The sequence below is a fragment of the Streptomyces sp. MBT65 genome, from assembly GCF_016612545.1.
Classification (GTDB): domain Bacteria; phylum Actinomycetota; class Actinomycetes; order Streptomycetales; family Streptomycetaceae; genus Streptomyces.
The window spans coordinates 1-56,150 of record NZ_JAENRY010000015.1 but is presented as its reverse complement, the minus strand read 5'-3'; the positions used below and the strand labels follow the sequence as shown (position 1 = coordinate 56,150).

Sequence of the window (56,150 nt, the reverse complement as noted above, 5' to 3'; positions counted from 1 at the left end):
GACACGGACACCTTCGAGGACACTCCCGCCAAGGACCGGGACCCCGAGTGGTTCAAACGCGCCGTCTTCTACGAGGTCCTGGTCCGCTCCTTCCAGGACAGCAACGGCGACGGCATCGGTGACCTCAAGGGCATCACCGCCAAACTCGACTACCTCCAGTGGCTCGGCGTCGACTGCCTCTGGCTCCCGCCCTTCTTCAAGTCCCCCCTGCGGGACGGCGGTTACGACGTCTCCGACTACACCGCCGTCCTCCCCGAATTCGGCGACCTCGCCGACTTCGTCGAGTTCGTCGACTCCGCCCACCAGCGCGGCATGCGCGTCATCATCGACTTCGTCATGAACCACACCAGCGACCAGCACCCGTGGTTCCAGGAATCCCGCAGAGACCCCGACGGCCCCTACGGCGACTACTACATGTGGGCCGACGACGACAAGCAGTACCCCGACGCCCGCATCATCTTCGTCGACACCGAAGCCTCCAACTGGACCTTCGACCCCGTCCGCCAGCAGTACTTCTGGCACCGCTTCTTCTCCCACCAGCCGGACCTCAACTACGAGAACCCGGCCGTCCAGGAAGAGATCATCTCGGCGCTGAAGTTCTGGCTCGACCTGGGCATCGACGGCTTCCGGCTGGACGCCGTGCCGTACCTGTTCGCGGCCGAGGGCACCAACTGCGAAAACCTTCCGGCAACCCATGAGTTCCTCCGCCGGGTGCGCAAGGAGATCGACGCGCAGTACCCCGACACCGTGGTGCTGGCGGAGGCGAACCAGTGGCCCGAGGACGTCGTCGACTACTTCGGCGACTTCCAGAGCGGCGGCGACGAATGCCACATGGCGTTCCACTTCCCGGTGATGCCGCGCATCTTCATGGCGGTACGACGGGAGTCCCGCTATCCCGTCTCGGAGATCCTCGCGAAGACGCCCGCGATCCCGTCCGGCTGTCAGTGGGGCATCTTCCTGCGCAACCACGACGAGCTGACCCTGGAGATGGTCACCGACGAGGAACGCGACTACATGTGGGCCGAGTACGCCAAGGACCCCCGCATGCGCGCCAACATCGGCATCCGAAGGCGCCTGGCCCCGCTCCTGGACAACGACCGCAACCAGATCGAGCTGTTCACCGCCCTGCTGCTGTCACTGCCCGGCTCGCCGATCCTCTACTACGGCGACGAGATCGGCATGGGCGACAACATCTGGCTCGGCGACCGCGACGCCGTGCGCACACCGATGCAGTGGACCCCCGACCGGAACGCGGGCTTCTCGTCCTGCGACCCCGGGCGGCTGACGTTGCCGACCATCATGGACCCCGTCTACGGCTACCAGGTCACCAACGTCGAGGCATCGATGTCGTCGCCCTCCTCGCTGCTCCACTGGACCCGCCGCATGATCGAGATCCGTAAGCAGAACCTGGCGTTCGGCCTCGGCTCGTACACGGAGCTTCAGTCGTCGAACCCGGCGGTGATCGCGTTCCTGCGCGAGTACGAGGACGATCTCGTCCTGTGTGTGCACAACTTCTCGCGGTTCGCGCAGCCCACGATGCTCGATCTGCGGGAGTTCGACGGCCGGCATCCCGTGGAGCTGATCGGCGGGGTGCGTTTTCCTGCCATCGGTGAGCTGCCGTATCTGCTGACGCTGGCGGGGCACGGCTTCTACTGGTTCCGACTCTCGCGAGCCGCTCCCCGCGTCGGCCGACGAGTTTGAGGATGTGCCCGCGTTTGAGGATGTGCCCGCGAAAGGACGCGTCACCATGCCGAAGACCGCACCCTTCCGACCGAGCAGCCCTGGCGTCGACCGGCCTCCGGCCACACTCGCCGGGCTGCTGCGCGCATGGCTGCCCGGGCAGCGCTGGTTCGCCGGCAAGGACCGGCCGGTGGCGGACCTCGATGTGCTGTCCACCACCGAGCTCTTCCCGGGCTGTCTTCATGTGCTGGTCCACGCCTCCCCCACCGGGGTTCCGGCTCCGGGTGACACTCCCCCACCCGGTGACTGCTACCAACTCCTGCTCGGCGCAAGGGAGTACGTCTCACCGCGCCTCGCCAGGGCCTACATCGGCCGTGTGCAGGAAGGTCAGTTGGCCGGTCTCGCGGTCTACGACGCGCTTCAGGATCCTCGGTCGGCGGAGTTGCTGCTGGAGCGGCTGCGGCATCCCGGTACGGCGGGTCCCCTGCACTTCGAGGCGGACCCGTCGATGTCGGTGCCCGCCGGTCTCGCGCCCCGGCTGCTGGACGCCGAGCAGTCCAACTCCTCGCTGGTGTACGGCGATCGGTTCATCCTGAAGGTGTTCCGGCGCATCCAGCCCGGCGTCAATCCGGATCTGGAACTGCCGGGGGCGCTGGCCGCGCAGGGCTGTACGCGGGTACCGGCGCCGGTGGCGTGGTTCCGGACGGCCGAGCCGCGGGCCGCGACGCTCGGTGTGCTCCAGCCGTTCCTGCCGGACGCCTCCGACGGCTGGGCGCTCGCGCTGCGCGCGCTCGCCGCGGGCGACGAATTCACCACCGAGGCCTATGAGTTGGGGCAGGCCACCGCCGAGATCCATCTCGCGCTGGCGACGGCGTTTCCGTCGGGCGGCGGGCGCGCAGCCGAGAACGCGTGTACGGAGGCAAAGGCGAAGACGGCGACTGCCACAGCCATGGCCACTGCCACTGCGATGACCGAGCGGCTGGAGGCCGCCGCGCACTCCGTGCCCGCGCTACGGCCGTTCGTACCGGGGCTGCGGACGGCGTTCGGCGCGCTCGTCGGCCGGGATGCGGGGCCGCCCGCCCAGCGCATCCACGGCGACCTTCATCTCGGTCAGGTGTTGCGGGCCGACCGCGACTGGTTCGTCATCGACTTCGAGGGCGAACCGTCCAGGCCGTTGGCCGAGCGGCGCAGCGCGCAGTCCCCGGTGCGGGACATCGCCGGCATGCTGCGCTCCTTCGACTACGCGGCCCGGCAGCGCCGCCCCTGGCGCCCGGAGTGGGCCCGCCGCTGCCGGGAGGCCTACTGCGCGGGCTACGCGGCCCGGGCCGGCTGGGACCCCCGCACCAAGCACGCCCTGCTGCGCGCGTACGAGACGGACCGCGCCGTGTATGAAGTGCTGTACGAGGCCAGACACCGTCCGGACTGGCTTCCCGTACCCATGGCGGCGATCGAACGTCTCGCCGTCCGAGGAGGCTGAACTCCGTGGCCCTGCGCGACACTTCACCTCAGGAGACGGGCGGTCCGTCAAAGGCCACCGGCCCGGGGACAGGCGGTCCGTCAACGACCACCGGCCCGGAGACGAACGGCCCGTCGGCGGCAGCCACCCCGGAGACGGGAAATTCGACTGCGTCCGCCACCCCGGAGTCCTGCGGCCCGACCGCGGCCGGCGCACCGAACACCGGCGACCGGACCGCGATGCGCGTACTGAAGACCGGCGATCCGAGCCTGCCTTACGCACCGGAGACCCGGGACGGGGTCGCGACCGCAATACCGGAGACAAGCAGCTCGGCTGCGGCCGCCGGTCCAGAAGCACTCGAACCCACCGCGTCCACGACACCGGAACCCGGCGGCCCAACCGCGACCAGCACACCCGAAGCCAGCGACCCGCCCCCGCCCGGCGCACCGGAAGCGGACCGCCCGACCGCGACCCACGCACCGAACACCGCCCACCCGGACCTGCCCGCCGCACCGGAACCCACCGACCGGACCACCACCGGCGCACCCAAGACGAACCGCTCGTCCAGCGCCACCCCCCGAGGCCCCGAGTCCCTCACCAAAACCCCCTCCACAACCGTTCCGACCCCCTTGACCGGCGCAACCGCCCACCTGGACCCAACCGACCGCCACCGCCTGCTCACCGGCGCCCACCACGACCCGCACGCCTTGCTCGGGGCGCATCCCGTGCCGGGTGGGATCGCCTTCCGGACTCTGCGGCCGTACGCCCGTGCCGTGAGCGTCGTGATCGGTGAAACGCGCAACCCGCTCGTCTCGGACGGGGACGGGCTCTTCTCCGGGGTGCTCCCGCTCGACGCGCCGCCCGCGTACACGTTGCTCGTGTCGTACGCGGAGGGTGAGGAGCACGAGGTCCACGACCCGTACGGGTTCCTGCCCGCTCTCGGAGAGTTGGACCTGCACCTCATCAAGGAGGGGCGGCACGAGGAGTTGTGGAAGGCGCTCGGGGCGGAGCCGATGACACACCGTGGGGTGACCGGGACCCGCTTCAGCGTGTGGGCGCCGAATGCCCAAGGGGTGCGTGTCGCCGGGGACTTCAGTTCCTGGGACGGGACCGCCTTCCCCATGCGGTCGCTCGGGTCCACCGGCGTCTGGGAGCTGTTCCTGCCGGGTGTGGGTGAAGGTGCCCGCTATAAGTTCGAGATCACCTCCCGGCACGGGGAGCGTTTCCTCAAGGCCGACCCGATGGCTCGCCGTACGGAGGTGCCGCCCGCCACCGCGTCGATCGTGACGGCCTCGCACTACACCTGGGGCGACGAGGACTGGCTCGCGCGACGGACCGGAACCCCGGTCCACGAAGCGCCGTTCTCCGTGTACGAGGTGCATCTCGCCTCCTGGCGACCCGGCTTGACGTACCGTCAGCTCGCCGTCGAGCTTCCGGACTATGTGAACGAACTCGGCTTCACCCACGTCGAGTTCATGCCGGTCGCCGAGCATCCGTTCGGCGGTTCCTGGGGCTACCAGGTCACCGGCTTCTACGCCCCGACCTCCCGCCTCGGCACCCCCGACGACTTCAAGTTCCTCGTCGACGCCCTGCACCAGGCCGGCATCGGCGTGATCATGGACTGGGTTCCGGCGCATTTCCCCAAGGACGACTGGGCGTTGGCCCGGTTCGACGGGGAGCCGCTCTACGAGCCCGGGGACGCGCGGCGGGCCGAGCATCCGGACTGGGGGACGTACGAGTTCGACCTCGGGCGGACCGAGGTACGCAACTTTCTTGTGGCGAACGCCGTCTACTGGTGCCAGGAGTTCCACATCGACGGCCTGCGCGTGGACGCGGTCGCCTCGATGCTCTACCTCGACTACTCACGCGACTCGGGCCAGTGGACCCCCAACGTCCATGGCGGGCGCGAGGACCTGGACGCCGTCGCCTTCCTCCAGGAGATGAACGCGACCGTGTACCGCAGGGTGCCCGGTGTCGTGACCATCGCCGAGGAGTCCACCGCCTGGGACGGGGTGACGCGGCCGACCGACACCGGCGGGCTCGGGTTCGGGCTGAAGTGGAACATGGGCTGGATGCACGACTCGCTGGGCTACATGGCACACGAGTCCGTGCACCGGAAGTTCCACCACCACGAGATGACGTTCTCCATGGTGTACGCGTACAGCGAGAACTACGTCCTGCCGATCTCGCACGACGAAGTCGTCCACGGGAAGCGGTCGTTGGTGTCGAAGATGCCGGGCGACTGGTGGCAGCAGCGCGCCGACCACCGGGCGTATCTCGCCTTCATGTGGGCGCACCCCGGGAAGCAACTCCTCTTCATGGGGCAGGAGTTCGCCCAGGGCGCCGAATGGTCGGAGTCCCACGGTCCCGACTGGTGGCTCCTCGACCCGGCCTACGGCGCCGCACCCGACCACCGGGGCGTCCAGCACCTCGTCCGCGACCTCAACACGGTCTACCGCGCGACCCCCGCCCTGTGGCAGCGAGACACCGACCCCGGTGGCTTCCGCTGGGTGATGGGCGACGCGGCCGAGGACAACGTCTTCGCCTTCCTCCGCTACGACGCCGCCGGCTCCCCTCTTCTCGCCGTCAGCAACTTCTCCCCTGTCGTCCGCCACGACTACCGCCTCGGTGTCCCGGACGACATCCCCGCCTGGCGGGAGACCCTCAACACGGACCGGGCCGTCTACGGCGGCGGCGACGTCACCAACCCCGACCCGGTCAAACCGGGGGAAGGCCATATCCGGCTCACTCTCCCGCCCCTCGGGACGGTGTGGTTGACGCCCGGGTGACATCCTCCGGCGCCCGAACCGCCGAAATCACAAACTCCGTACGGGCTATTCCTGGTTCCCCTCACCAAACGCTCACTCCTGGGCTACATTCGAGCACCGTCGATAACAGTAATGATCGGCCAAGTCACGCCCCGTACAACCCAGGAGCAGCGCATGCGCGACTTCGCCGTCGCTCCACCCCCCACCTCCACCCTGAACGGCGGCCTCGCCGACAGCATCTTCGAGACCGCGGTCCTCAATCCCACCCTTCCCCTGATCGCGCGCCGGTCCGACCCGTCCTCCGAGGTGTGGGAGGAGGTCAGCGCCGTAGAGGTGCGGGACGAAGTCGTCGATCTGGCCAAGGGGTTGATCGCCTCCGGGATCTCACCGGGCAGCCGGGTCGCGATCATGGCCCGCACCCGGTACGAGTGGACGGTGCTCAGCCACGCCCTGTGGGCGGTCGGCGCCGAGGTCGTGCCGGTGCATCCGACGTCCTCGCGGGAGCAGGTCGAGTGGATCCTGCGGGACGCCAACTGTGTGGCCGTGGTCGTGGAGGACGAGCAGGGCATCATGACCGTCGGCACGGTGTGTGCCGCGCTGCCGCTGCTGCGGCACGTCTGGCAGTTGGACGCCGGAGCCCTGGCCCAGATCGTCGAGCGGGGCACGTACATACCCCAGACCACGGTGGACTCGCTGCGCCGGATCGTGATGCCGGACTCGACCGCGGTCATCGCCTACACCTCGGGCACCTCGGGCCGCCCCATGGGCTGCGCGCTGAGCCACCGCAGCCTCGCCAGCCCCTGCGACACGCTGCTCGCGGGCTGGTCGCACACGGCGGCGCCGCCCGGGGAACAGCCGGCCGTCCTGGCCTTCCTGCCCTTCTCCCACGTTTACGGCCTGATGATCCAGGGGCTGTGCATGCGCGGCGGCTGGCTGATGGCCCACGAGCCGGAGATGACGGAGGCGGCGCTGGTGTCGGCGCTGCGCACCTTCCGGCCCACCTATCTGTACGCCGTGCCGTCCATCTTCGAGAAGATCTACAAGAACTTTCTCCGTACGGCCCAACAGCTCGGCCGGGGCGCCCTGTTCGAGCGCGCCGCCTCGACCGCGCGGGAGTTCGCCACGGCCGAGGAGCGGCAGAGACTCGGCCGGGGTTCGGGCCCCAGCTTCGACCTGCGGCTCCAACACGCCCTGTTCGAGCGGACGGTGTACCGCAAGCTGCGCGCCGGGCTGGGCGGCCGGGTGGTCCGCGCCACGTCGGGCGGCTCGCCCCTGAACCGTGAACTGTCCTTGTTCTACTCGGGTATCGGCATCCTCGTGCACGACGGCTACGGCCTCACGGAGACCGCCGGCGGGATCACGATGCAGCCGCTGGGCCGGGAGAAGATCGGCACGGTGGGGCAGGCGCTGCCGGGCACGGAGATCCGGGTCGCCGAGGACGGGGAGATCCTGGTGCACGGCCCGTCGGTGTTCCAGGGCTACATCAACGACGAGCGGGCGACCCGGACGGCGCTCAACGCGGGCTGGCTGGCCACCGGGGACATCGGGCGGCTGGACACCGAGGGGTACTTGACGATCACAGGCCGCAAGAAGGACATCATCATCACCAGCAGCGGCAAGAGCGTCGCGCCCGCCGCGCTGGAGAACCGGCTGCGGATGCATCCGCTGATCCATCAGGCGGTGGTCGTCGGCGACGACCGTCCCTGTGTGGGGGCGCTGCTCACGCTGGACCCGGAGTTCGTGGCGCACTGGCGGGCCGGTCTTGCGCTCCAGAGCGACGCGCGGGGCCGGGAGGCGCGGGAGGAGAACGCGCTGCGGGAGGAGATCACGCGGGCCGTGGCGGCCGCCAACAGCCCTGTGGGGCGCGCCGAGTCGATCCGGGTGTTCCGGGTGCTCCCGCAGCCGTTCGACGTCGCGGGCGGGCTGCTGACGCCGTCGATGAAGCTGCGCAGGGACGCGATCGTGCGGCACTACGCGTTCGAGATCGACGCGATGTACCAGGCACGCGCGCGTGCCCCGCAGCAGTCGGCGGAGGAACAGCTCTCCGGGTGGGACGACGCGGACAACGTGTTCCGGTGAGGTCACCGGCCGGATGTCACTCCGGCCGGTGGGCGACGACCGCGAACATCGTGACGGACATGTGCAGGGCGCCACGCTCGGCAGCCTCGGAGAGGTCGGCGTAGGCGCGGTCGCGCTGGGCCTCGGTCAACGCGCCGCGGCGCACCGCGGACTCGCCGAGCATGCGGATCAGCGGCCACGCCACCGAGCGGTGGTCCTGGAGCAGCGCCTGCGAACCGCGGTCGTCGACGACGAACCCGGCCCCGCTGAGCTGGCCGACGAGCCGGCGTCCCGAGTAGGGATTGGCCGCCCCGGTGAGCGCGCCGGAGGTGAACGCGGCCGTGATCTCGGGGTCCCCCGGGTGCAGGATCGTGGTCGCCCAGTCGGTGTCGAGCAGGGCCACGCGGCCGCCGGGGCGCAGTACGCGGGCCATCTCGGCGACCGCCTTGTCCGGTTCGGCGAGGTGCTGGAGCACCCGTTCGCACCAGACGACGTCCACGGAGGCGTCGGACACGGGCAGGGACAGCGCGTCGCCGTCCGTGAAGCGGGCCGGGCTGCCGGCCTCCGCGGCCCGTTCCTCGGCGATCGCGCGCAGCCCGGGATTGGGGTCGACGCCGAGCGCCGAGCCGCTCGGACCGACCGCCTCGGCCAGTTCGCGGGTCGTGGAGCCGGTACCGGCCCCGATGTCGAGGGCGTCCTCCCCGCTGCGCGGGGCGAGTGCCTCGTGCGCCCATGCGCGCAGTCGTCGTACGCCGGGATTGGCTTCTTGGATGTCGAGCGCGGCCACCAGGCGCGTCACGTTGCCGGCGTCGATGTTCTGGGTGCGGAAGCCCGACCCCGGATCGGGCTGAGTGTGCGACATGGCGTGCACTCTACGGTCCGGACCGATCGTCGTCGGATCGTTCAAAGGTCGTTCGGGTACGCCATTTGTTCATGTGTCCGCGGCGTACGGAGGCCGTCGGCGGGGCATGCTGGTGCTCCGCGTGTGCGTCTGCCTGCCGCGCTCAACTGGCGGGACGGCTTCGGGCACGGTGGGATCGATGGTGGTGCGAGGCAGCGATCCAGGGCAGGCGTACGGCGTCGAGGCAGACCGCCTGGAGCCGCAGAAGGGATGAACACCGTGACACGACCGAGGATCCTGGTGGTTGGCGCAGGCTTCGCAGGAGTGGAGTGCGTTCGCCGTCTGGAGAGGAAACTGACCCGTGAGGAGGCCGACGTCACGCTGGTGACGCCGTTCTCCTACCAGCTCTATCTGCCCCTGCTGCCCCAGGTCGCCTCCGGCGTCCTGACCCCGCAGTCGATCGCCGTCTCGCTGCGCCGCAGCAGCAAGTACCGCACGCGGATCATCCCGGGCGGTGCGATCGGTGTGGACATCAAGGCCAAGGTCTGTGTGATCCGCACGATCAACGACGAGATCGTCAACGAGCCCTACGACTACATCGTGCTCTCCCCCGGCAGCATCACCCGTACCTTCGACATCCCGGGGCTGACCGATCACGCCTTCGGGATGAAGACCCTGGCCGAGGCCGCCTACATCCGCGACCACGTGATCACCCAGCTCGACCTCGCGGACGCGAGCGACGACCCGGCGGAGAAGGCGTCGCGTCTCCAGTTCGTGGTGGTGGGCGGCGGGTACGCCGGTACCGAGACGGCCGCCTGTCTGCAGAAGCTGACGCACGCCGCCGTCAAGCGCTACCCGCGCATCGACCCGGGTCTGATCAAGTGGCACCTCATCGACATCGCGCCGAAGCTGATGCCCGAGCTGGGCGACAAGCTCGGCAAGAGCGCGCAGCAGATCCTGACCCGGCGCGGTATCGACATCTCCCTGGGTGTCTCGATCGCCAAGGCGGGACCGGAGGAGGTCACCTTCACCGACGGGCGCGTGGTGCCCACCCGGACCCTCATCTGGACGGCCGGTGTGGTCGCCAGCCCGCTGATCGCCACGCTCGGTGCGGAAACGATTCGCGGGCGGCTCGCGGTCACCTCCGACATGAACCTGCCCGGTCACGACGGGGTCTTCGCGCTCGGTGACGCCGGCGCGGTGCCGGACGAGGCCAAGGGCGGGGACGGCGCGATCTGCCCGCCGACCGCGCAGCACGCCATGCGGCAGGGCAAGGTCGTCGCCGACAACGTGATCGCGACCCTGCGCAACCAGCCGTTGAAGAGTTACGTGCACAAGGACCTCGGGCTCGTCGTCGACCTCGGCGGCAAGGACGCGGTGTCCAAGCCGCTCGGCATCGAACTGCGCGGTCTGCCCGCCCAGGTCGTGGCCCGCGGCTATCACTGGTCGGCGCTGCGCACGAACGTCGCCAAGGTCCGGGTCGCGACGAACTGGACGTTGAACGCGCTGGCCGGCGACGACTTCGTGCGCACCGGCTTCCAGGCCCGCAAACCGGCCACGCTGAAGGACTTCGAGTACACCGACTCGTACCTCTCCGCGGAACAGGTACGGGACCGCGTCGAAGGGGCCGGCACCCAGGAGCCGTAGCATCGGTGGTACGGATCTTGAGATGAACCCTGGGAGAGTACGGCGGCGTGAGGGCAGCGGGACGGGCGGCGTGGGCACGGGTGTGGGATCGCGTCGCGGCGTCCGATCCCGGACTGCTGCGGCTGACGGCCGGGTTGCGGACGGTGGCCTCGATCGCGCTCACGCTGGCCGTGCTCTCCCTGCTCGATGTCTCGGTGCCGCATCTGGTGGCCGGGGCGATGTCGGCGATGGTCTCGACATTCGCGATCCGCGAGAAGCAGCGCGCGCGGCAGGCCGTGACGCTCGCGCTGGGGCTGCCGGTGGCGCTGGCCTCGGTGTCGCTGAGCGCGCTGCTGAACTCCCGGGTGGTCGCCGGTGACGTCTTCTTCGTCCTGCTGATCTTCGGCGCGGTCTACAGCCGCCGCTTCGGCGACCGCGGCACCGCGCTCGGCCTGATCGGCTTCCAGATCTACTTCCTGTCCCTGTTCATCGGCGCGACCGTCTCCGCGCTGCCCCGGCTGTACGGCGTGATCGGCGTGGCCTTCGTGTGCAGTGCGCTGGTGCGGTTCGCGCTGGTGCCGGAGACGCCCACGGGGACGCTGGACCGGCTGCGGCGGGCGTTTCGGGCGCGGTTCGCGCAACTGGTCACCGCGCAGCTCGCGTTGCTCGACGCCGGTCCCGACGACATGGAGAAGGCCCTCACCGACGTACGGGAGGGCACCGCGCGGCTGCACGAGACGGCACTGCTGATCCAGGGACGGCTGGAGGACGGGACCTCCGACGAGACGGTGGCGCGGCTGGTGCAGCGCCGGATCGCGGACGCCGAGGTCGCGGCCGAGCGCCTGGGGCTGCTCCTGCTGACCGCGCGCAGCGCCGAGCGGGGTCACACGCTGACCCTGCATCTGCCGGGCGCGCCCGTCCCGTCGGCCGACCGGCTGCCGGTGCGGGACGAGTCGACCGACACGCTGCGGCGCGATCTGGAGGCGCTGCGCCTGCTCGTGCTGCGGCCGTCGGGCACCGACTCGGGCACCGCGCTGGCCCATGTGCGCAACCGGCTGCTGGGCTATCGCGAGGAGGAGAACCTGCCGCCCGCCTCGGACGCCGTGCAGGACGTGTTCCGGGGCATCGGTGAGGCCGGGCGTGCGGTGCTGGGGCTGCGGATCGCCGTGGACGGGCCGCAGGACGAGTCGGAGGACACGCCCGCGACGACCCGCTCGCGTGAGGAGCTGGACGCGGAGGACGTCTCCATCGCGGGCAGCGAGGAGGCCGAGGACGCGGAGCGCACCGGGCTGCGGCGGCCGACGACCCGGGCGGCCGTGCAGGTGGCGGTGGGGTCGTCGCTGGCGATCATCGGCGGTGAGTTCCTGTCCAGCCAGCGCTGGTACTGGGCGGTGCTGACCTGCTGGATCGTGTTCCTGAACACCTCGTCCACGGGCGAGATCCTCGTCAAGGGCTACCGGCGGCTGCTGGGCACGGTCCTCGGTGTGGTCGCCGGTATCGGTCTCGCGGGCCTGGTCGGGCATCACACGTGGACCGCGTTCGCGCTGGTACTGCTGTTCATCTTCGCGATGTTCTACACGGCACCGCTGTCGTACACCCTGATGTCCTTCTTCGTCACCGCGATGCTGGGTCTGCTCTACACCTTGCTGCACACCTACAGCGCGTCGGTGCTGGTGCTGCGGATCGAGGAGACGGCGCTCGGCGCGGCCTGCGGGGTGGTCGCGGCGGCGCTGGTGCTGCCGGTGCACACGGACCGCCGTACGAACGAACTGCTCGGCACCGTGCTGGACCGGCTCACGGATGTCACCGGGGCCGCCGTCGACCAGCTCAGCGGTGGGGCCGCGGCCGAACTGCTCGACAAGGCACGGGACTTGGACCAGGCGCTGGCCGATCTGAGCGCCTCCACGCAGCCGCTGACCCATCCGATCACGCCGTTGCGGGCACGCCGGGACACGGCCCGGTACGTGGTCGCGCTGTTGGAGACATGCGCCTATCACGCGCGGTATCTGGCGGCGACCGCCGAGCTGCTGCCGACGCATCCGTCGATAGCGGCCGATCCGCGACTGCGGGAGGCGGGGCGGCGGATCGTGCACAACATCGGGGTGATCGGCGCGCACGTCGCCGAAGGGGACGAGGACCGTGCCGGCGAGATCGAGACCGGTCCGAGCATCGCGTCCCTGCTGCGGCCCGGGACGCCGGGCACCCCGCGCTACGGACGGGTCACCGACCGCGTGCTACGGCATCTGCAGCGCCTGGACGAGGCCGTGGTCGGCCTGGCCCGGCCGCTCGACGTGCCGGTCGCGGTCCCGGCGAAGTGAAATCCGCGCACCGGGGTAGGTGATGGACATGACTGATGTCGTGGACTCCGGCGAACTGTTGCGGCGCATCCAGCGGGCCCGGGCCTTCGCCGCCCAGGAGGCACACACGTGGTCGGAGCAGGGCGACCCCGTACGGGAGGTGGCCTACGAGGTCGTGCTGCGGGTGCTGGACGAGATCGTGGCCCCCGGCCGGCATGCCCAGAAGTGAAACCGGTCACGCGACCGGTTGAGCTGGGTACGAAATGCCCGTGGATGGTTTACGGTTCATTCATACGTGGTCACGGAGTCGACTCGACCGTCCTCCAGGCCACCGCTCAACGGCCCTGGCTGGTCTCCCCCGTCCAGCCAGGGCTTTTTCATGCCCTGATTCCGTCCCCCGAGGTGCCCGGGACGTCGACAGCGGCTGAAATGGGCGTAGGGAGAATTCCGGATCCGCTGCCGGCGAGGAGCCCTGTGCCATGACCCAAGCGATAAAACTGCTGACCGCCCTGCCCCAGGCCCAGCGCGAACGGCTGATGGAACTCGCGCACGAGGTCTCGTTCGCCGAGGACTCCAGGATCTTCGACGCGGGCGGCACGGCCGACCGCTTCTGGGTCGTCCGCTCCGGCGCCGTCTCGCTCGACCAGCAGGTCACCCCGCAGCAGCGGGTCACCGTGGCCAGTCTCGGCGCCGGCGATCTGCTCGGCTGGTCGTGGCTGTTCCCGCCGTACACCTGGGATTTCGGCGCGGAGGCGTTCAGCGCGGTGCGGGCCTACGAGTTCGACGCGGCGGCCGTGCTCGCGCTGTGCGTGGAGGATCCGCTGCTCGGGCTCTCCCTGGTGCGGATCGTCGCGGAGATCCTCGCGCACCGGCTGGAGCTGACCCGGAGCAAGCTGATGGAGCACTACGCGATCCATCGGCCCGTCTGAGCCCGCTCAGATGCGGTAGCGGCGCAGCGCCGGGACCGTGAAGGCGAGGGTCAGCATGATGACCACGACCAGGATGCCGCCGCCGGCGACCGCCGTGCGGGGGCCGAAGGCCGAGCCCGCCGTGCCGTGCAGGACGTCGGCGAGGCGGGGGCCGCCCGCGACGACGACGGTGAAGACGCCCTGCATACGGCCGCGCATCTCGTCGGTGGCGGCGGACAGCAGGATCGCCCCGCGGAACACCATGGAGACCATGTCGGCGACCCCGGCGGCGGCGAGGAACACCACGCCGATCCACAGATTGCCGCTCAGCCCGAACCCGGTGATGGCCGCGCCCCAGGCGACGACCGCGCCGATCACCATCCAGCCGTGTCGCCGCGCCCGCGAGAACGTGCCGGAGAACAGCCCGCCGACCACCGCCCCGATGGGGATCGCCGCGAACAGCATGCCGAGGGCGAGGCCCTCGCCGTAGGGCGCGTAGGTCTGGGCGGCGAGCTGCGGGAACAGGGCGCGGGGCATGCCGAAGACCATCGCGATGATGTCGGCGAGGAAGGACAACAGCAGCACTTTGTGCAGCGCGATGTAGCGGAACCCGGCGGCGACCTCGCGCCAGCCCGCGCGGCGCGGGGTCGCCGACTCCAGGGGCGGCAGCGAGGGCAGCCGGACGACCGCCCAGAGCGTGACGCACAGGGCCAGCGCGTCGATGAGATACAGCTCGGGCAGGCCGATGACCGGGATGAGGGCGCCCGCGAGGAGCGGTCCGACGACCTGGCCGGTCTGCATCACGGTCGAGCCCAGCGCGTTGGCGGCGGCCAGTTGCTCGCCGGGGACCAGGCGGGCGATGGAGGCGTTGCGGGCGGGCGCGTTGAGGCCCCAGAAGGCCTGCTGCATCGCGAGCAGCAGCATCAACGCGGCCACGGATTCGAGGCCGGTGACGGCCTGGAGCCAGAACAGCACCGAGGTGACGGCGATGCCGCTGTTGGTGATCAGGAGCAGTTTGCGGCGGTCCATGCTGTCGGCGAGCGAGCCGCCCCACAGCGCGAACACGATGAGCGGCAGCAGTCCGGCCATGCTGGCGGCGCCGACCCAGGCGGAGGAGCCGGTGATGTCGTAGATCTGCTTGGGTACGGCGACGGCGGTGAGCTGGCTGCCGACGGCCGTGACGATGGTCGAGGACCACAGGCGGCGGTAGGCGGGGATGCGCAGCGGGCGGGTGTCCATCGCCCAGCGGCGCCAGCCGCGCCGGGGGCCGGCGGCGGGCACTGCGTCCTTCTCCGTCCCCGCCTCGGGTTCGGTGCCGCTGTCGGTGCTCTCGCTGGTGTCCACTGGCTTCCTGGTTGCTCGCTACATCTAATCGACCGGGTTCACTATCGCAGCACCGGCTGTGGCCGCCGCATCCGGTATCTCACGCACCGGCGACGAGAGTTGCGCCGAGGCCGATCATCGTGGCGGCGACCAGACCGTCCAGGATCCGCCAGGCCGAGGGTCTGGCGAGGAAGCGGCTGAGCAGACGGGCACCGAAGCCGAGCGCGGTGAACCAGCACAGGCTGGCACACACGGCGCCGAGTCCGAAGGTCCAGCGCAGCGGGCCGCGGTCGGCGGCGATCGAGCCGAGCAGGAACACGGTGTCCAGGTAGACGTGCGGATTCAGCCAGGTCATCGCCAGACAGGTGAGGACGGCCCGGCGGCGCGAGCCGGTCGACTCGCCCTCGGTGCTCAGCGCGGCGGGGCGGAAGATCCGGCGGGCGGCGAGCACGCCGTACACGAGCAGGAACGCCCCGCCGATCAGGCCGACCGCCCTCAGCGCGCCCGGCCACGCGACGACGATCGCGCCGACTCCGCCGACGCCCAGCGCGATGAGCAGCGCGTCGGACAGGGCGCAGATGCCGACCACGGCGAGGACCGCCTCGCGGCGGATGCCCTGGCGCAGGACGAAGGCGTTCTGGGCGCCGATGGCGACGATGAGCGAGAGGCCGGTGCCGAAGCCGGCGGCCGCCGCGGAGAGGGCGTTGGTCACGCCTCGACGCTAGGGACTCCGGCATCGGGAGTACAGCTAAAGATTCTTACGTAACATTAGCGCTCGTGATGGTTTCGGAGTTGCCTCTCGACCAGGTGCGGACGCTGCTCGCGGTGGTGGACGAGGGCACGTTCGACGCGGCGGCTACCGCCCTGCATGTGACGCCCTCGGCGATCAGCCAGCGGGTGAAGGCCCTGGAGCAGCGCACGGGCCGGGTCCTGCTGTTGCGCACCAAGCCGGTGCGGACGACGGAGTCCGGCGAGGTGGTCGTGCGCTTCGCCCGCCAACTGGCCCGCCTGGAACGGGACGCACGCGCCGAGTTGGGCATGAGCGAGGCGGGCGAACCGACCCGGGTCTCGGTCGCGGTGAACGCGGACTCGCTCGCCACCTGGTTCCTGGGCGCGCTCACCCAGGTCCCGCGCGAACTCCGGGTCTGCTTCGAACTCCGCCGCGAGGACGAGGACCACACGGCGGCCCTGCTGCGCGAGGGCCTGGTCATGGCGGCGGTCACCTCGTCACCGGACGCGGTACCGGGCTGCTCGGTCCGGGCCCTGGGCCGGATGCGCTATCTGCCGGTGGCGAGCCCGGAGTTCAGGAAGACCTGCCTCGCCGGCCCACTGCGGGACGCGCTGCCGGAAGCACCGGTGGTGACGTTCGACCGTCTCGACGACTTTCAGGACTCCTTCGTACGGCGGCTGCGGCGGGGGCAGGGCGGGGCGAGTCCGGTACGTCATCTCGTGCCGACCTCGGAGGGCTTCGTGGCCGCCGTCGCCGCCGGACTGGGCTGGGGCATGGTCCCGGAGATGCAGGCCGCCGAACTGCTGGACGCGGGGCGGCTGGTGAACTTCGCGCCGGAGCGGTCGGTCGACGTACCGCTGTACTGGCAGCAGTGGAAGCTGGATTCGCCCGCGCTGGCGGCGGTGGCTGAGTCGGTCGCGAGGGTGGCGGCGGGGGTGTTGCGGGACTAGGGCCGGGAGTCCGGCTGTGCTGCCTGTGTGGCGAGCCGACCCCCTTGACTCCTGCCGACCCGCACTCGCCGCTAAGGGAGCCCCGCCCTCAACTGCGCCGCCGCGCTGTCCAGCAGCATCTCCAGTGCCGTCGGATACGCGCTGTCGACCATGCGGGACGCCAGGAGGGGAGCCGCCTCGGAGATACGGGGGTGGGTGGTGCGGGGCAGGCGGGCGTACGTCGAGCGCCACATGGCCTCGTCCGCGCGGAGCGACGCGCTCGGCAGGGCGAGGGACGCGGCGTCGAGGGCGGCGAAGGCCAGGGTCTGGTCGATGAACGCGTGGTAGATCCGCACGGTGTCCGGCAGGGGGAAACCCGCCGTGCGCAGGACGTCCAACACGGCCTCGTCGGCGGCCAGTTCGTTGGCCCGGCCGGTGACCCGGCTCGCCGTGAGCTGGGCCGCCTGTGGGTGGGCCACGTACGCCGCGTGGATGCGCAGGCCGATCGCGCGCAGGTCGGTGCGCCACTCCCCCGTCGGCTCCCAGCCCCGCAGCGCCTGTCCGACCAGGGCGTCGCCGATGGCCAGGGTCAGCTCGTCCATGCCGCGGAAGTAGCGGTAGAGCGTGCTGGGGTCGGCGTCCAGGGCGAGGCCCAGGCGGCGGGCGGTCAGGCCCGCGCTGCCGTGTTCGCGCAGCATGCGCAGGGCCGTGTCGACGATCAGTTGCTCGGACAGGACGGCGCCGCTCTTGGTGGGACGGCGCCTGCGTCGTTTCTCCTCGGACACCACCGGTTTCGGCATCGCGGTCTCCTCGTGTCTCCTCGCGTGTCCTTATGCCAACGCCATTGACCTTAGCCGCACGACCGGCGTTGTATCGCCAGTGGGATATCGGCAGTGAAGGAGTTCTTGCCATGCGTGTACTGCTCGTGGGAGCCGGTGGTGTGGGGACCGCGGTCACCCGGATCGCGGCCCGGCGTCCGTTCTTCGACGCGATGGTGGTCGCCGACTACGACCTGGCGCGGGCGGAGGCGGCGGTCGCCGCGCTCGGGGACGCCGGCGTCCGGTTCCGCGCCGAGCGGCTGGACGCGAACGACGAGGAGGCCGTCGTGGCGGCGCTGCGCGCGCACGAGTGCGATGTGCTGCTGAACGCGACCGACCCGCGTTTCGTCCTGCCCCTGTTCCGTGCGGCGCGGGCCGCCGGGGCGAACTATCTCGACATGGCGATGTCGCTGTCCCGGCCGCACCCGGAGCGGCCGTACGAGGAGTGCGGGGTCAAGCTCGGCGACGCGCAGTTCGAGGACGCGGCCGACTGGGAGAAGGCGGGCGCGCTGGCGCTCGTCGGGATGGGCGTGGAGCCCGGACTCTCCGACGTGTTCGCGCGGTACGCCGCCGATGAACTCTTCGACGAGATCGAGGAGATCGGCATCCGCGACGGCGCGAACCTCACCGTCGACGGCTACGACTTCGCGCCCTCCTTCAGCATCTGGACCACGATCGAGGAGTGCCTGAACCCGCCGGTGGTCTACGAGGCCGACCGCGGCTGGTTCACCACGGAACCGTTCAGCGAGCCCGAGGTGTTCGACTTCCCCGAGGGCATCGGCCCGGTCGAGTGCGTGAACGTGGAGCACGAGGAGGTGCTGCTCGTCCCGCGCTGGGTCGACGCGAAGCGGGTCACCTTCAAGTACGGGCTCGGCAACGAGTTCATCGACACCCTGAAGACCCTGCACCTGCTGGGACTTGACCGTACCGAGCCGGTCACCGTGCCGAGCTCCACGGGCCCCGTCGCCGTGTCGCCGCGCGACGTCGTCGCTGCCTGTCTGCCCGACCCCGCGGCGCTGGGCGACCGGATGCGCGGCAAGACCTGTGCGGGCACGTGGGTACGCGGCACGAAGGACGGGGCGCCGCGCGAGGTGTACCTGTACCACGTGGTCGACAACGAGTGGTCGATGGCGGAGTACGGCTCCCAGGCGGTGGTCTGGCAGACCGCGATCAACCCGGTGGTCGCCCTGGAGCTGCTGGCCACGGGGGCGTGGACCGGCTCGGGTGTGCTGGGCCCGGAGGCGTTCCCGGCCGGCCCGTTCCTGGACCTGCTGACGGAGTACGGGTCGCCGTGGGGCCTGCGGGAGCAGTGACCTGCTCCAACTCCCTTGGGGAAGCGCCTAAATGAGTGGGCGTCAATCCCCCTCCGGAGGAGCGGAGTTGGGCAGCCGCAGCGTGAACACGGAACCGGCGCCCGGTTCGCTCGCCACCTCGACCGTGCCCTCGTGCGCGGCGACCAGGTCGCGGACGATGGAGAGGCCCAGGCCGCTGCCTCCGGTGCGGCGGCTGCGGGACTGGTCGGCGCGCCAGAAGCGTTCGAAGACGTGCGAGAGGTTCTCGGGCGCGATGCCGGTTCCGGTGTCGGCTACGGTCAGGACGATGTCGTCACCGTCGCGCCACGCGGTCAGGGTGACGGTGCCGTCGGCCGGTGTGTGGCGCAGCGCGTTGGACACGAGGTTGCCGAGCACCTGGCGCATGCGTACCGGATCCGCCTCAAGCCAGAGGGAGTTGTCCGTCTTGCCGGTGAGGGCGACCCCGGCGGTGTCGGCGGAGACACGGTACGCGGCGACGATCTGGTCGACGAGGTCCTCGACGCGCACGGGTTCGCGGTGCAGGCGCAGGGTGCCGGCGTCGGCGGCGGCGAGGTCCTGGAGGTCGTCGATGACCCGCTGGAGGACCATCGCCTCCTCGTGCAGGGAGCCGAGCAGCGCCGGGTCGGGTTCGACGAAGCCGTCCCGGGTGACCTCCAGCCAGCCGCGGATGTTGGTGAGCGGGCTGCGGAGTTCATGCGCGATGTCGCTGACCATGGCCTTGCGTTGGGCCTCCATGCGTTCCCGGCGCTCGGTCAGGTCGTTGAACGCCTCGGCCAGGATGCCCGTCTCGTCCCTGGTCCGCACCGGCACCCGGACGTGCAACTCCGGTGGCTGCTGGGCCGCTTCGGTCAGCGCGCGCAGGGGGCGTACGAGTCTCGTGGCGACAACCGCGGTCACCAGGACCGTGAGCGCCAGTACGGCCGCCGCCGCGCCGACGACCTTGGCCTTGTTCGCCGGGGAGACGTCGAAGCGGGGCGCGGTGGTGTCGCCACCGCCGAGGAACAGTTCGGCCACCGGCGCCACGTAGGGGTCGAGTTGGGCGCGGCGGGCGTTGTCGGTGCAGGCCTCCGCCTTGCGTGTGGCGGCCGCGTCGCCCAGCTTGTTGTACGCGCCCGTGACGTAGCGGGAGCCGAGGCTCTTGTCGAAGACGTCGACGCCGAAGTAGGGGACCTTGAAGGTCACACCGCCCTGCAGCATGCAGGGCTGGGCGCTCACGATCAGCTTCTTCAGCGCCTTGTTCTCGGTGGCGGTCGGGGTGTTGAGCTTCCCGTCGGCGCACTGCGTGGGCACATAGCCGTTGGCGTCGTTGCCGTCCGCGTCGGTGAGGACGGGACGGCCGCTCGGTGTCATCGTGATGGTCGTGTCGATACCGGCCTGGGCGAAGCACGCGCGCCGCTCCTTGGCCAGCCCCATCAGCCGGGCGCGCTCCTTCGCGGTCACCCGGTACGGTCCGACGACCCGGGGGTCGAGGCCGCTGAGCTGTGCGCCCGGTTCCGTGTAGGTGTCGGTGTGCAGTGGGTCGACGCCGGCGGCCGCTCGGGGCGGCAGGGAGGTGCCGTGCGGCGCGGAGTCGGCGATGAGGGTGCGGTCGGAGGTGGTGAGGGCGATACGCCGGCCCATCTTCTTGGACAGGGCGCGGACGGTGGGCGCGACGCCCTTCCAGTCGGGGTGGGTCGCGGCGTATCCGCTGAGCTGCGCGAGGATACGCATGTCGTCGGCGAGATCCTGGCCCTGCTCCTCCCGGATGGCCCTCGTGGTGGTCTCCACCGCGAGCCAGGCCGTCGCGCCGACCGAGCAGAGCGCGATCAGCACGGTGGCGACGAGCAGCCGGACCAACAACCGCTTGCGCAGCGGTATCCGGGGCCTCACGCGCGATCACCGCGCAGTTTGTAGCCGACGCCGAACACGGTCAGCAGCCGGACCGGCCGCCTCGGGTCGGCCTCGATCTTCCGGCGCAGGTTCATGATGTGGACGTCGACCGCCCGTTCCGTGGACGCCCGGTCCAGGCCCCGGGTGTACTGGAGCAACTGCCGCCGGGAGAAGACCCGTTCGGGCTCCGCGGTCATCGCCAGCAGGATCTCGAACTCGGCCGGCGTGCAGTCCACCGGCGCCCCGTCGCAGCGCACCTCGTGCCGTACCGCGTCGACGGACAGGCCCGCGGCCCGTACGACGACGGTCTCCTGCCGGTCCTCGGTGCCGCGGCCGCTGCGCCGCAGCACCGTGCGGATGCGGGCCATCAGCTCGCGCGGGCTGTAGGGCTTGGTCATGTAGTCGTCGGCGCCGAGTTCCAGGCCGAGCAGGACGTCGTCCTCGGTGGAGCGGGCCGTGAGCATCAGGACGGGGATGTCGTCCTCGCCGCGCAGCACCCGGCACACCCCGAAGCCGTCGATCACCGGGAGCATGAGGTCGAGCACCACGAGGTCGGGTCGCAGGCTCCGGGCGGCCGCGATGGCGGCGGCCCCGTCGTGGACCACGGTCGCGGTGTGGCCTTCCGTCAGCAGGGAGCGTCGTATCAGCTCGGCCTGCATCTCGTCGTCCTCGGCGACCAGCACATGTGCGCACACCTGGCGGATCCTAGGCGGTCAGTGGCCGAGGGCGGCGGCGTCGCCCATGACAATCACGGGGTGCCGGGCCGGGTCGAGGGTGCGCAGGAGTTCCTTCATGTGGCCCTCCGCGATGCTGACGCAGCCGTGGGTGGGGCCGCCGTGGTCGACGTGGATCCAGATGCCGCCCCCGCGCGAGGAACCGAGGGGGCGGGTCCAGTCGAGGGGTGAAGTGCCGGGCTGCCGGTTGTAGTTGATGGCGATCACATAGTCGAAGGACCCGGCGAGGGGTTCGCCCTCGAAGCCGGTGCCGGGCGAGACGAAGCCCGACCCGTGGTCGTACGACAGCTTGGTGCCGGGGTCCTTGAGCAGCCCGCCCGCGTCCGTGAGCGAGTAGACACCGATCGGTGAGCGCAGATCACCGGCCATGTGGTGGTCCGACCAGCCCTTGAGCGCGTTGTGCGCGGACCAGCTCGCGGTCCGCTGCCAGCCGTCGTCGGTGCGCTCGTACAGGGCGAGGGTGGCGAGGGGGGAGTTCGCGGCCCGGCCGGTCACCAGGACGACCTGCTCGCTGGCGGCCGGTATTCGAGCCAGCATCTTGGGGCCCACGCCCGGGAGTTGGCGAGGCGCCGCCTCGGCGGACACCGCCGACGAGGGCGAGGGAGACGAGGACGCGGGAGCGGGGACGGGATCGGACGTGTGGTCCGTGGCCGCCACCGCACCGCCGCCGCAGCCCGTGAGGAACAGGGATGCGGCGACGAGTGCGACCGGGGACATACGAGTGATCATGAGTCGACGATGACCGACACATGTGAGGAACTCGTCAGCTCCTACGGCAGAGTCGGCTTGCCTTTCGTGTAGAGCCAGACGTGGAACAGGACGTCCACCTTCTTCACGGCCTCCTGCCCCGCTTTCCGCTCCGCAAGGCTGATGAACTGTGCGGTCGTCCCGTGCCCGTGGCGGTGCCCGCTCGCCCAGGCGCGCAGGATCGTGAAGAAGGTCTTGTCGCCCACGGCCAGGCGCAGTTCGTGCAGGGCCATCGCCCCGCGCGCGTACACGGGCGTGCCGAAGATGTTGGCGCCGCTGCCCGGGTCGCCGGGCGGGAACGCCCACAGGTCGTCGGTCGCCTTGCGGGCGTACAGCGCGTCGAAGGTCTGCTGGGCGGTCTTGCCGCCGTGCTGCTCGCTGTAGAGCCACTCCGCGTAGGTCGCGAAGCCCTCGTTGAGCCAGATGTCCTTCCAGGAGGTCAGCGACACGGAGTCCCCGAACCACTGGTGGGCGTTCTCGTGCACGAGGGTGCTGAGGTCGGGCGCCGAGTCGTAGAGCGGCCGCCCCTGCGTCTCCAGCGCGTACCCGACGTCCGGGGCGTGGTCGACGATCGACCCGGCCGAGCGGAACGGGTACGGGCCGAACAGCTTGCTCTCCCACTCCAGGACGGAAGGCAGCTTCTTCAGCACGGGCGCGGCGGCGGTGGCCTCACGGGGGTCGACGGCGTTGTACACCTTGATGCCGTCCTTGGTGGTGTACTGCTCGACCTTGAACTTGCCGACCGTCGCGGTGGCGAGGTAGGCGGCCATCGGCTCCGGCGCGTGCCAGCGGAACGTGGTCTTCCCGTGAACCGTCTTCTGCCCGAGGAGAACGCCGTTCGCGACCGCGGTGCGACCCTGCGGGACCGTGATCGTGAAGTCGTACGACGACTTGTCCTTGGGGTGGCTGTTCGCCGGGAACCAGGTCATCGCGCCCTGCGGTTCGCCGGCCACGAAGGCGCCGTCGTCGGTGGCGATCCAGCCGTCCGCCGAGCCGTCCGGGTCGGTGACCTGCTTCGGGACGCCGTTGTAGGTGACGGTGACCTGGAACCGCTGGCCCTTGCGCACGGCGTGGCGCGGGGTGACGACGAGTTCCTGGCCGTCGCGGCGGAAGTCCGCCTTGGCGCGGTCGACGGTGAGGCCGGTGACCTTGAGGCCCTTGAAGTCGAGGTCGAAGCGGGTGAGCTTCTCGGTGGCCCGGGCGGTGAGAACCGCCTTGCCGTCGAGGTGGCGGCTCGTCGGGTCGTAGCGGAGCGTCAGGTCGTAGTGGGCCACGTGGTAGCCGCCGTTCCCGGAGAGCGGGAAGTACGGGTCGCCCGCGCCGGCCGAGCCGATCGTCGTGGCGCCGGCGGGGGTGGCGGCCGCGAGCAGGGCCGCGAGGGCGACGGGGACGGTGGCGACGACGGCGCTGCGTCTTGTGGACTGCTGCCGGAGGTGCGTCACATGCGCTCCTACTGGGTGAGGGGGGTGATCATCCGACTCAGAGACTAGGCCGCGCGCTCCCTCGGAATCCCTCTTGTTAAAGCAAACTTGTCGGGCGGAGACGCCGGCACCCGTTCGGTCCCCTGTTCGCTCCGGGCCGTCGCCGTAGTTGACTTGTAGGCGTTCACGACCAACGATCCCGTCCCGAGGCGAAGGGTGGAAACGCGGCTCGAGGTGCGATAGACGACCGTTCCCGCAAGCCGGCTGATCGGCGTCGGGCAGTTGGCCGAGGGGCGATGCCATGACCGGTAGGGCACCACTGCGTGTGCCGGTGGGGCGCGACGCCCATCGGTGGAACACCATTCACGGCGAACGAACCCTCGTGGTGGCCGCGCGTACGGTCACCTCGACCGTCCGTGTCCTCGAGGCGCTCCCGGCGCTGCTGCGCGGCGACCACCGCGTCACCGTCGCCTTCGCGCACGACCCGACCTCGGCCTTCGACTCCGGTGTCCTGAGCATCTGGCCGCCTCCCGCTCGATCAGCAGGCACGACCAGGACAGATATGCGCTGATGTCCTCCACGCGTGCCGAACACGCCCGGGACAGCGGCCTGTTCGAGCAGGAGATCGTCCTCGTCCTTGAGCCTGACGGGCCGCCCGCAGCGTAGGCGGTGCCGGCACCCGTCCAGTCGTCGACCGTGCGGCCCTCGCCGCCCTTGCCGGCGTGGTCGAGGAAGTCGACGATGCCGCGCAGCTTGGCGTTGTTCAGGCCGGTGGCCGCGAGCGCGTAGGCGCCGTCGATGGTCAGGCCGAAGTCGGCGCGGGAGGTACCGGGTCCGGCCGTGTAGTACTGGCCCTGACGGAGGTTGGCGGCATGGGTGAGGTAGGCGACGCCCTTCTTGAGGTCGGGGCCGTCGCCGGGGTCTGTCAAGGGTGGTGCGCTGGTGGGCGGTTGGGTCGGCTCGGTCTGCTTCGCCGTCAGGACGGTCAGGTCGGTGAGCACTCCGGCGAGCACGGCGGGAGGCGTCGGATACGGCGCCGGATCGGTGGCGCCCTCCTCGAACCCGAAGCCACCGCCGTGGAGCGGAGGTGCTGGCGCGCCTTCTGCACGGTGTGTCGGTCGGGGCGGCGGTGACGGCGGCGGAGGCACGGCCGTTGCGGGACGCGCCCGGGTGACGCGGGGCGGGCACGGGCAGGTCGGCGGCGGTGCACCCTCGGGTCGTGGCCGCCGTTGCGGACCGGCGGTGGCTGCCGGTCCGGGAGCCGGGACACGGCGGTCCGGCCGCCGCTCATCGTGTACCCGGTCTCGGCCGCAAGCCTCTCGCCCGCAGCAGGGCGGCGCCGAGGAAGTGGTCTCGGGACGTGCCGGCCAGGGGATCCGGTCGGCTACTCGTAGCGGTACTTGAGCGAGTCCGCTTCCGTCTGCTCGATGTCGGCGATCGTCAGTTCCGGCATCCGCAGTTGGGCCAGTGTCACCTCGGCCGAGGTCGGCTGGGCGTCCGCAGGCAGCCACTGCTCCGGCTTCCAGGCCCCGCTGCGCAGCAGCGACTTGGGGCAGTGCGGGTAGACCTCCTCGATGCCCACGACCAGTGCGCTGGCCGGCGGCTTGCCCACGGCGGTCAGCTGGGAGAGCAGGTCGGGGCGGGTGGAGACCACGGCCCTGCCGTTCACCCTGAGTGTCGTGGTCCGTCCCGGGATGACGAACAGCAGCCCGGCCCGTCCGGTGGCCACGACGTTCTGGAGGGTGTCCAGACGCTTGTTGCCGGTCGCGTCCGGTATCGCCACCGTCCGTGCGTCCAGGACGGCCACGAAACCGGCGGGGCCGCCGCGCGGGGAGACGTCGCAGTTGCCCTCGGCGTCCGCGCTGGCGACCAGGACGAGCGAGGAGCATCCGATCAACTGCCGGGTCTGCTCGGTGAGTTCGGTCATCTGCTTGCGCAAGGCCGTGTCACGCGGGAGTTCGTAGACCCGGCGCAACGCCTCCTGGTCACGTACGGCATCGAGATGAAGCGAGTCGAACGCACTGCCGGCAAGTGATGTCGTCATGCGTCCGAGCCTATGCCGCCGACCTGCGCGGGGCCTCCGAGATTTTCATCGCCGCAGGTCAGCGGCGAGCGCTCGCACGGGCGCGGGGTCAGCGGTGCTCCTGGCCCGGCAGGGGTGCGTCCGTCAGGAACAGGTCGTGGGTCTCGACGGCGTCCTGATCGATCTCGGGGGTGACCGCGCGACTACACCTCGATGTGCCAGCCCATGATGATCGTCCGGTCGCGGGGCAGGCCGAAGTGCTCGGCGGCGTCGGCCGTGATGTGGGAGGTGGCGATGAACAGGCGTTTGCGCCAGGGGGCCATCGTGGGTGCCTGGCCGCGTCGGAGTTCGATCGTCGACAGGAAGTAGGACGCGTCGTCGAGCAGCAACGGCCCCTCGGTGTCGGCCGGGTCGAGCAGAGCGAGCGTGCCGGGCACGTCCGGTGTCTCCATGTAGCCGAAGCGAGCGGTGACATGGACGATCCCGTCGTCGGCGTAGCCGAGGCCGTCGACGACGATCCGCCGGTCGGCCGGGACGCGGGGCACCGTCTCGGTCTCGATGGAGAGGATCACGACCTGCTCGTGCCGTACGTGGTTGCGCTCCACGTTGGCCCGCATGGCCAGCGGTGCCGTCCGCTTGCCCCGGTTGAGGAACACGGCGGTGCCGGGCACCTGGAGCACCGGCCGTTCCCCGCTGCGGAGTTGGTCGACGAACTCGCGGAGGGAGCCCTCGTGCTCGGCCCGTTCCGCGGTGACGACCTCGCGGCCGCGCTGCCAGGTCGTCATGACGGTGAACGCGGTGATGCCGATCAGCAGCGGCAGCCACGCGCCGTGGACCAGCTTGGTCAGGTTGGCCGCCACGAACAGCAGGTCGACGGTGAGCAGCAGGATCGCGCCGGTGGCGATCAGCCACAGGGGCGTGCCCCATTTCGCGCGGGCGACGTAGAAGAACAGCAGGGTGGTGATGGTGATGGTGCCGGTGACCGCCATGCCGAACGCGAAGGCCAGTGCCGCGGAGCTGCGGAACGCGAAGACCAGGGTGAGGACCGAGACCATGAGCAGCCAGTTGATCCAGGGGACGTAGATCTGGCCGATGGTGGACTCGGAGGTGTGCGCGATCCGCAGCCTCGGCAGATAGCCGAGCCGGGCGGCCTGGGAGGCGACCGAGTAGGCGCCCGTGATGACCGCCTGGGAGGCGATCACGGTGGCCGCCGTGGCGAGCAGGACCATCGGCCACCGTCCCCAGTGGGGTACGAGCAGGAAGAACGGGCTGCTGATGTTGGACGAGTCGGCGAGGATCAGCGCGCCCTGGCCGAAGTAGCTGAGGACGCAGGCGGGGAAGACGAGGAACAGCCAGCCTCGGGTGATGGCCCGGCGGCCGAAGTGCCCCATGTCCGCGTAGAGGGCCTCCGCGCCGGTGACCGCGAGCACCACCGCGGCGAGCGCGAAGAAGGCGGTGCCGATGTGGCCGAAGAGGAAGCCCAGCGCGTAACTCGGCCACAGCGCCCGGAGGATGGCCGGGTGGTCGGCGATGCCCACGACTCCGCACGCGCCGATCGCGACGAACCAGAGGATCATGATCGGCCCGAAGATCCGGCCCACCGCCGCGGTCCCCCGACGCTGCACCACGAACAGCACCACGATGATCACCGCGGTGATCGGCACGACCGCGTCGTCCAGCGACGGCTCGACGACCTTGAGCCCCTCGACCGCGGACAGCACCGAGATCGCCGGCGTGATCATGCTGTCGCCGAAGAACAGCGACGCGCCGAAGATGCCCAGCGCGGTCAGCGCGACGGCGGCCCGCCGCCCCCGTTGCGAACTCCAGCGCCCCACCAGGGTGATGAGCGCCATGATGCCGCCCTCGCCCTCGTTGTCGGCGCGCATCGCCAGCAGTACATAAGTGACCGTGACGATGACCATCACGGACCAGAAGACGAGGGACACCACCCCGTACACGTTCTGCGTGCTGACCGGGACCGGGTGCGGATCGCTCGGGCTGAACACGGTCTGGAGGGTGTAGATGGGGCTGGTCCCGATGTCCCCGAAGACCACGCCGAGCGCGCCGATCACGACCGCGAGCCGCACCGCGTCCCGCGCGCCCGCCGGACGGGCCTGTGGCGGCCCCGCCGCGGGCGCCTCGTCCGCTGCGGCCCCGTGCCCATGATCGGTCATGGTGATCCTCCCTTCGCGGACCGCGTTACCGCAGGCCCGGTGCGTCGGGGCGGACACTACCCATGCGCCGGTGCAGTCGCCCGCAGGTGCACGCCACTTCGCCTCGGGACGTGTCGCTCGACACCCTTGTCCAGGTCGGGTCGCGCCGCCCCCGTGCCCGTGCCCGCCCCGACGTAGGCTCACCGCATCACCGCCACCCGAGGGAGCCCCGCCCGTGACCGTCCGAGTGCGCCGTGTCTACGATCCGCCCGAGCCCGAGGACGGTGTGCGCGTCCTGGTCGACCGGCTGTGGCCGCGCGGCCTGTCCAAGGAGGCGGCCCGGGTGGACGAGTGGCCCAAGGCCCTGACCCCGTCGACCGAACTGCGCCGCTGGTACCACGCGGGAGAGGGGTCCTACGACGAGTTCAGCAGCCGCTACGAGGCCGAGCTCGCCGATCCCGAGGCGGCTCAACTCCTGCATACCTTGCGGAACTTGGTCCGGATGGGTCCGGTGACCCTGGTCACGGCGGTCAGGTCGCCGCAGGAGAGTCACGCCTCGGTGCTGGCCCGCCTCCTGTCGTAGTGAAGTGAGGAGGCGGGCCGTCCGTCACCGTCAGGCCGTCTGCTTGGCCGCCGCGCGTCCGGCCGCGCGGCCCGAGAAGAGGCAGCCGCCGAGGAAGGTGCCCTCGAGGGCGTTGTAGCCGTGCACTCCGCCGCCGCCGAAGCCGGCGACCTCGCCCGCGGCGTAGAGCCCGCCGATCGGCTTTCCGTCGGCGGCCAGCGCGCGGGAGTCGAGGTCGGTCTGGATGCCGCCGAGGGTCTTGCGGGTGAGGACGTGCAGCTTGACGCCGATCAGGGGGCCGGCCGCCGGGTCGAGGATGCGGTGCGGGGTCGCGACCCGGCCGAGGCGGTCGCCGATGTAGCGGCGGGCGTTGCGGATGCCCTGGATCTGGGAGTCCTTGCTGTAGGGGTTGGCCATCTGGAGGTCGCGGGCCTCGATCTGGCGCCGCACCACGGCCGCGTCGAGGAGCGGCTTGTCGGTCAACTGGTTCATCTTGTCGACCAGTTGCTCCAGATTGCCGGCGGTCACGAAGTCCGCGCCCTTGCGCAGGAAGGCGTCCACCGGACCCGGCGCGCCCTTGCCGAGCAGCCGGTCGCGCAGCACCGCCTTCTTGTCCTTGGCGGTGATGTCGGGGTTCTGCTCGGAGCCCGAGAGCGCGAACTCCTTCTCGATGATCTTCTGGGTGAGGATGAACCAGGAGTGGTCGTGCTCCGCCAGGTCCTCGGTGGTGCGCAGGTACTTGAGGGTGTTGAGGGTGTCGTAGCCCGGCAGGCAGGGGTCGGGCAGCCGGCGGCCGAGGGCGTCGAACCACAGGGAGGACGGGCCGGGCAGGATACGGATGCCGTGGCCGGGCCAGACCGGGTTCCAGTTCTGCAGGCCCTCGGTGTAGTGCCACATGCGGTCGCGGTTGACCAGGCGTACGCCCGCCTCCGCGCTGATGTCGAGCATCCGGCCGTCGACGTAGGCGGGGACGCCGGTGACCATCTCGGCGGGCGGGGTGCCCAGGCGCTCGGGCCAGTAGCGGCGGACGATGTCGTGGTTGGCGCCGATGCCGCCGGTGGTGACGACGACGGCCTGCGCGGTGAGTTCGAACTCGCCGATCGCCTCGCGGCTGGAGGAGACGCCCCGGGCGGCGTTGTCCTCGGCGAGGACCGTGCCGCGGACGCCGCGCGCCTCGCCCTCGGCGACCACCAACGCGTCGACCTGGTGGCGGTGGTAGAAGGTGAGGAGTCCGTCGCGGGCGGCCTGCCTGGCGTAGTCCACGAAGGGTTCGACGACTCCGGTGCCGGTGCCCCAGGTGACATGGAAGCGGGGGACGGAGTTGCCGTGTCCGTGGGCGCGCAGGTCGCCGCGCTCCGCCCAGCCGACGGTGGGCAGCAGCTTGATGCCGTGGCTCTCCAGCCAGGGCCGCTTCTCGCCGGCCGCGAACTCGACGTAGGCGCGCGCCCAGCGCACCGCCCACGCGTCCTCGTCGTCGACGCGGTCGAAGCCGGCGCTGCCCTGCCAGTCGCTCCAGGCCAGGTCGAAGGAGTCCTTGATGCCGAGGCGGCGCTGCTCCGGCGAGTCGACCAGGAACAGCCCGCCGAAGGACCAGAACGCCTGGCCGCCGAGGTTGGCCGCGTTCTCCTGGTCGACGAGCGCGACCCGGCGTCCCTGACTGGTCAGTTCATGGGCCGCGACCAGCCCGGCCAGACCGGCTCCGACGACGATGACGTCCGCATCCATGGCGACGTTGCCCTTCTCGAGTTGGTTGTCATTCAAGGGTGTTGCTGCCGTCGGTCAGCAGCGCGGTGAGGAGTTGCTTGAGCCAGACACGGGCGTGCTCCACGTCCTTGTCCAGCAGCAGTTGGGTGGTGACTCCGTCGTACGCGGCGACCACGGCGTACGCCGCCGCGTCCAAGTCGCCGAGCACGGCGGGGAGTTCGGCGAGGCCCCGGGCGCGGGCGAGCCGGTGCGCGATCGCCCCGCGCAGCCGGGCCCGGTGTCCCAGCAGGGTCTGCGCCACGGCGGGGTCCCGGGCCGCGTGCACCAGGAAGTCGGTCTTCACCAGGAGCCAGTCCAGGTCGAGGAGCAGCACGTCGGTGACGCGGTCCACGGCGGCCGGGACGTCGAGGTCGGGCCCGTCGAGGGCGAGCGCGCCGGCCACCTGCTCGGCGATCAGGTCGGCCCGGTCCTGGTAGAGCGCGAAGAACAACTCGTCCAGGCTGCCGAAGTTCGAGTAGAAGGCGCCCCTGCTGTAGCCGGCGGCCTCGCAGACCTCCTCGATGGAGACCCGGCCGAAGCCCTTCGCGGCGAACACGGCGAACGCGGCGTCCAGCAGGTTGGCGCGCGTGCGGACCCGGCGCCTGGTCACACGCTTGGTCGTCGCCTCCGCCACCATGTCCGGACCTCCGCGTCCCGTTGTTCGATACGTGAATGTATCCGATACACGGGTGTATCCAAAGGGGGTCCGCATCGAATGGGAACAGATATTCGAATAAGGAGTACGCTGGCCCCATGACCGCGCACCACCTCCAGGCCTCCCTCTTCGACCAGACCGACCAGCTCCGCCTCGGCCCCCTCGACGGGATACGCCGTACGGCACTGGGGCTCGGCGCCTGGATCGACGTGCTGCCCGGGTGGCTCGGCGGCGCCGACGCCCTGTTCGAGGAGCTGGCCGCCGAGGTGCCGTGGCGCGCCGAGCGCCGTCAGATGTACGACCAGGTGGTGGCCGTACCCCGACTGCTCGCCTACTACGGCGCGGACGACGCGCTGCCGCACCCGGTGCTGGCCGAGGCCCGGGACGCGCTCTCGGCTTACTACGCACGGGAGTTGGGCGAGCCCTTCAGTACGTCCGGGCTCTGCTACTACCGGGACGGCCGGGACAGTGTCGCCTGGCACGGGGACCGGATCGGGCGGGGTGCCCGCGAGGACACGATGGTGGCGATCCTCTCCGTGGGCGCGCCCCGCGATCTGCTGCTGCGTCCACTGCGCGGCGGCGAGTCGCTGCGGCGCCCGCTGGGGCACGGCGACCTGATCGTGATGGGCGGCTCCTGCCAGCGGACCTGGGAGCACTGCGTCCCCAAGACCACCCGCGCCACGGGACCGCGCATCAGTGTGCAGTTCCGCCCGCACGGCGTGCACTGAGGCGGAGAGGCGGCCGCTTCGGAAGGCACGCGGGGGCCGCCCCCGGCGGACGGCGCCGGAGGCGGCTTCCCCCGCGCGAGCCAGGACCGTGCGCGTCTGGTTGGCTGGACCCCGAACTGCACCACCGGGCAAGGGACGATCATGCGGGCTGAAGTACGCCAAGTCGCCGACAACACCTATCTGGTGCACGGCAACAACACCAACTGGGTGATCCTCACCGACGGCGACAGCGCCACCCTGGTGGACACCGGATACCCGGGGGACCGCCAGCTCCTGCTCGACTCCCTTGAGCAGGTGGGGAGTTCACCCAAGGCGGTCACGGCGGTGCTGATCACCCACGCCCACAACGACCATCTCGGTTCGGCGGAGTATCTGCGCGACGCCTATGGCATGCCGGTGTACCTGCACGAGGCCGAAGTGCCGCACGCGCGGCGGGAGTTCCTCCAGCAGGTGACCGTCGGGGACGTCCTGAAGAACATCTGGCGTCCGGGAGTCCTGCCGTGGATGGTGCACACGATTCGCGTGGGAGGCACCGAACAGCATCCCGTCGCCGTCCCCCGGGCATTCGCGGGTGCGGGCCCGCTCGACCTGCCGGGCCGGCCCGTCCCCGTGCACACCCCCGGCCACACCAGCGGGCACTGCGTCTTCCATCTCCCGGACAGCGGGATCGTGATCTCCGGGGACGCCCTGGTGAGCGGCCACCCCACCTCACGGATCAAGGGACCGCAGCTGCTCCCCGACATGTTCCAGCACGAGCGCGACCGTGCCGTGGCCTCCCTGAACATACTCGAAGGACTGGACGCCGACACCCTGCTGCCGGGCCACGGCCCCCTGCACACCGGTCCGGTCCGTGAGGCGGCACAGCGCGCCCGCGAACACGCGATCTAAGGTCATCGCATGGCACTGCAGATCAACGCGACCAACCCGGAGCATCCGGTCCTCCTGCTGGAGCTGCCCTGGGACGTTCCCCTGGAGGAGTGGCCCGAGGAGTACCTGGTGCCGCTGCCGCGCGGCATCTCCCGCCACGTCGTGCGCTACGCCCGCGCCGGCAGCGAGGTCATAGCCGTCAAGGAACTCGCCGAACGGCCCGCCCTGCGCGAGTACGAACTGCTGCGCGACCTGGACCGCCTCGGCATCCCGGCCGTCGACCCGCTCGCCGTGGTCACCGGCCGGGCCGACGCGGACGGCGAGCCGCTGGAGCCGGTGCTCATCACCCGGCACCTGGGCGGCTCGATGCCGTACCGCTCGATGTTCGAGACGACCCTGCGCCCGGCCACCATGCACCGGCTGATGGACGCGCTGGCCGTGCTGCTGGTGCGGCTGCACCTGGCCGGGTTCGCGTGGGGCGACTGCTCGCTGTCCAACACGCTGTTCCGGCGGGACGCGGGCGCGTACGCCGCGTATCTGGTGGACGCGGAAACCGGCGATCTGCACCCGAGGCTGAGCGACGGACAGCGGGACTACGACCTCGATCTCGCCCGGGTGAACATCAGCGGGGAGCTGCTCGACCTGGAGGCGTCCGGGGCGCTGCACCCCTCCGTCGACCCGATCGAGTTCGGCCAGGAGATCTGCGCCCGCTACCAGGGGCTGTGGGAGGAGCTGACCCGTGTCTCGGTGTACCCGGCGGGCAAGCACCACTTCATCGAACGCCGGATCCGGCGCCTGAACGAACTCGGCTTCGACGTCGCCGAGATGCAGATCGAGCACTCCTCCAACGGCGACACGGTCACCTTCGTGCCCAAGGTCGTCGACGCGGGCCACCACCAGCGCCAACTGCTGCGCCTGACCGGCCTGGACGCGGAGGAGAACCAGGCCCGGCGGCTCCTCAACGACCTGGAGAGCTGGATGGCCACCCAGGACGACTACGCACCGGGCGATCCCCTCGCCGCCCGGCCCGAGGTGCTCGCGCACCGGTGGGTGCGGGACGTGTTCCGGCCGACCGTGCGGGCCGTACCGCTGGAGCTGCGCGGGTCGATGGACTCGGCGGAGATCTACCACGAGCTGCTCGAACACCGCTGGTACCTGGCCGAGCGGGCCCAGCACGACATCGATCTGGGCACGGTGGTGGAGGACTACCTCAAGAACATCCTGCCGAAGGTGCGCGAGAGCCTGGAGCCGGCCGCGCCCGAGTGAGGCGGCTCGGTCCGTGACCCGGCTCAGTCCGTGCCCCGGTTTCAGTCCGCGGCGGGGGCCGCCGTGGTGCCGCGGACGACCAGCCGGGGCGGGACGACCTGCTCGCCGTCCGGTACCTCCTCCCCGTCCAGCCGGGCGATGGCGCGGCCGACGGCGAGTTCCGCGAGGCGCGGGACGTCCTGCGCGACGGTGGTGAGGTCGATGTGGGCGAGCCGGGACAGGCTGGTGTCGTCGAAGCCGACCACGGAGATCTCGCCGGGGACGGTGACGCCCGCTCGCAGGAAGGTGTCGAGGACGCCGGTGGCGCACCGGTCGTTGAACGCGAGGACCGCGCCGGGCCGGGGGCGCTCCGCGACCAGGGTCCTGGCGGCCCGCGCGCCGTCGTCCTCGGTGAGCCCGCCGGGCAGCACCCGGACATGGTCGTCGAGGCCGTGACGGCGCATCGCGGTGCGGTAGCCGCGGCGGCGGTCAGCGGCGCCGGGTGCCCGGCCGCCGTCGATGTGGGCGATGGCTCGATGGCCGAGCGCGACGAGGTGGTCCACGGCCTGCCGGGCGCCCTGCTCGTCGTCGGTGCGGACGACGTCCACGGCCGGCGGCGCGGGCCGCAGCCGCCGCGCCACGGAGACCACCGGCACCTGGGTCGCGAGCTGGGCGAGGCGGGCCGCCGGGACCTCGGGGCCGAGCAGGACGAGCGCCTCGCACCGGTCGGCGAGCAGCGCCTCCACTGCCTGCCGCTCACCGCGCGTGGGCGCGACCGCGCTGAGCGCGACCTGGTAGCCGGCGGGTTCGGCGGCGGCGTAGATGCCCTCCACCAGGTCGGTGTGGAAGGGATGGCGCAGCCCGAACTGCACGCCGAGCAGGCGGGAGCGGTTGCTGCGCAGCACCCTGGCCCGCGTGTCGGGCCGGTAGCCGATCTCCTCGGCGGCCTTGAGCACCCGCTCACGGGTGGTGGCGCTCGCGCCGTAGGCCCCGCGCATCACGATCGAGACCAGCGCCACGGAGACTCCCGCCCGGGCCGCGACATGGGCCAGGGTGGGCCGCTTGCCGTCGGGGAGCGCGGGGGTGGCCGGCACGGATGTCCTTTCCGGAGGCACGGGACGAGCTGTTCGTTCCGCGCATCGTAGCTGTTCCGGAGGTTCCTGCAACGTTCTAGAAACATGCCACGCGAACTCTTGACACGCGGATCGGGCGGTGGCGTACTACTGCCATCTAGAACGTTCTAGAAGAGGGCGAGCAGTCATGTACACGTTGGCGGTCTGTGCCGAGATGGTCTTCCGGGACCTGCCGATCCACGAGCGGGCGCGGCGCATCCACGAAGCCGGTTTCCAGGTCGAGATCTGGGACTGGACCCGGCACGACCTGGACGCGCTCACACGGACCCCGGCCGAGTTCTCGTCCATGACGGGCTACATCCGGGGCAGCCTCACCGACGAGGCGGGCGCCGCCGAACTCCTGCGCACCGCCGAGGAGTCGGTCAAGGCCGCCGATCAACTGGGTTGCCCCCGGCTGAACTTGCACGGCACCGGGCTCGACTCCGAAGGTCTGCCGGTGGTTCCGGTGACCGGTGAGCCGACGGGCGCGATGTGGATCGCCGCCCACCGCACCCTGACCCGCCTCGCCGAGCTGGGCGAGAGCGCGGGCGTCACCTTCACGCTGGAGAACCTCAACGCGGCGGTCGACCACCCGGGTGTACCGTTCGCGACGGCCGCCGACACCCTGGCCCTGGTCAAGGCGGTGGACCGGCCGGGCCTGCGCATGAACCTGGACCTCTACCACGCCCAGATCGGCGAGGGGAACCTCATCGAACTGGTCCGCCGCGCCCACGAGTCGGACCTGATCGGCGAGATCCAGGTGGCCGACGTCCCCGGCCGCCAGGAGCCCGGCACCGGCGAGATCAACTACCCGGCGATCGCCCGCGCCCTCGCCGACATCGGCTACGACGGCACGGTCGCGATGGAGGCCTGGGCCTCGGACGGCGACAGCGAACGCGCCCTGGACCGCTTCCGCACCGCGTTCACGGTCTGACCCGCCCCGGCATCACTCGGCACCGAGGAGACCCCCCATGACCACCCAACTGCCCCTCGCCATCGGCCTCGTGGGCGCGGGCCGCATGGGCTCCTTCCATGCCGAGACCCTCGCCCGCCGCCTCCCCGGTGTCCGGCTGGCCGCCGTCGCCGACCCCGCTCCGGGCGCGGCGCGGCGCCTGGCCGACCGGCTCGACTGCCCCACGGCGTACACCGAGATCGGCGACCTGCTCGCGGACCCGGCGGTCGACGCGGTGGTGATCTCGACTCCGGCCCGCACCCACGCCGACCTAGTCGAGGTCGCGGCCCGCGCGGGCAAGGCCGTCTACTGCGAGAAGCCGATGGCGACCACCCTCGCGGACGCCGACCGCGCGATCGGGGCCGCCGCCGAGGCGGGCGTACCGCTCCAGGTCGGCTTCAACCGCCGCTACGACGCCGGGTTCCGGGCCGCGCACGAGAAGGTGGCCGCGGGCGCGATCGGCACCCCGCAGCTCCTGCGCTCGCTCACCCGCGACCCGAAGCTGGCGGACCCCTCCCGCATCCCGCCGTGGACGATCTTCCTGGAAACCCTCATCCACGACTTCGACACCCTGCGCTACCTCAACCCCGGTTCCGAACCGGTCGAGGTCTTCGCCATGGCAGACGCGCTGGTCCGCCCCGACTTCAAGGACCGCGGCCTCCTCGACACGGCCGTGGTCACGATCCGCTTCGACAACGGCGCCCTCGCCACCGCCGAGGCCAACTTCCAGGCGGTGTACGGCTATGACGTGCGCGGCGAGGTCTTCGGCTCGGCGGGCATGCTCACGCTGGGCGACATCCGGCGCACCCATCTGACGTCCTACGGCGCGGACGGCATCGCGGCCGAGACGATCACCTACGACCAGGACCTGTTCCACGACGCGTACGTCGCCGAGCTGGCCGACTTCGCCGACAGCGTCCGCACGGGACGTACCCCGTCGGCGACCGGCGCGGACGCCCGTGCCGCGCTGACCATCGCGCTCGCGGCGATCCGGTCGGTGGAGAAGGGTGTTCCGGTCCGCGTCGAGGACGTCTGAGTCAGGGCGCGGGCACCACGGCCACCGGGCACTCCGCGTGATGCAGCACCCCGTGCGCGACCGAACCGATCCGCGCGCCCACCGCCGTACGGCGGGCGCGCCGCCCGACGACCATCAACTGCGCGCGCCCGGCGACCGAGAGCAGCACCTGCCCCGCGCTGCCCATCTCCACGTGCTCGACCACGGGCACGTCGGGGAAGCGCTCCCGCCACGGCTGCAATGCCTCGGCCAGCCCCTTCTTCTCGTACGGTTCCAGCCCGCCGGCCTCGTCGAGCAGCTTCATGGAGCCGGGGCTGTAGGCGAACACGGGTGGCAGGGTCCATGCCCGTACGGCCCGTACGGTGGCGCCGCGTGCCGCCGCCGTCCCGAAGGCGAAGCCGAGCGCGGCGGCGCTGTCCTCGGGGTCCCCGTGCTGCCCGACGACGATCTCGCGCCCGGCGGCCTCCCCCGCCGCCTCGTCCCCGGCGCGCACGAGCACGACGGGCCGTACGGCGTCCGCGATCACCTGCTGGCCGACGGAACCGAGCAGGAAGCCGACGACGGGCCCGTGTCCGCGTGAGCCGAGCACCAGGAGTTCCGCGTCGGCTGCGACGGCGGTCAGGGTCTCGACGGGGTCGCCCTCCAGGACGTCGGTGGTGACGTCCAGGCCGGGGTGGCGTTCGGCGAGCGTCCGGGCGGCCTCGGCGGCCGCGTCCCGCACCCAGCGGTCCTGGGTGTCCCGGTCCCCCGTGTCGAGGGCCTGGTGCTCCTCGTACCGCCAGACATGCGCCACCCGCAACGCCAGCCCCCGCCGTACGGCCTCCCGGCCCGCCCAGGCGAGTGCGGCGAGACTCTCCGCCGATCCGTCGACCCCTGCGGTGATCGGTCGTGTCATGCGGTGGCCTCCCGGTGGTGCGGTCACGTGCGTCGGGCCCAGTCTTCACTACGGTGCCCGCATGACCTTGGAGTGGGAGCAGGTAGTGGTGGACGCGGCCGACCCCGTCGCGCTGGGGCGCTGGTGGGCCGAGGTGCTCGGCTGGGTGGTGGTGGGCGAGGCACCGGACGAGTTCGAGATCCGCCCGGCGCCGGAACGCCTGCCCGGGCTGCTGTTCGTGCCGGTGCCCGAGGCCAGGACGGTCAAGAACCGGCTCCACCTGGACTTCCGGCCCGACGACCAGGAGGCAGAGGTGATCCGGCTGCTGGCCCTGGGGGCGCGGACCGTGGACATCGGGCAGGGCGAGCAGTCGTGGGTGGTGCTCGCGGATCCGGAGGGGAACGAGTTCTGCGTGTTGCGCTCCGCGCGCCCCTGAGGCCCCCGTCTCGGGCGTAGCGGAGCGCACCGGGGCGATCGACCATACGATGGAGGGGAGCCGGCGCGGTGACAACGGCGCCGCCGTGCCGTGAAGCCGACCACTCGGGGTGGGAGACGTATGGCACAGGCCGCCGAAGCCGCGCGGACCGTCATCATGACCGTGGACGACGATCCGGGAGTTTCCCGTGCCGTCGCCCGTGACCTGCGGCGGCGCTACGGCGAGTCGTACCGGATCGTGCGGGCGGAGTCCGGTGAGTCCGCGCTGGACGCGCTGCGCGAGCTGAAGCTGCGCGGGGATCTCGTCGCCGTGATCCTGGCGGACTACCGCATGCCGCAGATGAACGGCATCGAGTTCCTGGAACAGGCCCTCGACGTCTATCCGGGCGCTCGCCGCGTGCTGCTGACCGCTTACGCGGACACGGACGCGGCGATCGACGCGATCAACGTCGTGGACCTCGACCACTATCTGCTGAAGCCCTGGGACCCGCCGGAGGAGAAGCTCTACCCGGTCCTGGACGACCTCCTGGAGGCCTGGCGGAACAGCGACTACCGGCCCGTGCCCGCCACGAAGGTGGTCGGGCACCGCTGGTCGGCGCGCTCCTCGGACGTACGGGAGTTCCTGGCCCGCAACCAGGTGCCGTACCGCTGGTACTCCGCGGACACCCCGGAGGGGCTGCGGCTGCTGTCCGCCGCCGGGGAGGACGGGCAGCGGCTGCCGCTCGTCATCACCGCCGAGGGGACGGTCCTGGTCGAGCCGGAGGCACCCGAACTGGCCGCGGAGGTGGGGCTCGCGACCACGCCCACGGCCGAGTTCTACGACCTTGTCGTCATCGGCGGTGGACCCGCCGGGCTCGGCGCGGCCGTGTACGGGGCCTCCGAAGGGCTGCGGACCGTCCTCGTGGAGCGGTCGGCGACCGGTGGGCAGGCCGGGCAGAGTTCGCGGATCGAGAACTACCTCGGCTTCCCGGACGGGGTGTCCGGGGCCCAACTCACCGAGCGGGCGCGGCGGCAGGCCTCGAAGTTCGGCGCCGAGATCCTCACCGCGCGTGAGGTGACGGGTCTTGAGGCCAACGGGTCGGCGCGGGTGGTGCATTTCGCGGACGGCTCGGCGGTCGCCGCGCACGCCGTGATCCTGGCGACCGGTGTGTCGTACCGGCAGCTCCAGGCGCCCGGCACGCCCGATCTGACCGGCTGCGGGGTCTACTACGGCTCGGCGCTGACCGAGGCCGCCTCCTGCCAGGGGCACGACGTGTACATCGTCGGCGGCGCCAACTCGGCGGGCCAGGCGGCGATGTACCTGGCCAGGGGCGCCAAGTCGGTGACCCTGCTGGTGCGCGGTCCTTCGCTGGCCGCGTCGATGTCGTACTACCTGATCCAGCAGATCAACGACGCGGAGAACATCTCCGTGCGCACGGGCACCGTCGTCGAGGCGGCGCACGGCTCGGACCATCTGGAGCAGCTGACCCTGCGCGACACGGAGAGCGGGACGACCGAACTCGTCGACGCGCAGTGGATGTTCGTGTTCATCGGCGCGGCCCCGCTGACCGACTGGCTGGACGGCGCGGTGCTGCGCGACGAGCGCGGGTTCATCCTGGCCGGGCCCGACCTCGCTCCGGACGGAAAGCCGCCCGCGGGCTGGGAGTTGGACCGGTCGCCGTACCACCTGGAGACCAACATTCCCGGCGTGTTCGTGGCGGGCGACGCGCGCGCCGAGTCCGCGAAACGCGTCGCGTCCGCCGTCGGAGAGGGAGCCATGGCCGTGATGCTCGTCCACCGCTACCTGGAGCAGTCATGAGCGGAAAGGTGCTGCCCTGCAGCCCGCAGGAGATCGGCACGCTGTTCCTGTTCGAGAAGCTGACGCCGGAGCAGCTCGGCCGGCTGTGCTGCGACGGGCAGGTGGAGCAGTTCGAGGCCGGGCCCGTCTACACCGAGGGCGATCCCGCGACCTGCTTCTACGTGATGATCGAGGGCACCGTGGTGCTGTCGCGCCGCGTCGGCGAGGACGACGTGGAGGTCGCGCGCACCTCGCAACGCGGGGTGTACACCGGCGCGATGCAGGCCTACATCGGGGACCGGGTGCAGCAGGTGTACCTCAACTCGATGCGGGTGACGGAGCCGACGCGGTTCTTCGTGCTGCCCGCCGAGACGTTCGCGGCCATCATGAGCGAGTGGTTCCCGATGGCGGTCCATCTGCTGGAGGGGCTCTTCTTCGGCCAGAAGAGCAGCCAGTTGGCGATCAGTCAGCGTGAACGGCTGCTGGCCCTGGGCTCGTTGTCGGCCGGGTTGACGCACGAACTCAACAACCCGGCCGCCGCTGCCGTCCGGGCCACCTCCACGCTGCGCGAGCGGGTGGCGAAGATGCGGCACAAGCTGCGCGTCATCTCCTCCGGTCCGTACTCGCGCGAGGACCTCGCCAATCTCATCGACATCCAGGAGCGCACGGCCGAACGGGTCGCCAAGGCACAGACGTTGAGCCCGCTGGAGGCCTCGGACCGCGAGGACGAACTCACGGACTGGCTCGACGACCACGGTGTCACGGAGTCCTGGCAGATCGCGCCGACGTTCGTGCAGGCCGGTCTCGACGTCGACTGGCTGGACCAGGTCGCCGCGGCCGTGGACGAGGCGACCCTGCCGGGAGCGATCGGCTGGCTCAACTACACCGTCGAGACAGAGCTGTTGATGACGGAGATCGAGGACTCCACGACCCGCATCTCCAACCTCGTGGGCGCGGCCAAGCAGTACTCGCAACTGGACCGCGCGCCCTTCCAGGTCGCCGATGTGCACGAACTCCTCGACAGCACCCTGCTGATGCTCGGCGGGAAGGTCGGCGACCGCATCAAGGTCGTCAAGGAGTACGACCGTTCGCTCCCGAAGATCCCCGCCTATCCGGCGGAGCTGAACCAGGTGTGGACGAACCTGATCGACAACGCGGTGTCCGCCATGAACAGCGCGGGCGGGGAAGGCACGTTGACGGTGCGGACCGCGCTGGTGCGCGATCAGCTCATGGTGGAGTTCCGGGACACGGGGCCCGGTGTGCCGCAGGAGATCCGGAGCCGTATCTTCGATCCGTTCTTCACCACCAAGCCGGTGGGCGAGGGCACGGGGCTCGGTCTGGACATCTCCTGGCGGATCGTCGTCAACAAGCACCACGGCACGCTCCAGGTGGAGTCGGTGCCGGGCGACACCCGCTTCCAGGTCCTGCTCCCGCTCACCGCCGCCGACAACGAGACGCCCGAGGAGTCCGCATGAGCGACATCACCGGAATCGACCCCGCCGTCCCGCCGAGCGGAGCCGGGTGCGTGGAGTGCGACGCGGCCCAGGGCTGGTGGTTCCATCTCCGGCGGTGCGCGCAGTGCGGTCACATCGGCTGTTGCGACGACTCCCCCGCCAAGCACGCCACGGCCCACTACCAGTCCACGGGCCACCCGTTCATCCAGAGCTACGAGCCGGGCGAGGACTGGTTCTGGAACTTCACCACCTCCGAGCTCTACGACTCCGGTCCCGAACTCACCGCCCCGGTGAGCCACCCCAAGGACCAGCCGGTGCCGGGTCCCGCGGGACGCGTGCCGGCGAACTGGGCCGAGACCCTGCGCTGAACCGGTCCGCCGGGCGGGAGCTGCCTTCCGCCCGGTGGCCAGGTGCGTTGTCGGTGGCGCGTGCCAGGATGGGGACGTGTCGCACTCCGTAGCAGCAACGCCGCTCATCGGCCGGGACGAGGAACTCGCCCGCCTCGCCGGTGTGCTGGACCGTGCCCGCGCGGGTACGGCGGGGGCCGTGCTGATCGCCGGGGACGCGGGCGTCGGCAAGACCCGGCTCCTGGACGAGATCGCGGGCCGGGCCGCGGGCGCCGGGACGACCGTCCTCACCGGGCACTGTGTGGACCTCGGTGACGTCGGTCTGCCCTATCTCCCGTTCACCGAGATCCTCGGGGTCCTCGCCGCCGACGAGCGTTTCGCCGCCGCGCTGGCCGCGCATCCGGCGGTCGACCGGCTGCTCGGCGCCGGTGCGGACGCGGCCCGGGACGCGGGCGGCAGACTGCGCCTCTTCGAGGGCATCGCCGGACTGCTCGCCGACCTCGCCGACATCGCGCCCCTCCTCCTGGTCCTGGAGGATCTGCACTGGGCCGACCAGTCCTCCCGCGACCTGCTCCGCTTCCTGCTCAGCCGCGGCATCCTCCAGCGCCCGGCGGGCGGCACGCCCACCCACCGCCTCGCGGTGTTCGCGTCGTACCGCGCGGACGACCTCCACCGCCGCCATCCGCTACGGCCCCTGCTGGCCGAGCTGGTGCGGCTGCCCGCCGTGGAGCGCCTGGAGCTGCGGCCCATGGGGGACGCGGAGGTCGCCCGGCTGGTGCGCGCGCTGCGTACAGGTCCGGTGCCGGACGGCACGGTCCGCCGGATCGTCGAGCGCGCCGAGGGAAACGCCTTCTACGCCGAGGAGTTGCTCGCGGCGACCGACCTGGAGGCGGGCGGGGTGCCGAGCGGTCTCGCCGACGTCCTGCTGATCCGTTTCGAGCAACTCTCCGACACCGCCCAGCAGGTGCTGCGCACCGCCGCCGTCGCGGGCCGCCGGGTCGAGTACGACCTGCTGCGGGACGCAGTCCGACTCCCGGAGGACGAACTGGAGTCGGCGCTGCGCGAGGCCGTCGAGCGCCAGCTCCTGGTCCCCAGGCACGGCGACACGTACTCCTTCCGGCACGCCCTCGCCCGCGAGGCGGTCTACGCCGACCTGCTGCCCGGCGAGCGCTCCCGGCTGCACGGCTCGTTCGCCCGTCTCCTCGCCGGGCGCGGGCACCCCGCCGAGAGCGCGGCGGAGCGCGCCCACCACTACCGCGAGAGCCATGACCTCGCCGAGGCGCTGGCCGCCTCCCTGGAGGCCGCCGACCACGCCCAGCGCGTCGGCGCACCCGCCGAGGAGCTACGGCATCTCGAAACCGTGCTGGACCTGTGGTCGTCGGTCGACCCGGCGGCCCTGCCCACCGGCGAGGGCACCGACAGCGTGGCCCTCACCCTGCGCGCCTCGGCGGCGGCGGCCCACGCCGGGGACGCGCACCGCGCGGTCTCCCTCACCCGGTCAGCGCTCGCCGGGATCGGCCAGGACACGGACTCCGAGCTGGCCGCCCGGGTGCGGTACACACTGGCCGGCAATCTCATGGGCGTCGACAGCCTCACGGCCGCGTTCGCCTACAGCAGCGAGGCCCTGGGGATGATCCCCGCCGAGCCGCCCTCGCGGACCTGGGTGTGGGCGGCGGCCACCCATGTGCTGACGGCCCGTCAGGTCGGCGAGGACGAGATCGCGCTGCGGGTCGCCCGCCAAGCCCTGGGCATCGCCGAGGAGCTTCAACTGGTCGACGCCCGGGCCGATCTGCTGATCTCGCTGGCCACGCTCGAAGGGGGCGGCCGGCGCACCCGGGAGGGCCGAGAGCGGCTCGCCCGGGCACGCGAGCTGGCCCGGAAGGCCGGACACGCGCCCGTGGAGATGCGCGCCCTGTTCCATCTCGCCATCGGCAGCTTCGAGTCCGGGCACCTGGAGGAGTCCCTGCCCTGGCTTACCGAGGGGCTGGACCGGGCCCGTCGCGCCGGGCTGCTGTCCTCGCCGTATCCGCTGGAGATGCGCTATCTCCGGCTGCTGGTGCTGTACACGCTGGGCCGCTGGGACGAGTGCGAGAAGGCCGCCACGAGCGACGCGGAGGTGCTGCCGCGCGGCGGTGCCTTCACCATGGGACCGGCGCTGTATGTGGCGCTGGCGCGCGGCGACTTGGGGGCCGCCGAGCGGGCCCGGGCTCTGCTGGAAGGGCCGTTCGACTGGATGGCGTCCATGGTGGCGGGAATCGTCCTGATCGACGCCGACGGCCTGCGCGACGATCCCGAGGCGGCCGTCGAGACGATGCGCACGACGGTCGCGGCGCTCACCGACGACTCCGGTCGGCGTCCCGATCTGGCGGTCCGGCTCGCCGCCCTCGCCCTCGCCCCGGTCGCCGACCGGGCCACCGCACTGCGGCCGACCGGCGACGAGGCGGGGGTGCGCCGCTGGACGGACACCGCGACGGAACTCGTCGAGCTGGCACGGGCCGTGGCGCAGGAGGGCGACGGCCGCCGGCCACAGGGGCCGGAGGGCCAGGCCTGGCTGGCCCGCGCCGAGGCCGAGTGGACCCGGGCGGTCACGGGACCGGACGCGGCGGCCTGGGAGAAGGTGGTGGCCGCGTTCGACTACGGCGATGTCTACGAACGGGCACGCTGCCAATTCCGTTTCGCCGAAGCCCTGTTGGCGGCCGACCGCCGCGAGGAGGCGGCCACCCAGGCCCGTGCCGCCCGGGAGACGGCCGCCCGGCTCGCCGCCACTCCCCTGCTCGCACGGTTGGACACGCTGATCCGCCGCGGCCGCCTGGGCGACCCGGCGCCGGACTCCGGGGACCGCCCCTCGCCGCTGACGGCCCGCGAGCAGGACGTGCTGCGGCTGCTCGCGCTGGGCCGCAGCAACCGCCAGATCGGCGAGGAGCTGTTCATCACCGGCAAGACGGCGAGCGTCCACGTCTCCAACATCCTCGCGAAGCTGGGCGCCGCGAGCCGTACGGAGGCGGTGGCGATCGCCTACCGCCAGGGCCTGATCACCCCGGAGGCCACGGCGTCCGGCTGACCCTCACTACCTTGAACTCCCTTTCCCTGAGCCTCACTTGCCGCAGTCGAGGCTCTTGAGGTCGACGGCGTCGGCCATGGCCGCCATCCCCTTGTCGTTGGGGTGGATGTGGTCACCGCCGTCGAGGAAGGGGAGCATCCTCTCCTGGTCGTAGGGGCTGCGCAGGATGTGGTCGAAGTCCGTGACGGCGTCCAACTCCCCGCTGCTCCTGATGAATTGGTTGACCTCCTGGCGTACGGCCTCGCCCGCCGCGTCCCATTCGGGCCAGCCCTTGAACGGGCCGACGGTGGCGCCGACGACACACTTCCCGGCCGCGTGCGCCCGGTCGATGATCTCCCTGTAGCCGGCGATCAGGTCCTGGGCGGTGACTCCGGAGTGGGACTTGATGTCGTTGACGCCCTCGAAGAGGAACACCGTGCGGACACCGGGCTGGGACAGCACATCGCGCTGCAATCGGTTCAGGGCACTCTGCCCGGCGCCGTCGGCGAGGACCTTGTTGCCCGAAATCCCTTCGTTGGCCACACCCTTGACGGACGTGCCGGCGCTCTGGAGCCGTCGGGCCAGGTAGTCGGGCCAGCGCCGGTTCTGGTCCGTGGTGGACGCCCAGCCATCCGTGATGGAGTCGCCGAGGGTGACCACCGCGCCGGTGCCCGCGCTCGGCCGTACGGAGACGGCGTCGAGGTAGTACCAGGAGCCGGTGGTGTCGGTCCAGGCGGCGGCGCCCTCCTCGCCGGTGTGGTCGCCCTGGGTGGCGTACGACGTCTGCATGGCCATACCGTGTCCGGTCGCCGGGCCCGCCGCGTCCGGGGAGTGGATGCTGACCACCAGGTTGGTCGCGGCGGGCACCTTGCCGGAGAGCGGGTCGCTGTAGGCGACCGCGCCCGCCGGGATCGTGACCGACCGCTCGCCGTCGAAGGTCAGCCGCCGGTTGGAGCCGGGCACCAGCGCGGCGCCCGTCTTCTGGACGCCCGCGTAGACGCTGTCGAAGGTCAGCGGCCGGTCGCCGAAGGCGTTGGAGAGCCGGATCCGCAGCTCGCTGCCCGCGACACTGGTGTGCACGACTAGCCGGTAGCCGCGGTCGGCCACGCCGTCGCCCAGGCGGTCGGCGCTCGCTCCCCAGGTGATGACGGAGGTCGGGTTGCCCACCGCCTTCACCTGGGTCGGTATCTGGGGTTGTGCGTGTGCGGGTCCGGCCTGGAAGGCGGCGGCGAGCAGGAGGAGAGCGGCCGTACGGCGCAGTCGTGCCCGTCGGGCCGTCATCGGGCGAAGTCCTTCAACGTGACGGATCCGCCCGGCTCGACGGTCACGGTGCGGGTCCTGCCGCCATAGGCGACGGTGGTGGTGCGACCGCCGACGCTGCGGATCTTCGCCTCGGTGGGCCTGCCGTTCTTCCAGCGCAGGTCGACGACGAAGCCGCCGCGGGCGCCGGCTCCGATGATCGAGCCGGATTCGGCCCAGGCGTCGGGGAGCGCCGGCAGGAGTTCCAGATGGCCGGGGCGGGAGTACAGGAGCATCTCGGTCACGGCCGCCGGGGTGCCGAAGTTGGCCTCGATCTGGAAGATGCCGCGGCCCTGTTCCACCTCGTAGATGTCGAAGAGGTTGAAGGCGGTGCCGTTGGTGCCGTTCTCGGACGGGCGGAGGTTGTTGACGATCAACTGGTAGGCGTTGTCGGCGTTCTTGAGGCGGGCCCAGCACAGGCTGCGCCAGGCGTTGGCCCAGCCGAAGCTGTTCATGCCGCGCGCGGTGAGCAGGGCGGTGGCGCCGTCGACGATGTCCTTGGGGGTGGAGCCGTCGGGGCGGATGCGGTCGCCGGGGAACAGGTTGATCAGCGGGGACAGATGGCGGTGGGTGGTCTCGCCGAGGTTGTCGGGCGACATCCACTCCTCCAGCCAGCCGGACTTGGGACTCACCTCGGGCAGGTACAGACGCCTGCGCAGACCCGAGATCGTGTTCGCGAACCCGCTGTCCCGCTTCAACTCCGCCGATGCGGCTGCGTAGTTGCCGAACAGGGTCCACACCACCTCCTGGGCGTAGGTGTTGCCCTTGCCGTCCTGCGGTCCGTGCTCCGGCGACCAGTCGTGGTCCGCGACCAGTACCTCCTTCCCGTTGTCCAGGGTGGTGGTGATCAGCCGCGCCTCCCAGAACTCGCAGGCGCCCTTGAGGAGGGGGTAGATCTTCTCCAGGTGGCTGCGGGAGTGCGTGAACTCGTAGTGCTCCCAAAGGCTGTTGCTCAGCCAGGCGTTGCCCGCCGGGTGCCACCACCAGCCGAGTCCGCCGTAGGGGTTGGTGGAGAAGGCGACGGTCCAGCCGGCGACCTTCCCGCTGGAGTTGCGGAACCGGTTGCGGGAGTCCTGGAACAGCCGGTGGGTGAGGTCGGTCCAGGACGACAACTGGTCGACGCAGTAGTCGGTGAAGGCGTCGAAGGACGCGGACAGGCCCACCCGGTCGGCCATCCAGTAGTTCATCTGGATGTTGATGTCGGTGTGGTAATCGCCCATCCAGTCCGGGTCGTTGCCGTCCAGCCACAGGCCCTGGAGTCCCATCGGCAGACTGCCGCGCGAGCCGGAGACCATGAGGTAGCGGCCGAACTGGACGTAGGCGGCCTCGAGTTCGGGGTCGGGGTCGCCGCTGGTGTGCCGGGCCTGGATCCGCTCCCAGGTGTCCAGCGCGCGCTGGTCGTCGGACGACGTGCCGAGCGAGAGCCCGAAGCTGCCGAACGCGGCCCGGTAGTCGGCGACATGGGTGTTCAGCAGGGTCGCAGCCGAGTACTGGGCGGCGGCGCGGACCTTGGTGCGGGCGAGCTTCTGCGGGTCGAGCCTGGGGTCGCGGAAGCCGTGGGCGGCGTCCGGCGCGTAGTTGCTGCCGCCGCTCACCACCACGGTGAGGTCCTTGCACCCGGAGAACTCGATGTGCGCGCCGTTCACGGTGACCTTGCCGCCGGTGCCGTACGCGGTGACGGCCGCCCCGTACTTCAGGCCGTTGGCGAACTGGCCGCCGAAGGAGAGCGCGGCGGCCTCGCCGTGCGTTCCCTCCAGCGTGACGGTGCCGGTGTAGCGGCCGCCGCCGCTCTGGGAGAAGTGGAGGACGATCGCGTCGTCGGGGCCGCTGGAGAAGACCTCGCGCTTGTACGTCACGCCCGAGCGGACGTACGACGCGCCGACCACGCCCCGGTCGAGGTCGAGGGTGCGGCGGTAGCCGTTGACGGCGCCCAGGTCGTGGTCGGGGATGTCGACGGTGAGCCGGGCGAGCAGGGTCAGGGACCCGAAGTCGGCGCGGCCGTAAGGGAATTGGCCGTCGGAGTCGAGGGTGCCGTTGAGGCCGCCGGTCCAGATCGTGGCGTCGGTGATCAGGAGGACCTCGTGGCCGGGGTCGTTGCTGGCGAGGGCGCCGAGCCGGCCGTTGCCGACGGGGAGGCCCTGTTCGATCATCGAGGTGTCACCGGCGGGGGCCTGCCACCACAGGGTGTTGAGTGAAGTACCGCTGCTGTACGAGGTGTTGGTGGGTCGCTGAGGTGCGGCCGAGGCGGTGAAGGCGGGCAGGCCGGCGAGGGCGCCGGTGGCCGCGGCGAGGGCGAGCAGGTTGCGTCTGGGCAGGTCGGGCAGTGCACTGGACATGGCGGTCTCCGAAAGGGTCGGCTCAGGAGGAGGAGTTGGGCACGTCGATCCGGTCGATGTCCGGCGCGTAGCCCGAACCGCTGTCGAAGGTGATGGTGTTGGCGCCCGCCTTCAGGGTCACCGGCACGCTGACCGTCCCGACGGTCCCCCAGTCGCCGGTGGACGGGAACTTGTGGCTGGTGGCGCCGTTGCCGTTCGAGGAGATGCTCACCGAGCGGGAGTCACCGCTGACGTAGGCGATCTTCACCTGGTACGTGCCGGCCTTGGCGGCGACGACGATGTTGACGGTGAGCTTGCCGCCGAGGTAGAGGTTGCCGACCTTGTGGGCGCCTGAACAGGCCGAGCAGTCCGCGATGTTGGCGTTGCCGCTGAGGGTGTTGGTGGCGGCCTCGGCCTCGTAGCCGGTCAGGGTGACGGCGCTGCCGTGCGGGGTGACGGTGAAGAGGCGCGAACCGTGGGCGGGCAGGGCCTGGGTCACCTTGTTGGTGTAGGTGCCGAGGTCCTCGTGGTTCCAGAGGTCGCGGACGGCGGCCTTGCCGGTGAAGCCGAGGGTCGCCCAGTTCGCGGAGACGGCGGCGGGCGAGTCGGCGAGGTTGAACAGGGCAACGGTGTAGGTGCCGTTGGGGTTCTTCGCGGCCCACACCTGCTGGGGGTCGGACGGGGTGACCGGGCGGGCGGGCGGTGCGTCGCTCTGGTCGACGGCGATGACCTCGCGGTTGGTCAGCAGGGAGACGCCGTAGTCGTCGAGCTTGGTGAGGTCGTCACCGGTGAAGAGCGGGGACTTGGCCACGGCCCAGAGGGTCGCGTAGCTCTGGCGCTCCGCCTTGGTCAGGCCGTCCATCGCGCCGTTGCCGACGTCCAGGGAGTCGAGGTCGTTCCAGCCGCCGGGGCCCGCCTTGTCCGTCCAGGCGGGGGTGTCGTCCCAGCGGTCGTCGACCGAATTCCCCCAGGTGACAAGGGTGTTGCAGTAGCACTCGACATCGGTGTCGATGCGCCAGCCGTTGGAGTACTTCTTCCAGTCGGCCGCGTGTCCGTAGTCCAGGGACCAGGAGACTTCCAGGTGGACGGGGCGTCCGGTGGCGGTGATGGCCTTGTTCCAGGCGGCGACATCGGCAACGTTGTCGTATTGGTCGCCGCTCTTTCCGGAGCCGGGACCGACACCGTCCAGCTTGAGGAAGTCGTAGCCCCAGCCCGCGATCAACTGGGCCTGGGAGTCGATGTACTTCTGGGCGCAGGGCCTGGAGAAGTCGATCTTGTACGCGCTGTCCCAGCCGTTGGTGGTGCGCAGGTCGCCGTAGACGATGTCGGCGGTGGTGCAGCCGTCGGCGTTCCAGATGGGCGTCTTGCCGTCGCCGTAGGCGCCCTTCTCCAGGCCGGCGGGCAGGTAGATGCCGGCCTTGAGGCCCTTGGAGTGGATGCGGTCGGCGACGGCCTTCATGCCGCTGGGGAAGCGGACCGGGTCGGCCTTCTGGCGTCCGTACTGGTCGTATCCGGACTTCCAGGTCTTGTCCATCCACCAGCCGGCGTCGATGTTGAGGTAGTCGTAGCCGTACTTCTTCAGCTTGGAGGCGAGCGCGTCGGTCTGCTTGGTGATGTTCGCCTCGGTGAGGTAGCTGTAGTCGCCGTCCGGGTTGAGGCCGGGGTACTTGGACGACTGCATGCTCCAACTCGACCAGCCCATGAAGGGCTTGGCGGCGACGGCCGGGGCCGGGTCCGCCGTGGGGGTGGCCGCCTGTGCGACGGGGAATGAGGTGGCGAAGCCGGCGGTGAGGGCCAGGACCACCATGGCTCTCAGGGCGCGGACAGGCGTGAGGGAGTACATCGTCGGGCTCCTCGTGCGGGGTAGGAGTGTGACAGGCGGGAGTTGGTCGTGCGGGCTAGTCGGCGGCTCGGATGAAGGACTGGATCGCGGTGGCGGCGGCCCCGCGCGCCCATTCGTCGAAGGGCAGCGGGCGGGTCTGTACGTCGCACCGGGCGGCGGAGCCAAAGGCGGCGGCGGTGAAGGAGTCACGGATCTGCTCGGCGAACAGGTCGTAGGCGGCCAGGCCCTCGCCGGAGATGATCACGCGTTCGGGGCCGAGCAGGTTGGCCACGGTCGCGATGCCCCGGCCGATGGCCTCACCGGCCCGCGCGTACACCTCGCGCGCTCCGGAGTCGCCCCGGTGGGCGAGGGCCAACGCCTCGGCGGTGTCGGCGACTTGGACGCCGGTGACCTCGCGGACCCGGGCGACGATCGCGGCGTCCCCGGCGATCGCCTCGACACAGCCGCGGTTGCCGCAGTGGCACAGGGGTCCGGCGGGGTCGACGACCACGTGCCCGATCTCTCCGGCCACGCCGTGGGCACCCGCGACGACCCGGCCGTGCACGACCAGTCCGCAGCCGATGCCCGCGCCGACGGTCACCACGGCGAAGTCCGTGAGACCCGCGCCGGCGCCGAACCACTGCTCGGCGACGGTCAGCGCCCGGACGTCGTTGTCGACGGTGACCGGCAACCCCGTTGTCATGGCGGCCAGTTCGGCCAGGCGTACGTCACGCCACTCCAGGAACGGCGAGTAGCGGACGACGCCTTCGCCGCGGTCCACGTCCCCGGAGACCGCGAGGCCGAGGCCCAGCACCTGGATGCCCAAGTCGTCGGCCTCGGTGCGGAGTTCCTGGGCCAGGTCCGCGATGGACGCCAGCACCGCCTTGGGGTCGTGGTCGGTCAGCGGGACGTGGCGGGCGACCCGGATACGGCAGCACAGGTCGGCGAGGACGCCGATGATCTCGTCGCCGGTCACCTTGACCCCGATGAACAACGCCCGTCCGCCGTCGACGCGTACGAGGTTCGCGGGCCGTCCGAGTGCCGGGGGCGCGTCCTGGTCGGCGCCCTCCGCCAGATACCCGGCCTCCATCAGCGGCCGGACCGCCTTGGTCACGGCGGCCGCCGACAGCCCCGCCCGGCGGGCCACCTCGAGACGGGTGAGCGGGCCGTGGGACAGGACGGTCGTGAAGACCTGCGAGACGGCCGGCGTGTGGGCCGGGAACGACTCGGTGCGGGGGATCGAGCGCATGGCCGGAACCTAGATCCCTTCTTTTCCGCCGTCAATAAAAGAAACAGGATTCGTTCAAGACGGGTCGTCAGCAGCCCCAGCCGCGTTGTCAGTGGCGGGCGGCACAATCGCCGTATGACGACGATCGACTGGTCCGAACTGACCCACGCCTACGGCAGCGCGGAGAACATCCCGGGCCTGTTCGCCCGCCTCGGCGGCGGCGAGGACGACGAGGTGTGGCAGGAGTTGTGGGGTTCCCTGTGTCACCAGGGTTCGGTGTACGACGCGAGCTGGGCGGCGCTGCCGGTGCTCGTCGACATCGCGCTGGGCCGGGCGCCGGGCGGGCCGATCCATGCGGTGACCATGGCCGGGCTGATCACCACGGACCCGGACGAGGAGTGCCGTGAGCGGTACGCGCAGGAGATAGCCGAACTGCTGGATGTGGCACGGGCGTTGCGCGCCGACCCGGCCCAGGACGCGCACACCTTCGTCTACCTCCAGATGGCCGTGCTCGCCTTCGAGGACGGCGGGGTGTGGGCCGAGGCTTTGGAGGGAGTCAACAGCGAGGAGTACGAGATCGAATGCCCCGAGTGCGAGGACGGGGTGTTCGTCGCGTTCGGCTCCTACGGCGTGTTCGCCTCGGCCGGCGACTATGTGACCGGCACGGGTGTGGAGCCGGACACGGAGGGGCGGACGGAGCTGATACCGGCGGCGCCCGAGGCACTCGACGGCATCGGTGCGCGCCTGCACGGCGAGGCGGTCGCGTCCGGGCAGACAGAGGTCGCCAAGGCGTTGACATACGTCTTCGGCAAGGCGAGCTGCCCGTCCTGCGAGGCCGTGTTCACGGTGTCCGAGGAGGTCGAGAAGCAGTGGGTCTGAGCCGGTCGGGTCGGCGTCTGGGGGTGAGGAGACCGGACATCCGGGGGCTGGGGAGGCCGACGTCCGGGTGCCCCGCTCGTGGCAGAGCACCCGGACGGGCGGTCATCAGTGCCTGGCGGCAGGGGTGTTGGCGACCGTGACGTTCACGGCGGCCCAGGCCTGGTCGACGGTCTGATACGCCGTGCTGTTCGCGCCGTAGAGGTCCGCCGCGGCCTTCAGCGTCGCGAGGCGCGCGTCGTGGAAGTCGGTGGTGGACACCATGTAGCGGGTCAGCGCGCGGTAGAAGATCGCCGTGGCCTTGGCGCGGCCGATGCCGGTGACGGTCGACCCGTCGTAGGTGGGCGAGTCGTAGGCGAAGCCGCCGATCGTCTTGCGTCCGCTGCCCTCCGCGAGGAGGTAGTACGCGTGCGAGGAGACACCGGAGCCGGCGTGCACCTCGGCGTCGTACGTCTGCGGCGACCAGTAGTCGATGGTGCCCTCGAGCTTGTCGAGGGAGGGGTGGTCGAGGCGGCGCAGGAACTTCTGGGCGAGGCCGAGCTTCTCGCCGATGAGGTAGTTCGGCGGGTTCTTGGCGTTGTCGGCGCTGAACTCCACGTTGGAGCCGAAGATGTCCGCGAGGGACTCGTTCAGTGAGCCCGCCTCGCCGTACTGGTTGCCGTCCGCGTCGACGCGGGTGGGCTCCAGCTCGGCGGTGGCGTCCACGACACCGTGGGTCAGCTCGTGTCCCGTGACGTCGAGGACGACGAGCGGCTTCTTGAACATGTCCCCGTCGCCGTCGCCGTAGAGCATGCAGTCGCAGGTCGAGTCCCAGAACGCGTTGGCGACCTTCCTGCCGAAGTGGACCATGCCGCGGGCGGCCTTGCCGTTGTTCTCTATGCCCTTGCGGCCGAAGGTCTTCTTGTAGAAGTCCAGGGTCTTGGTGATGCCGTACTGGGCGTCGACGGCGGCGCTGTCGCGGTGCGAGAGGGCGCCGTTGCCCCACTTGTTCGTGGTGGTGGTGAACTTCTTGCCCTGCGCGAAGTTCTCCAGCTCCTGACCCTTGGCGTCACGGGTCTCGGTGCCCCAGCGGGTCGGGTCCTTGAGGAGGTAACTGGTGCGCGCCGTGCGGGTGGTGGTCAGCGGCACCTTGCCGACGAAGAGGGAGGTGCCGGTGCCCGAGGCGGTCACCGGGTAGTGGACCGCGCGCGCCGCGGCGGCCGCCGCCGCCGTGAGGGACTTCGGCTGTACGGCGACGGTGGCGGTGGCGGGGTCCAGGGTCTCGCCGCGCTCGCGCAGGGTGTCGAGGAGCTTGGGCGAGAGGAACTCGTCGCTGTCGGGGGCGTTGCTGCGGACCTTGCCGGTGACGGCGTCGATGACGACCGTGCGGGTGCCGGCGGCCTCGGCGGTGGCGCTGTCGCTGACCGGCACCTGGTAGGCGAGGGCGGCCGCCCCGCTCCGGGCGTCCACCACGAGGTGGGCGGTGCCCGCGTCGCCCTTGCCGACGGCGGCGGCCTTCGCCTCGGCCTGATCGGCCGTCAGCCGGGCCTGTGTGGTGGCGGGCGCGACGCTGTGGTCGGCCGCGCGGGTGACGCCGGTGTAGGCAAGCCGGTGGGACAGATGGACGACGAGGTCGCCGCCGAGGACCGGCATGCCCTGGTGGGTCCGTATGAACCGCACATGCCGTGCGCCCTCGGGGTCGATCAGCACGTCCTGGGCCCGGAGTTCATCGCCCCGTGTGACTCCGGTCGCCGCCGCGTGCGCGAACGCGGCGGCACGCGCGGCCGCGACGACGGAGGCGGCACTGGTGGTCGTACCGGTCGACGCCGACGCGTGATCCGTCCCCGTGGCCGGTCCCGCGAAGGCCGTTCCGGCCAGCCCCGTGGCGGCCGTCGTCACCGCGACGGCGACCGCCAGGCTGCGTATGTGGGGTCCACGCATGGATGAGGGCTCCTCCGTACGAGACGGTCGGGATCACCAACCGCCTTGAGACAGGGCGCGGTTGAACACACCGCACCCGGGGGCTGGTCGGGCCCCGAGCCGAAACCCTGACGGATACGCCATGTGCATGTAAAGCCGAAATAAACGATTTTCGATCGCTTTATGACAATACTTTGCGCATCCACATCGCTCGGTGATCAGCGAGTGACCAACTGTGCGACACCTGTGGAGATGTGACGGGATACGAGAAGGTTGCCTCGCGCGACTGTGATCGATCTCGCATACGGAGAAAAACGGGAGAGAACCGGATGGTCACAAGAACGGTGCGCAGAGCCACGGCGGCGACGGCGGCACTGCTGGCGCTCACGGCGGTACCGGCGCACGCCGCGACCCACGACCGCGACACCACGAGAGCCGGCGGTACGGCCGCGCTTCCGGCCCCCGACCTGGCGGGCCTCCGTGCCGTGCTGCGCACGCTGACGGCGCAGGGCGCGCCCGGGGCGATCGCCCGCATCGACGACCGCGGAACCGTGCGCACGGCCGCCGCGGGCATCGACGACCGCACGACCCGCCGGGCCATCGGCAACGCCGACCGCTTCCGCATCGGCAGCGTCACCAAGTCCTTCTCGGCAGTCGTCCTGCTCCAACTGGCCGACGCCCACAAGCTGGACCTGGACGCCTCGGTCGACCACTACCTGCCCGGACTGCTGCCCGACCGGCGGATCACCGTGCGCCATGTGCTGAGCCACCGCAGCGGTCTGTACGACTACACGAACTCCATGTTCGCCAGTTCGGTCTCCGGTTTCGAGGCCGTACGCGACAAGGTGTTCACCTACCGGCAGTTGGTGGGGCTGTCGCTCAGGCACGCGCGCACCAACGCGCCGGGCGCCGCCTACTCGTACTCGAACACCAACTTCGTGGTCGCCGGGATGCTCATCGAGAAGCTGACCGGGCACTCCGTGGCGACCGCGTACCGCGACCGCATCATCAAGCCGCTCAAGCTGCGCGACACGTTCTACGTCCACCCGTCCACGAAGATTCCGGGCCGGTACGCCCACGGTTATCTCACCCCGGACCGCGCGGGCGCGCCGCTGGTCGACGCCACCGAGCAGACGGTCTCCTGGGCCCAGAGCGCCGGCGCGGTCATCTCCACCACCCGCGACCTGAACACCTTCTTCTCCGCACTGCTCGGCGGCAGGCTCACCTCCGCCGCCGGGCTCGCGCAGATGCAGCGGTGGACCCCGGTCAACAGCACGACCCGGTACGGCCTGGGACTGCGACGCCGTGATCTGTCCTGCGGGGTCTCCGTGTACGGCCACACGGGCGCGGTCCAGGGTTTCTACACCTACTCCTTCACCTCGAAGGACGGCCGCCGCAGCCTCACCGCACTGGCCAACACCTCCAACAACGGCACGGTGCTGAACACGATGGCGGGCACCCTGGAGGCGGCGTTCTGCGGCAAGCGGACGAGGACGATCCAGGGCTCACCACTCACCGGCCGAGGCTCATACGTCACCGAACGACGCGTGGCCTACGAGGACATCGCACCGGGGGTCGCCCGGCGCCGCGCCGCATGGGGACCGACTCCCGTGGGACGTCGTGCCGAACCGGCTTGCTCCGGCGGCTCGTCGTGCGGGAACCGGCGCCTGCCCGGGCGGGACGCCGTGCCGGAACCCGCTCGCCCCGGCGTGACGCCGAGCCGAACCAGCTCGCTCCGGCGGCTCGTCGTACGGGAATCCGCCCGCCTGGGCGGGACGCCATGCGGGAGCCCACTCGCCTCGGCGAGACGCCTTGCCGGAACCGGTCTGCCCCAGCGGGACGCCGAGCCGAACCGGCTCACTCCGGCGGCCCGGGTGGGACGCCATGCGCAAACCCGCTCGCCCGCGAGACGCCCTGCCGGAACCGGCCCGCCCCGGCCGCTCGTCGTGCGGGAACCCGCCTGCCCCGGTGGGACGTTGAGTGGGCAACGAACTGTCCCACCAGGGCAACACCAGGCGACACCGGGCCCCATCGGGCGCGCGCAGCGAGGGCGGTGCCATGAACGAGTTGACGCAGGGCGGCAATCTGCCTCTGCCGGGTGGCGCCCTCACGCTGCGGGTGGCCGGTCCCTTTGACGTGTCGGCGCTGATCACGGACGAGAGCGGCAAGGTCGGCGGCGACGCGGACTTCGTGTTCTACAACCAGCCGGCG

The 56,150-nt window shown here is 71.0% G+C and carries 42 protein-coding genes and 4 pseudogenes; 26 read left to right on the top strand and 20 right to left on the bottom strand.

Annotated elements, in window-relative coordinates; genetic code table 11:
- The 4 genes from treS to JHN63_RS06065 form a co-directional block, all read left to right on the top strand.
- On the top strand, positions 1–1,701 hold a 1,701-nt coding region (gene treS / locus JHN63_RS06080), incomplete at its 5' end, for a maltose alpha-D-glucosyltransferase (protein ID WP_200677653.1).
- Positions 1,702–1,747: 46 nt separating this feature from the next.
- Positions 1,748–3,157 (top strand): maltokinase, encoded by a 1,410-nt coding sequence (locus tag JHN63_RS06075; protein ID WP_200677647.1) that lies wholly within the window; start codon positions 1,748–1,750, stop codon positions 3,155–3,157.
- A gap of 5 nt (positions 3,158–3,162) precedes the next feature.
- The gene (gene glgB / locus JHN63_RS06070; protein ID WP_307781826.1) at positions 3,163–5,925 is read left to right on the top strand and encodes a 1,4-alpha-glucan branching enzyme; all 2,763 of its coding nucleotides are present in this window, start codon (positions 3,163–3,165) and stop codon (positions 5,923–5,925) included.
- Between the two features lie 153 nt (positions 5,926–6,078).
- Complete coding sequence (locus tag JHN63_RS06065; RefSeq protein WP_200677644.1) at positions 6,079–7,983, top strand: long-chain fatty acid--CoA ligase; 1,905 nt, start codon at positions 6,079–6,081, stop codon at positions 7,981–7,983.
- Between the two features lie 16 nt (positions 7,984–7,999).
- On the opposite strand, the gene JHN63_RS06060 is transcribed toward JHN63_RS06065, so the two are convergent.
- A complete protein-coding gene (locus tag JHN63_RS06060; protein WP_200677643.1) occupies positions 8,000–8,824 on the bottom strand; it encodes a methyltransferase domain-containing protein in 825 nt (274 codons plus the stop codon).
- Positions 8,825–9,073: 249 nt separating this feature from the next.
- Between JHN63_RS06060 and JHN63_RS06055 the strand changes: the two genes are divergently transcribed.
- The 4 genes from JHN63_RS06055 to JHN63_RS06040 all read left to right on the top strand — a co-directional run bounded on the left by JHN63_RS06055 (position 9,074) and on the right by JHN63_RS06040 (position 13,655).
- Positions 9,074–10,450 carry an NAD(P)/FAD-dependent oxidoreductase gene (locus JHN63_RS06055; RefSeq protein ID WP_200677642.1) on the top strand — a complete coding sequence of 459 codons (1,377 nt, stop codon included), beginning with the start codon at positions 9,074–9,076 and terminating at the stop codon, positions 10,448–10,450.
- Positions 10,451–10,497: 47 nt separating this feature from the next.
- Positions 10,498–12,747, top strand: coding sequence for an FUSC family protein (locus JHN63_RS06050; protein ID WP_307781825.1), 2,250 nt, complete (start codon positions 10,498–10,500; stop codon positions 12,745–12,747).
- A 28-nt stretch (positions 12,748–12,775) separates the two neighbouring features.
- Complete coding sequence (locus tag JHN63_RS06045) at positions 12,776–12,955, top strand: hypothetical protein (protein ID WP_200677641.1); 180 nt, start codon at positions 12,776–12,778, stop codon at positions 12,953–12,955.
- 250 nt (positions 12,956–13,205) lie between these two features.
- Positions 13,206–13,655: a cyclic nucleotide-binding domain-containing protein gene (locus tag JHN63_RS06040; protein WP_200677640.1), complete on the top strand. Its 450-nt coding sequence runs from the start codon at positions 13,206–13,208 to the stop codon at positions 13,653–13,655.
- Positions 13,656–13,661: 6 nt separating this feature from the next.
- Here the strand turns inward: JHN63_RS06040 and JHN63_RS06035 are convergent, their stop codons facing one another.
- Together JHN63_RS06035 and JHN63_RS06030 are read right to left on the bottom strand one after the other, a co-directional pair.
- A complete protein-coding gene (locus JHN63_RS06035; RefSeq protein ID WP_200677639.1) occupies positions 13,662–14,978 on the bottom strand; it encodes an MFS transporter in 1,317 nt (438 codons plus the stop codon).
- A 79-nt stretch (positions 14,979–15,057) separates the two neighbouring features.
- Entirely contained in the window at positions 15,058–15,669 is a 612-nt protein-coding gene (locus JHN63_RS06030; protein WP_200677638.1) for a LysE/ArgO family amino acid transporter, read from the bottom strand.
- Positions 15,670–15,737: 68 nt separating this feature from the next.
- Here JHN63_RS06030 and JHN63_RS06025 point away from each other — a divergent pair, with 68 nt between their 5' ends.
- A complete protein-coding gene (locus JHN63_RS06025) occupies positions 15,738–16,637 on the top strand; it encodes a LysR family transcriptional regulator ArgP (protein ID WP_200677677.1) in 900 nt (299 codons plus the stop codon).
- 71 nt (positions 16,638–16,708) lie between these two features.
- On the opposite strand, the gene JHN63_RS06020 is transcribed toward JHN63_RS06025, so the two are convergent.
- A complete protein-coding gene (locus JHN63_RS06020; protein WP_200677637.1) occupies positions 16,709–17,416 on the bottom strand; it encodes a TetR/AcrR family transcriptional regulator in 708 nt (235 codons plus the stop codon).
- A 110-nt stretch (positions 17,417–17,526) separates the two neighbouring features.
- Between JHN63_RS06020 and JHN63_RS06015 the strand changes: the two genes are divergently transcribed.
- Positions 17,527–18,747, top strand: a complete 1,221-nt coding sequence (locus JHN63_RS06015; RefSeq protein ID WP_200677636.1) for a saccharopine dehydrogenase family protein — start codon at positions 17,527–17,529, stop codon at positions 18,745–18,747.
- 42 nt (positions 18,748–18,789) lie between these two features.
- Here the strand turns inward: JHN63_RS06015 and JHN63_RS06010 are convergent, their stop codons facing one another.
- From JHN63_RS06010 to JHN63_RS05995, 4 genes are read right to left on the bottom strand one after another with little or no spacing between them, the layout of a single operon-like run.
- A complete protein-coding gene (locus JHN63_RS06010) occupies positions 18,790–20,616 on the bottom strand; it encodes a cell wall metabolism sensor histidine kinase WalK (RefSeq protein ID WP_200677635.1) in 1,827 nt (608 codons plus the stop codon).
- A complete protein-coding gene (locus JHN63_RS06005; protein ID WP_200677634.1) occupies positions 20,613–21,311 on the bottom strand; it encodes a response regulator transcription factor in 699 nt (232 codons plus the stop codon). Before JHN63_RS06005 ends, JHN63_RS06010 begins: the two co-directional genes overlap by 4 nt.
- 18 nt (positions 21,312–21,329) lie before the next feature.
- Positions 21,330–22,079, bottom strand: a complete 750-nt coding sequence (locus JHN63_RS06000) for a L,D-transpeptidase family protein (protein WP_200677633.1) — start codon at positions 22,077–22,079, stop codon at positions 21,330–21,332.
- Positions 22,080–22,120: 41 nt separating this feature from the next.
- Complete coding sequence (locus JHN63_RS05995; RefSeq protein ID WP_200677632.1) at positions 22,121–23,539, bottom strand: M1 family metallopeptidase; 1,419 nt, start codon at positions 23,537–23,539, stop codon at positions 22,121–22,123.
- A gap of 280 nt (positions 23,540–23,819) precedes the next feature.
- Here JHN63_RS05995 and JHN63_RS54580 point away from each other — a divergent pair.
- Positions 23,820–24,038 (top strand): annotated as a pseudogene (locus JHN63_RS54580) (hypothetical protein); the annotation flags it as partial.
- A 50-nt stretch (positions 24,039–24,088) separates the two neighbouring features.
- Positions 24,089–24,184 carry a hypothetical protein gene (locus JHN63_RS54575; RefSeq protein WP_374222897.1) on the top strand — a complete coding sequence of 32 codons (96 nt, stop codon included), beginning with the start codon at positions 24,089–24,091 and terminating at the stop codon, positions 24,182–24,184.
- Here JHN63_RS54575 and JHN63_RS05985 read toward each other — a convergent pair.
- The 3 genes and pseudogenes from JHN63_RS05985 to JHN63_RS05975 all read right to left on the bottom strand — a co-directional run.
- Positions 24,160–24,600: pseudogene (locus JHN63_RS05985) on the bottom strand (peptidase); the annotation flags it as partial. The gene JHN63_RS54575 and the pseudogene JHN63_RS05985 sit on opposite strands and share 25 nt — an antisense overlap.
- A 302-nt stretch (positions 24,601–24,902) precedes the next feature.
- Positions 24,903–25,562, bottom strand: coding sequence for an MSMEG_1061 family FMN-dependent PPOX-type flavoprotein (locus JHN63_RS05980; RefSeq protein WP_200677631.1), 660 nt, complete (start codon positions 25,560–25,562; stop codon positions 24,903–24,905).
- A 182-nt stretch (positions 25,563–25,744) separates the two neighbouring features.
- Positions 25,745–27,715, bottom strand: coding sequence for a potassium transporter Kup (locus tag JHN63_RS05975; RefSeq protein WP_200677630.1), 1,971 nt, complete (start codon positions 27,713–27,715; stop codon positions 25,745–25,747).
- A 214-nt stretch (positions 27,716–27,929) separates the two neighbouring features.
- Here JHN63_RS05975 and JHN63_RS05970 point away from each other — a divergent pair, with 214 nt between their 5' ends.
- Positions 27,930–28,277 (top strand): DUF488 domain-containing protein, encoded by a 348-nt coding sequence (locus JHN63_RS05970; RefSeq protein ID WP_200677629.1) that lies wholly within the window; start codon positions 27,930–27,932, stop codon positions 28,275–28,277.
- Positions 28,278–28,307: 30 nt separating this feature from the next.
- On the opposite strand, the gene JHN63_RS05965 is transcribed toward JHN63_RS05970, so the two are convergent.
- Positions 28,308–29,981, bottom strand: coding sequence for an FAD-binding dehydrogenase (locus tag JHN63_RS05965; protein WP_200677667.1), 1,674 nt, complete (start codon positions 29,979–29,981; stop codon positions 28,308–28,310).
- A gap of 28 nt (positions 29,982–30,009) precedes the next feature.
- The gene (locus tag JHN63_RS05960) at positions 30,010–30,636 is read right to left on the bottom strand and encodes a TetR/AcrR family transcriptional regulator (RefSeq protein WP_200677628.1); all 627 of its coding nucleotides are present in this window, start codon (positions 30,634–30,636) and stop codon (positions 30,010–30,012) included.
- Between the two features lie 116 nt (positions 30,637–30,752).
- On the opposite strand from JHN63_RS05960, the gene JHN63_RS05955 reads away from it, so the two are divergent.
- The 3 genes from JHN63_RS05955 to JHN63_RS05945 all read left to right on the top strand — a co-directional run bounded on the left by JHN63_RS05955 (position 30,753) and on the right by JHN63_RS05945 (position 33,515).
- Positions 30,753–31,382, top strand: coding sequence for an alpha-ketoglutarate-dependent dioxygenase AlkB (locus tag JHN63_RS05955; RefSeq protein WP_200677627.1), 630 nt, complete (start codon positions 30,753–30,755; stop codon positions 31,380–31,382).
- 141 nt (positions 31,383–31,523) lie between these two features.
- On the top strand, positions 31,524–32,270 hold the full coding sequence (locus JHN63_RS05950; protein WP_200677626.1) for an MBL fold metallo-hydrolase: 747 nt from the start codon (positions 31,524–31,526) through the stop codon (positions 32,268–32,270).
- A 9-nt stretch (positions 32,271–32,279) separates the two neighbouring features.
- A complete protein-coding gene (locus JHN63_RS05945; protein ID WP_200677625.1) occupies positions 32,280–33,515 on the top strand; it encodes a DUF4032 domain-containing protein in 1,236 nt (411 codons plus the stop codon).
- 41 nt (positions 33,516–33,556) lie between these two features.
- Here JHN63_RS05945 and JHN63_RS05940 read toward each other — a convergent pair whose 3' ends face one another.
- Positions 33,557–34,588 carry a LacI family DNA-binding transcriptional regulator gene (locus tag JHN63_RS05940; RefSeq protein WP_200677624.1) on the bottom strand — a complete coding sequence of 344 codons (1,032 nt, stop codon included), beginning with the start codon at positions 34,586–34,588 and terminating at the stop codon, positions 33,557–33,559.
- Between the two features lie 166 nt (positions 34,589–34,754).
- Between JHN63_RS05940 and JHN63_RS05935 the strand changes: the two genes are divergently transcribed.
- Together JHN63_RS05935 and JHN63_RS05930 are read left to right on the top strand one after the other, a co-directional pair.
- Positions 34,755–35,540: a TIM barrel protein gene (locus JHN63_RS05935; RefSeq protein ID WP_200677623.1), complete on the top strand. Its 786-nt coding sequence runs from the start codon at positions 34,755–34,757 to the stop codon at positions 35,538–35,540.
- 37 nt (positions 35,541–35,577) lie between these two features.
- Positions 35,578–36,594, top strand: coding sequence for a Gfo/Idh/MocA family oxidoreductase (locus JHN63_RS05930; RefSeq protein ID WP_200677622.1), 1,017 nt, complete (start codon positions 35,578–35,580; stop codon positions 36,592–36,594).
- Position 36,595: 1 nt separating this feature from the next.
- Here JHN63_RS05930 and JHN63_RS05925 read toward each other — a convergent pair whose 3' ends face one another.
- Positions 36,596–37,468, bottom strand: coding sequence for a universal stress protein (locus JHN63_RS05925; protein ID WP_200677621.1), 873 nt, complete (start codon positions 37,466–37,468; stop codon positions 36,596–36,598).
- Between the two features lie 61 nt (positions 37,469–37,529).
- On the opposite strand from JHN63_RS05925, the gene JHN63_RS05920 reads away from it, so the two are divergent.
- The 5 genes from JHN63_RS05920 to JHN63_RS05900 all read left to right on the top strand — a co-directional run bounded on the left by JHN63_RS05920 (position 37,530) and on the right by JHN63_RS05900 (position 44,521).
- On the top strand, positions 37,530–37,883 hold the full coding sequence (locus JHN63_RS05920) for a VOC family protein (RefSeq protein ID WP_200677620.1): 354 nt from the start codon (positions 37,530–37,532) through the stop codon (positions 37,881–37,883).
- A 120-nt stretch (positions 37,884–38,003) separates the two neighbouring features.
- Entirely contained in the window at positions 38,004–39,680 is a 1,677-nt protein-coding gene (locus JHN63_RS05915) for an FAD-dependent oxidoreductase (protein WP_200677619.1), read from the top strand.
- Positions 39,677–41,134, top strand: a complete 1,458-nt coding sequence (locus JHN63_RS05910; protein ID WP_200677618.1) for an ATP-binding protein — start codon at positions 39,677–39,679, stop codon at positions 41,132–41,134. Before JHN63_RS05915 ends, JHN63_RS05910 begins: the two co-directional genes overlap by 4 nt.
- Positions 41,131–41,481, top strand: coding sequence for a UBP-type zinc finger domain-containing protein (locus tag JHN63_RS05905; RefSeq protein WP_200677617.1), 351 nt, complete (start codon positions 41,131–41,133; stop codon positions 41,479–41,481). The genes JHN63_RS05910 and JHN63_RS05905 overlap by 4 nt, the downstream gene beginning before the upstream one ends.
- Positions 41,482–41,557: 76 nt before the next feature.
- Positions 41,558–44,521: a helix-turn-helix transcriptional regulator gene (locus JHN63_RS05900; RefSeq protein ID WP_200677616.1), complete on the top strand. Its 2,964-nt coding sequence runs from the start codon at positions 41,558–41,560 to the stop codon at positions 44,519–44,521.
- Positions 44,522–44,554: 33 nt separating this feature from the next.
- On the opposite strand, the gene JHN63_RS05895 is transcribed toward JHN63_RS05900, so the two are convergent.
- Genes JHN63_RS05895 through JHN63_RS05880 form a run of 4 tightly spaced genes read right to left on the bottom strand, consistent with a single transcriptional unit; the run spans position 44,555 to position 51,185 of the window.
- Complete coding sequence (locus JHN63_RS05895; RefSeq protein ID WP_200677615.1) at positions 44,555–45,781, bottom strand: SGNH/GDSL hydrolase family protein; 1,227 nt, start codon at positions 45,779–45,781, stop codon at positions 44,555–44,557.
- Positions 45,778–48,135: a glycoside hydrolase N-terminal domain-containing protein gene (locus JHN63_RS05890; protein WP_200677614.1), complete on the bottom strand. Its 2,358-nt coding sequence runs from the start codon at positions 48,133–48,135 to the stop codon at positions 45,778–45,780. The genes JHN63_RS05895 and JHN63_RS05890 overlap by 4 nt, the downstream gene beginning before the upstream one ends.
- Before the next feature lie 22 nt (positions 48,136–48,157).
- Positions 48,158–49,957, bottom strand: coding sequence for a carbohydrate-binding protein (locus JHN63_RS05885; protein ID WP_200677613.1), 1,800 nt, complete (start codon positions 49,955–49,957; stop codon positions 48,158–48,160).
- A 55-nt stretch (positions 49,958–50,012) separates the two neighbouring features.
- On the bottom strand, positions 50,013–51,185 hold the full coding sequence (locus JHN63_RS05880) for an ROK family transcriptional regulator (RefSeq protein WP_200677612.1): 1,173 nt from the start codon (positions 51,183–51,185) through the stop codon (positions 50,013–50,015).
- A 114-nt stretch (positions 51,186–51,299) separates the two neighbouring features.
- Between JHN63_RS05880 and JHN63_RS05875 the strand changes: the two genes are divergently transcribed.
- Complete coding sequence (locus JHN63_RS05875) at positions 51,300–52,043, top strand: hypothetical protein (RefSeq protein ID WP_200677611.1); 744 nt, start codon at positions 51,300–51,302, stop codon at positions 52,041–52,043.
- Between the two features lie 105 nt (positions 52,044–52,148).
- On the opposite strand, the gene JHN63_RS05870 is transcribed toward JHN63_RS05875, so the two are convergent.
- Positions 52,149–53,960 (bottom strand): M4 family metallopeptidase, encoded by a 1,812-nt coding sequence (locus JHN63_RS05870; RefSeq protein WP_200677610.1) that lies wholly within the window; start codon positions 53,958–53,960, stop codon positions 52,149–52,151.
- A 308-nt stretch (positions 53,961–54,268) separates the two neighbouring features.
- Here JHN63_RS05870 and JHN63_RS05865 point away from each other — a divergent pair.
- Together JHN63_RS05865 and JHN63_RS05860 are read left to right on the top strand one after the other, a co-directional pair.
- Positions 54,269–55,516 (top strand): annotated as a pseudogene (locus JHN63_RS05865) (serine hydrolase domain-containing protein); the annotation flags it as partial.
- A 481-nt stretch (positions 55,517–55,997) separates the two neighbouring features.
- Positions 55,998–56,150, top strand: a pseudogene (locus tag JHN63_RS05860) (TerD family protein); the annotation flags it as partial.

What these genes read in the sequence shown, in the direction of transcription:
- JHN63_RS05955 (WP_200677627.1), top strand. Translation starts at nt 30,753, where the DNA reads ATGACCGCGCACCACCTCCAGGCCTCCCTCTTCGACCAGACCGACCAG.
- JHN63_RS05965 (WP_200677667.1), bottom strand. Translation starts at nt 29,981, where the DNA reads ATGGATGCGGACGTCATCGTCGTCGGAGCCGGTCTGGCCGGGCTGGTC.
- JHN63_RS05925 (WP_200677621.1), bottom strand. Translation starts at nt 37,468, where the DNA reads ATGACACGACCGATCACCGCAGGGGTCGACGGATCGGCGGAGAGTCTC.
- JHN63_RS05945 (WP_200677625.1), top strand. Translation starts at nt 32,280, where the DNA reads ATGGCACTGCAGATCAACGCGACCAACCCGGAGCATCCGGTCCTCCTG.
- JHN63_RS06040 (WP_200677640.1), top strand. Translation starts at nt 13,206, where the DNA reads ATGACCCAAGCGATAAAACTGCTGACCGCCCTGCCCCAGGCCCAGCGC.
- JHN63_RS06025 (WP_200677677.1), top strand. Translation starts at nt 15,738, where the DNA reads ATGGTTTCGGAGTTGCCTCTCGACCAGGTGCGGACGCTGCTCGCGGTG.
- JHN63_RS06060 (WP_200677643.1), bottom strand. Translation starts at nt 8,824, where the DNA reads ATGTCGCACACTCAGCCCGATCCGGGGTCGGGCTTCCGCACCCAGAAC.
- JHN63_RS05915 (WP_200677619.1), top strand. Translation starts at nt 38,004, where the DNA reads ATGGCACAGGCCGCCGAAGCCGCGCGGACCGTCATCATGACCGTGGAC.
- JHN63_RS06075 (WP_200677647.1), top strand. Translation starts at nt 1,748, where the DNA reads ATGCCGAAGACCGCACCCTTCCGACCGAGCAGCCCTGGCGTCGACCGG.
- JHN63_RS06000 (WP_200677633.1), bottom strand. Translation starts at nt 22,079, where the DNA reads ATGATCACTCGTATGTCCCCGGTCGCACTCGTCGCCGCATCCCTGTTC.
- JHN63_RS05905 (WP_200677617.1), top strand. Translation starts at nt 41,131, where the DNA reads ATGAGCGACATCACCGGAATCGACCCCGCCGTCCCGCCGAGCGGAGCC.
- JHN63_RS05875 (WP_200677611.1), top strand. Translation starts at nt 51,300, where the DNA reads ATGACGACGATCGACTGGTCCGAACTGACCCACGCCTACGGCAGCGCG.
- JHN63_RS05870 (WP_200677610.1), bottom strand. Translation starts at nt 53,960, where the DNA reads ATGCGTGGACCCCACATACGCAGCCTGGCGGTCGCCGTCGCGGTGACG.
- JHN63_RS05895 (WP_200677615.1), bottom strand. Translation starts at nt 45,781, where the DNA reads ATGACGGCCCGACGGGCACGACTGCGCCGTACGGCCGCTCTCCTCCTG.
- JHN63_RS06045 (WP_200677641.1), top strand. Translation starts at nt 12,776, where the DNA reads ATGACTGATGTCGTGGACTCCGGCGAACTGTTGCGGCGCATCCAGCGG.
- JHN63_RS05960 (WP_200677628.1), bottom strand. Translation starts at nt 30,636, where the DNA reads ATGGTGGCGGAGGCGACGACCAAGCGTGTGACCAGGCGCCGGGTCCGC.
- JHN63_RS05885 (WP_200677613.1), bottom strand. Translation starts at nt 49,957, where the DNA reads ATGTACTCCCTCACGCCTGTCCGCGCCCTGAGAGCCATGGTGGTCCTG.
- JHN63_RS05980 (WP_200677631.1), bottom strand. Translation starts at nt 25,562, where the DNA reads ATGACGACATCACTTGCCGGCAGTGCGTTCGACTCGCTTCATCTCGAT.
- JHN63_RS05910 (WP_200677618.1), top strand. Translation starts at nt 39,677, where the DNA reads ATGAGCGGAAAGGTGCTGCCCTGCAGCCCGCAGGAGATCGGCACGCTG.
- JHN63_RS05920 (WP_200677620.1), top strand. Translation starts at nt 37,530, where the DNA reads ATGACCTTGGAGTGGGAGCAGGTAGTGGTGGACGCGGCCGACCCCGTC.
- JHN63_RS05880 (WP_200677612.1), bottom strand. Translation starts at nt 51,185, where the DNA reads ATGCGCTCGATCCCCCGCACCGAGTCGTTCCCGGCCCACACGCCGGCC.
- JHN63_RS05890 (WP_200677614.1), bottom strand. Translation starts at nt 48,135, where the DNA reads ATGTCCAGTGCACTGCCCGACCTGCCCAGACGCAACCTGCTCGCCCTC.
- JHN63_RS54575 (WP_374222897.1), top strand. Translation starts at nt 24,089, where the DNA reads ATGTCCTCCACGCGTGCCGAACACGCCCGGGACAGCGGCCTGTTCGAG.
- JHN63_RS05935 (WP_200677623.1), top strand. Translation starts at nt 34,755, where the DNA reads ATGTACACGTTGGCGGTCTGTGCCGAGATGGTCTTCCGGGACCTGCCG.
- JHN63_RS05950 (WP_200677626.1), top strand. Translation starts at nt 31,524, where the DNA reads ATGCGGGCTGAAGTACGCCAAGTCGCCGACAACACCTATCTGGTGCAC.
- JHN63_RS06065 (WP_200677644.1), top strand. Translation starts at nt 6,079, where the DNA reads ATGCGCGACTTCGCCGTCGCTCCACCCCCCACCTCCACCCTGAACGGC.
- JHN63_RS05930 (WP_200677622.1), top strand. Translation starts at nt 35,578, where the DNA reads ATGACCACCCAACTGCCCCTCGCCATCGGCCTCGTGGGCGCGGGCCGC.
- JHN63_RS06020 (WP_200677637.1), bottom strand. Translation starts at nt 17,416, where the DNA reads ATGCCGAAACCGGTGGTGTCCGAGGAGAAACGACGCAGGCGCCGTCCC.
- JHN63_RS05975 (WP_200677630.1), bottom strand. Translation starts at nt 27,715, where the DNA reads ATGACCGATCATGGGCACGGGGCCGCAGCGGACGAGGCGCCCGCGGCG.
- JHN63_RS06055 (WP_200677642.1), top strand. Translation starts at nt 9,074, where the DNA reads ATGAACACCGTGACACGACCGAGGATCCTGGTGGTTGGCGCAGGCTTC.
- JHN63_RS06015 (WP_200677636.1), top strand. Translation starts at nt 17,527, where the DNA reads ATGCGTGTACTGCTCGTGGGAGCCGGTGGTGTGGGGACCGCGGTCACC.